The organism is Rahnella bruchi (genome assembly GCF_003614975.1).
Lineage (GTDB): Bacteria > Pseudomonadota > Gammaproteobacteria > Enterobacterales > Enterobacteriaceae > Rahnella > Rahnella bruchi.
The window spans coordinates 115344-173014 of the sequence record NZ_QZWI01000003.1 but is presented as its reverse complement, the minus strand read 5'-3'; the positions used below and the strand labels follow the sequence as shown (position 1 = coordinate 173014).

Below are 57671 nucleotides of genomic sequence, written 5' to 3'. Positions count from 1 at the left end.
CACGCGAACTGTCGATCATCTTGTTACTTGTTGTATTGCTGGTGGCGCTGGGCTTATACCCGCAACCCATTCTGGATACTTCAAGTGCCGCGATGAGCAACATTCAGCACTGGTTCGGGTCATCAGTTTCAACTATTTCAACGACAAGGCCGTAACTCGCCATGACATTTACACTTCAAAATCTGATCGCACTATTACCGCTGATGATCGTCGGATTGACGGTGGTGGTGGTGATGCTGTCCATTGCGTGGCGACGCGACCATTTTCTTAATGCCACACTGACAGTCATCGGGCTGAACGTTGCCTTACTTTCCCTTTACTACGTCGCGCAGGTCGGCCCGCAGGACGTCACGCCGTTGCTGCGCGTTGACGGCTACTCGATGTTCTACATCGGGCTGGTGCTGCTGGCGAGTCTGGCGACCAGTACGTTTGCTTACCCATGGCTGGCCGGTTATCCGGACAACCGAGAAGAGTTCTACCTGTTAGTTCTCATTGCAGCAATGGGCGGCATTCTGCTGGCATGCTCTAACCATCTGGCATCAATGTTCCTTGGGATCGAACTGATCTCACTGCCATTGTTCGGTCTGATTGGTTACGCCTACCGCCAGAAACGCTCGCTGGAAGCGGCTATCAAATACATGCTGCTGTCCGCTGCCGCGTCATCTTTCCTGCTGTTTGGTATGGCGCTGCTGTACGCACAGTCCGGTGATTTGTCCTTTGCATCTCTGGGCAAAAATCTGGGCGACGGCGTGATGCTGCACCAGCCGCTGCTGATGGCCGGTTTGGGTATGATGATCGTCGGTCTGGGCTTCAAACTGTCATTGGTTCCGTTCCACCTGTGGACGCCAGACGTGTATCAGGGCGCACCTGCACCGGTTTCGACTTTCCTGGCAACCGCCAGCAAAATCGCTATCTTCGCGGTGGTGATGCGTTTGTTCCTGTACGCGCCGGTAGCTGACAGCGAATCGATTCGTATCGTGCTGTCGATTATCGCCTTCTGCTCGATTCTGGTCGGTAACCTGATGGCGATCAGCCAGAGCAACATTAAACGCCTGCTCGGTTACTCTTCCATTGCTCACCTAGGTTATCTGCTGGTTGCGCTGATTGCAGTTCAGACACATCAGCTGTCGATGGAAACCGTGGGTGTATATCTGGCCGGTTACCTGTTCAGCAGCCTTGGTGCCTTCGGTGTGGTCAGCCTGATGTCCAGCCCGTACAAAGGTCCGGATGCAGAATCGCTGTTCTCCTACCGTGGTCTGTTCTGGCATAAACCTATCCTGTCTGCGGTAATGACCGTGATGATGCTGTCACTGGCCGGTATTCCAATGACACTGGGCTTCATCGGTAAGTTCTACGTGATTGCGACCGGTGTGACCGCGCATCTGTGGTGGCTGACCGGTGCTGTGGTTGTGGGTTCTGCGATTGGTCTTTACTACTACCTGCGCGTGACAGTGAGCTTGTATCTGAGCGCGCCTGAAACGTTGGTTCGTGATACGCCAAACAACTGGGCGCTCACGGCGGGTGGTGTGGTCGTATTGATTTCCGCGATTCTGGTGCTGTTGCTGGGTATCTTCCCGCAACCGCTGATTTCGCTGGTGCAGATGGCTCAACCGCTGCTCTGATAAAGTCTGCAAACGCAGTCTGAGAAACTCACAAAGCCGCTCACCTGAGCGGCTTTTTTAATCGTATTAGTCAATAAGTGTGATTCAAATCACATTTATATGTACGTTCAGCTAATTATTACATTCGTTTTGTGATCTTCCCCATTCCATTATTCCTACCAATGCGTACACTGCGCGCTTGTTCAAATTCGTATGGATTTACACCATGAACGTTTTAGTGATGATTGCCATTACCACCGGCATCCTCTCCGGTATATGGGGCTGGGTGGCTATCAGCCTCGGCCTGATAAGCTGGGCAGGATTCCTCGGATGCACGGCGTATTTCGCCTGTCCGCAGGGCGGATTGCGCGGATTAGTGATCAGCACGCTGACCTGTCTGAGCGGCGTATTCTGGGCGGTTGTGATCATCGCGGGCAGCGCCATGCGCCCCGAATGGAGCATTCTCGGTTATATGCTGACCGGGGTGGTCGCATTCCTGATGTGCCTTCAGGCGTGGCAGCAGTGGTTGGCCTTTGTGCCGGGCACATTTATCGGTGCCTGTGCGACCTTCGCCGCACAGGGCGACTGGCGTCAGGTGGTGGTGTCATTGCTGGTCGGACTGGTGTTCGGTTACGCGATGAAAAATAGCGGATTATGGCTGGCGAAACAGCGCGTAAAGCAGCAAGGCGAGGCTAAAAAAGACGCGATTTTTACAGATATTAAAGGGTCAGAAGGTTCTTAAAACCCCGTTTTTACGACAGTTTTCTGATGATCTGTCGGGCAATTAAGGCTGAACTGCGCTAGGGTTAATGGCAGCATAAGTTTTTAGAAGACCCGAACACATCATAAGGAGATAACCATGGCTGACCAATTTGAGACACAGCAGAATTCGTTAGATGACGATTTGCGTATGCTGACTGAAACTCTGGAAGAAGTGCTGAAATCTTCCGGTGATAAAGCGGATGAGAAATACGTGCAGATTAAAGCTCGCGCTGAAAACGCACTGAAAGATATCAAATCCCGTATTGATCCTTCCGCCCGTTCTTATTGCAAGAAAGCCCGCCACGTCGCTGAACAGACGGACAGCTATGTGCGCGAAAATCCGTGGCATGGCGTGGGTGTCGGTGCCGCAGTCGGTCTGGTGGTAGGTTTGCTGCTGCGTCGCTAATGGTATTCCTTCAGGGGCAGCATCATGCTGCTCCTGCTCTCAACGCATTTGATAACTCCTTTGTCTGCTCCTATACTCCCTCTTAGCTAACTGCACTCACTTCAGCTTGATCTGTCGCATATTTTCATTTTTCGTAACGCCGCATAATTCATCCGTAATTGATCCAACCCGTTTTTTGATCCAGAAGGGTATTTCTGCCCGTCACTAAACATCCGGTATGGCCCGAGGTAGCGGTGAAACAAATATCAGCAATCATTGAGCAGCTTGATACAACGCTTGCAGGCGAATGGCCTGATACAGCGGGGATCCGGCAGTTCAGTTATTCCCTGCAAAAACAGCCAGACACCGGCCTGCTGGAATGGTTGTCTGCGCAACCCTGCTACCCGAAATTCTACTGGCAACAACGTGATGGCAATGAAGAAGCCGCCGTTTGTGGCGATGCTTATGCTTTTGGCGATACCGCACAGGCACAGGCATTTATCCGCCAGCATGCTGATGTTCCCGATTTACATATCTGGGGACTGAACGCCTTCAACGGTGCTGACAACTCCGCCTTTGCCGCCAACGCACTCTTTCTCCCGCGTATCGAACTTTGTCGTCAGGGCAAGCGCTACTGGCTGCGTTGTACACTTTTCAGTTCTCATTCCTTACGTGAAGAAGCGCGCCGTACACGTTTGTTCCTGCGATCTCTGGTCGACAGCCGTGCTTTACCTCCGATCGCCTCCCGCGTATTGCAGCACCAGCATTTGCCGGCGCAGCCACAGTGGAACCAGCTGATTACCCGCGCACTAAACTGTATTGAAGAGCAGCAATTTGACAAAGTCGTACTGGCACGCAAAACCACGCTGACCCTCAGCCAGCCGCTGAATGCCTGCGCATTTCTGGCTGCCAGCCGTGCGGTGAATCACCATTGCTATCACTTTATGCTGGCGTTCACGCCGCAACAGGCATTTCTGGGGTCGAGTCCGGAACGCCTGTTCCTGCGCAGCCACGACGAGCTTTATACCGAAGCGCTGGCAGGTACCGTCGCCAATGATCCGGATGATGATAAAGCGCAGGATCTTGGCGACTGGTTGCTGAACGATGGCAAAAATCAGCGCGAAAACCTGCTGGTAGTGGATGACATTTGCCAGCGTTTGCAGGGCGGGGCGCAATCGCTCGATATCATGCCTGCTGAGATTTTACGTCTGCGCAAAGTACAGCATCTTCGCCGCAGTATTCATGGCGAACTGACAGAATCTGATGACGCGGGTTGTCTGCAACGCCTGCAACCTACGGCGGCCGTTGCCGGATTGCCGCGTCAGGCAGCCCGTGAATTTATCGCCGAATATGAGCCTTTTGATCGCGAATGGTACGCCGGTTCTGCCGGGTATATCAGTGCTGAACAGACGGAATTCACCGTCGCGCTGCGTTCTGCCGCGGTGAAAGGTCATCATCTGGAACTCTACGCCGGTGCCGGAATTGTCGCCGGTTCTGACGCTGCACAGGAATGGCAGGAAATCGAAAACAAAGCCGCAGGTTTGCGAACTTTGCTGGAAGAGCACTACACGCCTGCCGTTCAGGCCGGATAATCCTTTGCCGGAGTGAGTTGACCATGTCTGTTGCTGTTTTTAACCGCCGCTGGGCGACGCTGCTCCTCGAAACCCTGACCCGCCATCAGGTGCAACACGTTTGCATCGCGCCCGGTTCACGTTCCACGCCGCTGACGCTCGCCGCAGCGGCGCACCCGCACCTTATCTGTCATACCCATTTTGATGAACGAGGCCTTGGCCATCTGGCGCTTGGTCTGGCAAAAGCCAGCGGACAGCGCGTGGCAATTATTGTCACTTCCGGCACGGCAGTGGCCAATCTCTATCCGGCGCTGATCGAAGCCGGGCTGACAGGCGAAAAAATGGTGCTGCTCACCGCCGATCGCCCGCCGGAACTCATCGACTGTGGCGCCAATCAGGCCATCCGCCAGACCGGCATGTTCGCCAGTCATCCCGTGCAGACACTGGATTTACCGCGCCCGACACCGGAAATCAGCGCCCGCTGGCTGGTCTCTGCACTGGATAATACGCTGGCGCAGCAGACGCACGGCGCGGTGCATATTAACTGTCCGTTCGCCGAACCGCTTTATGGTGAAGACAATGGTGAGCACCAGGACTGGCTGGCACAGTTGGGCGACTGGTGGCAGGGGCATCAACCCTGGCTGAATTACCCGCCGGTTGAGCATACAAACGTACAGCCAGACTGGTTTTCATGGCGTCAAAAGCGCGGCGTGATTATTGCGGGAAGGATCTCCGCGCAGGAAAGTGAATCAGTCGCCCGCTGGGCAGAACTGCTTGGCTGGCCGCTGCTAAGCGATGTTCAGGCTTCTACCGGTAATCCGCTTCCCTGCGCCGATTTATGGCTGGCCTCACCGCAGGCGCAAGCCGTGCTGGCACGCACTCAGCTGGTTATTCAGTTTGGCGGCGGTCTGACCGGTAAACGTTTACTGCAATGGCAGGCGGCATGCGAACCCGACGAATACTGGCTGGTTGACACGCTTCCGGGTCGTCAGGATCCGGCGCAGCACCGTGGCCGCCGGATACAGGCACAGGTCGCTGTCTGGTTGCAGGCGCATCCGGCGCAACCGCAGCCTGACTGGGCGGAAGAACTTGAGTCCTGTTCACAACGGGCCAGAGATGCGGTGAAAACGCATCTTGAAGGGACGTTTGGAGAAGCCGCTGCCGCATGGCAGCTTCCGGCATTATTGCCGCCGCACGGTCAGTTATTCCTCGGCAATAGCCTGATCGTCCGGCTGGTGGATGCGTTTGCAAAACTGCCCGCCGGTTATCCTGTTTTCGCCAATCGAGGTGCAAGCGGTATTGATGGGCTGCTTTCTACCGCCGCTGGTGTGCAGCGTGCGACCTGCAAGCCGACACTGGTGCTGCTAGGTGATATCTCCGCGCTTTATGATTTGAATGCGCTGGCGCTGATGCGTCAGTGCTCTGCGCCGACGGTCATTATTGTGGTGAACAACAATGGCGGGCAGATTTTCTCGCTGCTGCCGACACCAGAAGCTGAGCGCCAGCGGTTTTACTGTATGCCGCAGAATGTCAGTTTCAGTCATGCGGCGGCGATGTTTGGTCTGGATTATGCCTGTCCGACATCCATGTCTGCGCTTCAGGAGGCAGTGACCGAATGCTGGCAGCATGGCGGTGTGAAACTCATTGAACTCAGAGTCAGCGAGACGGACGGAGCCGAAAGCCTGCGCGCGCTGGTCCGCGAGGTCAGTACATCATGACCCTAGCCTGCACATCCTTAAATGCCGGAGTCACAGGTCGCCCGTGGCTGGTTTTCCTCCACGGCCTGTTGGGCAGCGCTGCGGACTGGCAATCGTTACAGGCGTCCCTCGCAGGCTGGCCTTGCCTGTTTATCGATTTACCGGGACACGGGCGTTCAGCGGCGTTAACGGCTGCCGGTTTTGCGGATGTCAGCCAGTTGCTGACAGAGACTTTGCATCAGCAGGGGATCGCATCCTACTGGCTTATTGGCTATTCGCTCGGCGGACGCATCAGCCTGTATCACGCCTGTCAGGGGGATCGCAGCGGATTACAGGGAGTGCTGGTCGAAGGTGCACACCCTGGGCTGAGCTGCCAGGCCGAACGCGCGCAACGCCGTCATCACGATCAGCAATGGGCGACGCGTTTTTTGCAACTGCCGTGGAAACAGGCGCTTGCCAGCTGGTACCGCCAGCCGGTGTTTTCCAGCCTGACCGACGAACAGCGTCAGCAACTGATTTTACTGCGCGAAAACAATAATCCACACACTGTTGCCGCGATGCTTACAGCGACATCGTTATCGGTGCAGCCTGATTTGCGCGGGGAACTGCATAAGCTTTCCAGTCCGCTTGCCTGGCTGTGCGGCACTCATGACACCAAATTTATCCATCTCGCGCAGCATTCCGGTTTCGGACTGCGCACTATCGCCAATGCCGGGCATAACGCCCACCGTGAAAATTCGGCGGAATTTGTCCGTCAGGCGCTGGCATTTATTACTTCACCTGTCTTAAAGGACGTTGCACATGATTTATCCTGATGAAAAAGAACTTTATGCGCCGGTCGAATGGCGTGACTGCACCGGTGAGTTTGAAGATATCCGTTATCACAAATCCACCGATGGCATCGCTAAAATCACCATCAACCGCCCTCAGGTGCGTAATGCATTCCGCCCGCTGACGGTGAAAGAAATGATCCGCGCCCTCGATGATGCCCGCAATGACGAAGGTATCGGTGTGATCGTGCTGACCGGTGAAGGCGAAAAAGCCTTCTGCGCCGGTGGCGATCAGAAAGTCCGTGGCGACTACGGCGGCTATCAGGATGCCAGCGGTGTTCATCACCTGAACGTATTGGATTTCCAGCGCCAGATCCGCACCTGTCCTAAACCGGTTGTAGCGATGGTGGCCGGTTATTCCATCGGCGGCGGACATGTGCTGCATATGATGTGCGACCTGACCATTGCGGCAGATAACGCTATTTTCGGTCAGACCGGCCCGAAAGTCGGATCTTTCGACGGCGGCTGGGGCGCATCTTATATGGCGCGCATTGTCGGACAGAAAAAAGCCCGCGAAATCTGGTTCCTGTGTCGTCAGTATGATGCCAAAGCTGCGCTGGATATGGGGTTGGTAAACACTGTGGTTCCGCTGGCAGATCTGGAAAAAGAAACCGTGCGCTGGTGTCGTGAAATGCTGGAAAACAGCCCGATGGCGCTGCGTTGCCTGAAAGCGGCTCTGAACGCCGATTGTGACGGTCAGGCTGGTCTTCAGGAACTGGCGGGTAACGCCACAATGCTGTTCTACATGACCGACGAAGGTCAGGAAGGCCGCAATGCGTTTAACGAAAAACGTCAGCCGGACTTCAGCAAATTTAAGCGTAATCCCTAATGCGCCGCGCCACAGTGTACCGGTACAGCCTGCCAATGGAAGCGGGCGTGGTGCTGCGCAATCAGCGCCTCAAAACGCGCGACGGGCTGCTGGTTTCGCTGTGGCAGGATGATAAAACCGGCTGGGGTGAAATTGCGCCGCTGCCCGGTTTCAGTCAGGAAGATTTGCCTCAGGCACAGGAAGCCGTTCGGCATGGCCTGAGCCAGTGGGTGCAGGGCGCGTCGCTGACGGCGGTCGCCTCGGCATTCAGCACGTTGCCTTCGGTAGCGTTCGGGCTCAGTTGTGCCGACGCCGAACTGCGCGAAGAGCTGCCTCAGGTGCTCAGCACCCGCTGCGCGCCTTTGTGTCACGGTGATCCGAATGAACTTTATGCCCGCCTCGGCGCATTGCCCGCTGATGCGCATGGCCGGAAAGTCGCGAAAGTAAAAGTTGGACTTTACGAGTCTGTCGGCGACGGGCTGAACGTCAGCATGCTGCTGGAAGCCTTGCCGGATTTGCATCTGCGCCTCGATGCTAACCGCAGCTGGACGCCGGTGAAAGCGGCAGGATTTGCCCGCCATGTTGCGCCGGAACTGCGATCCCGCATCACTTTTATTGAAGAACCCTGTCTGACCCGCGAACAGTCCCGTGATTTTGCCCGTCTGACAGGCATCGCGATTGCCTGGGATGAGAGCGTGCGCGAAGCCGGTTTTACCGTGCAGGCAGAGCCGGGTGTGGCAGCGATCATCATTAAACCCACGCTCACCGGCAGTCTGATGCGTTGCCGTCAGCTGATAGCACAGGCGCACGCCGCCGGACTGGAAGCGGTAATCAGCTCATCGCTTGAATCCAGTCTGGGGCTGACGCAGCTGGCACGTATTGCACAATGGCTGACACCGGATGCTGTTCCCGGTCTGGATACATTAGATCTGATGCAGGCGCAGCTGGTTCGTCACTGGCCGGATTCAGTGCTTCCGCTGACGGATGTTTCCGCGCTGGAGATCGTATGGCAGAGCAAATAATGACGGACTGGCCGTGGCGTCAATGGTCTGCCCAGACCCCTTTTGCTGTGGCACTCAACGCCGCAGATGTCAGCTGGTGCTGGCGTGATTTACAGCATCGCGTTGATGCGCTGGCCGCCGGATTTATTGCTCAGGGCGTGACGGAAGGCACCGGCGTGGTGCTGCGCAGTAAAAATAATCTGGATGCGCTGCTGAGTTATCTGGCGCTGTTGCAGACCGGCGCGCGATTATTGCCTCTCAATCCCCAGCTGCCTCAGACGTTGTGTGACGAACTGCTTTCGCAGCTTGATATCGGTTTTATGCTCGACCTTGCTGAGCCCGCCCTTGGGTTGAATATCCCCGCGCTGTCGCTGCAAAATGCCTGGTCTGTCAGCGCCGTCGCGTGGCAGCCGGATCGCGTAGCAACCCTGACGCTGACCTCCGGCTCTACGGGTTTACCTAAAGCCGCTGCGCATACCATCGCCGCCCATCTGGCCAGTGCGGCGGGCGTACTGGGATTGATCCCTTTCACGCATAACGACAGCTGGTTGCTCTCTTTGCCGCAATTCCATGTTTCCGGGCAGGGCATCATCTGGCGCTGGCTGCTTGCCGGAGCGACGCTGGTGCTGGCCGACGGACAACCCTTTGAAACAGCATTGCAGGAATGCAGCCATGCCTCACTGGTGCCGACCCAGCTCTGGCGTCTGCTAAAAGGCCCCTCGCTGCCGGGAAAACTGAAAGACGTTCTGCTCGGTGGCGCGCAGATCCCGCCGGAATTGACCGCACAGGCGGAAAGCGCCGGCATCCGCTGCTGGTGCGGATATGGCATGACTGAAACGGCGTCTACCGTGACGGCAAAGCGTGCAGATGGATCAGCGGGCGTCGGGCTGCCGCTCAGCGGGAAAGTCGTCACCATCGCCGATCAGGAAGTCCTGATCCGCAGTGACAGCCTGGCCTGTGGTTACTGGAAAAATGGAGCGCTGACGCCGGTAGTCAGTACCGACGGCTGGTTACATACCCGCGACCGGGGGGACTGGCGAGATGGCGAACTGCTGATCGCCGGACGGCTGGATAATCTCTTTTTCAGCGGCGGGGAAGGGATACAGCCTGAAGATATCGAGAAAGTGCTGGTGAGCCATCCCCAGGTTTCTCAGGCATTTGTCGTGCCGGTAGAGGATGAGCAATTTGGTCAGCGGCCGGTTGCGGTACTCGAAGCACAGGCAGGGCTGTTGTATGAGGAACTCAATCTCTGGCTGAGCAGCAAGATCCCGCGTTTTCAGCTGCCGGTGGCTTATCATCCGTTGCCAGAAACCCTTGCTCAGGGTGGGATTAAAATCTCGCGGGCCAGCGTCCGCCAGTGGATAGACAGGCTGTCGTAACGCGTGCTTGTCAAAACAAAAAAGGGCCGCGCATTGCGGCCCTCGTCATTTCTGAACAGCAAAAGTCAGTCTTTCAGTGCTTTCTCAACACCTGCACCATAAGCCGGGCAGACTTTACAGAACAGCGCCACCTGACGCGCCTGCGTGTCCGGAGAGGCATGTTTCAGCTCACCCGCAATGCGCGAAAACATACGCTGATGTTCGGCTTCCGAAAGCAGATTGAACAGCAAACGCGGCTGGGTGAAGTAATCGTCATCTTCACGATGATTCCAGTGATCGGCTGCGCCTTCAATGCTCAGTGGCGGTTCGCTGAAATCAGGTTGTTCCTGGAACAGACCGGCGTTATTCGGTTCATACGTTACGCCGTTGCCGCTGTTGCCATCCACGCGCATTGCGCCGTCACGGTGATAATTATGGAACGGGCATTTTGGTGCATTAACCGGGATCTGATGATGGTTCACACCCAGACGATAGCGGTGCGCATCGCCGTATGAGAAAAGACGGCCCTGCAACATACGATCCGGCGAGAAACCGATGCCCGGCACCACGTTAGCCGGGCTCATTGCCACCTGTTCCACTTCGGCAAAGTAGTTTTCCGGATTACGGTTCAGCTCGAATTCACCCACTTCGATCAGCGGATAATCGCTGTGCAGCCAGACTTTGGTCAGGTCAAACGGGTTGTACGGCAGTTTTGAGGCATCCGCTTCCGGCATGATTTGTACGAACAGCTTCCAGCGCGGAAAATCGCCGCGCTCAATCGCTTCATACAGATCGCGCTGTGAGCTTTCACGATCGATGCCCACCAGTTTTTCGGCTTCATCATCCATCAGGTTTTCAATACCCTGCTGGCAGCGCAAATGGAATTTCACCCAGAAGCGTTCGTTTTCTGCATTGATAAAGCTGAATGTATGGCTGCCGAAACCGTGGATATGACGATAAGATGCTGGCAGACCGCGGTCGCTGACGTCGATAGTCAGCTGATGCAGCGCTTCCGGCAGATGAGAGAAGAAGTCCCATTTATAAGCAGGATTGCGCAGATTGGTGCGCGGGTCACGTTTAACGACGTGGTTCAGGTCAGGGAATTTCAGCGGATCGCGCAGATAAAATACTGGCGTATTGTTACCGACTAAATCCCAGTTGCCTTCTTCGGTGTAAAACTTCATCGAGAAACCGCGGATATCACGTTCTGCATCCGCTGCACCGCGCTCACCGGCCACCGTTGAGAAACGAATAAACATGTCAGTTTGTTTGCCGATTTCTGAGAAGATCTTCGCGCGGGTATAGGAGGTAATATCATGGGTTACGGTAAACGTACCGTGAGCGCCGGAACCTTTCGCGTGCATACGACGCTCAGGGATCACTTCCCGGTCGAAATGCGCTAATTTCTCAAGAAACCACACGTCCTGTAAAAGCATCGGTCCGCGGCGACCCGCAGTAATAACGTTATTATTATCGACGACGGGCGCGCCAGCGGCGGTGGTTAATCCTTTCTTAGTCATAATAAATTCCTTCAATTATGGATTTGAAATGGTCGGGCGAGGGAATAAATGAATCTATTTACCTCCTTGTCAGCGGGTTGCTTTCCTAAGCCAAACTTACTCTACTGCATTAGTAATAAACCCTATATTGATCATGGGCAAATAGGTGGGAGTTATTAATTCAACGGGAAAACTTCATTTCATCAATGAAAACGATGTTTCTTACAATTTTCACTCGTGAGAGGAATGTTTAAAGTTCCAAAAAGTTGTTACAGCAGAGTGAATTGCTTTAGACTTCGTGCGGAAGAATTAATGTCGTTTAGCTATTATTTGGGAAAAATAATGAAAAAGATCCTTGTCGCTGGCGCAGCCGCCAGCCTGATGTTTGCCGCAGCTTCTGCAAATGCAATCAGTGTTAACGGTGAAGTCGGCGAACACTACACACACCTGGGCGTGGGCTTTGGTACCACTTCTCCGGGCCTGGCGCTGAGCGGTGACTGGACTCATAACGACGATGACGGCGATGTGGCTGGCCTGGGTTTAGGTTACAACATACCTTTAGGCCCGTTCATGGCGACCATTGGTGGTAAAGGCTTATATACCAATCCGAAAGATGGCGACGAAGGTTATGCCGCTGCTCTCGGCGGTGGTCTGCAATTGCCAATCGCAAAAATATTCAGCCTGTACGGCGAGTATTATTATTCTCCGGATTCCCTCTCAAGCGGCATTGGCAGCTACAAAGAAGCTAACGCTGGCGTGCGTCTGACCGCAATCCCGCTGGTTACCGTGAGCGTGGGTTACCGCTACATGTCTATGGACGGTAAAGACGGCAACCGCGATAACGTGGTGGCAGACGGCGCGTATCTGGGCGGCGCCATCAATTTCTGATTCTGTCTGAAACAAAATCTGAAGGCTCGCATTCGTGCGGGCCTTTTTGTTTTCTGCTCTGCGGAGATTGTTTTTCTTTCTCAGCCTTTCTACAGTGGAATGACAAAAAAACCAGAAGGAGAACGGGATGCTTAGGGTTGAGATGCTGAGTACGGGTGATGAAGTGCTGCACGGCCAGATTGTGGATACCAATTCGGCGTGGCTGGCGAATTATCTGTTCGAACAAGGCTTGCCGATGACCAGTCGTGAAACCGTGGGCGACAGTCTGGATGCGCTGGTGGCGGTTCTCGAAGAACGCAGCCATATCGCCGATGTGTTGATTGTGAACGGAGGCTTAGGGCCAACGACGGATGACCTGAGCGCGCTGGCGGCGGCGAAAGCCTGCGCAGTGGAACTGGTAGAAGATGCCGGATGGATTGAAACCATGCAGGCGTTCTTCAATGAACGCGGCCGTCCGATGGCCGAGTCCAACCGCAAACAGGCGCAGATCCCGGCCAATGCCGAACTGCTGGATAATCCGGTCGGCACCGCCTGCGGATTTAGCGTGAAGCTTAACCGCTGTCAGATTTTCTTCACTCCGGGTGTGCCTTCAGAATTTAAAGTGATGGTGGAACAGCAGATCGTTCCGCGGCTGCATAAACAATTCCCGGCTCTGGAAGCTCCGTTGTGCCTGCGTCTGACCACTTTTGGTCGTGGTGAAAGCGATCTCGCCACCGAACTGGATAAGCTTGAACTGCCTGAAGGCGTGGTGATGGGTTACCGTTCTTCATCGCCGATTATCGAGCTGAAAGTCACCGGCCCGCGGTCGCAGGAAGCAGCGATGCACAAAGCGTTTGAGCGCGTGCGTGAAGTGGCGGGGGAGAGCACGATTTTCGAAGGACTGGGCAGTCTGCCGGATCGTCTGGCAGAGCGTCTGCTGGCGCAGGATTTGCGTCTGGCGGTCAGTGAAAGTTTCACCGGTGGCTTACTGAACTGGCGTCTGCAAAGCGCAGGCGTCCCGCTGGTCAACGGCGAATTATTGCCTCAGGGCGAGGAAGCCTCGCCGGAAAAATCCCTCGAATGCTTGCTGGCACGGGCGCAGAATCTGGCCGAAATCACTGGTGCGCAATTGGCGCTGGCCGTCGGAGCATTATCGGGCGAACAACTCAGTCTGGCGCTTCACACGCCGTCGGGCACCTGTGGTCTGACGATCCGTTATACCGCAACCCGTCACGGACTGGCGTTGCGACAGGAAACGATGGCGATGGTAGCAATGGATATGTTGCGCAGGTATCTGAACGGGTGGGAGCCGGTGGCGGACTATCCGTGGCTGGATCGGGTTGCTAAGGTTTAGGTTTTACAAAAACCAGATCAACACCTTGGGTGGCAACCCACGGTGTTGATCTTAAGGTCAGTTTGGGCGGTGAGCCCAATGTCTTGATGTTGAAGGCTAAAAGCTAAAGGCAGGCATGGGCAGCAGCCCATCAAAACTCAATCTCAACATCCCCAACCGGCATGCAACAACACGGCAAAATCTCGCCGTCAGAGATGAACGCCAGAGGTTTTTCACTATACTGAACGGCACCGTTAATCAGCCGCATCCGGCACGATCCGCAATAGCCTTCCCGGCACTGGTATTCCACTTCGACCTGATGATGTTCAAACACTTCCAGCAAATTCCGATGCTCTGACTTACAGGCCAGTTGCCGTCCGTTTGCTGAAAGTGTGATAGTTCTGTCCGTCATTTACAGCTCGAAATCACTCAGGTCGTCGGCGTGAACTTCTGAGTCAATCTGACCGACCAGATATGAGCTGACTTCCACTTCCTGTGGCGCAACCTGTACGTTGTCGGATACCAGCCAGGCGTTGATCCATGGGATCGGATTAGAACGGGTTTTAAATGGAGCGTCCAGGCCCACGGCCTGCATACGGATGTTGGTGATGTACTCGACGTACTGACACAGAATGTCTTTGTTCAGGCCGATCATGGAACCGTCTTTGAACAGGTATTCCGCCCAGTCTTTTTCCTGCTGTGCTGCGAGCACGAACAGGTCATGACATTCCTGCTGGCATTCCTTGGCGATTTCCACCATTTCAGGGTCGTCCTGACCTGAACGTAACAGGTTCAGCGCGTGCTGAGTACCGGTCAGGTGCAGGGCTTCATCACGGGCGATCATCTTGATGATTTTCGCGTTGCCTTCCATCAGTTCACGTTCTGCAAACGCAAATGAACAGGCGAAGCTGACGTAGAAGCGCACGGCTTCCAGCGCATTCACGCTCATCAGACAAATGTAGAGTTTTTTCTTCAGCTCACGCAGGTTAACCACGACAGTCTTGCCGTTCACCTGATGCGTACCTTCACCCAGCAGATGGTAGTAGCTGGTCATCTCAATCAGCGTGTCGTAATAACCGGAGATGTCTTTCGCGCGCTTGAGGATTTCTTCGTTGGTAACGATATCGTCAAACACAATCGCCGGATCGTTCACGATGTTGCGGATGATATGCGTGTATGAGCGCGAGTGAATGGTCTCTGAAAACGCCCAGGTTTCGACCCAGGTTTCCAGTTCCGGAATAGAGATAAGCGGCAGCAGCGCTACGTTCGGACTGCGACCCTGGATGGAATCCAGAAGGGTCTGGTATTTCAGGTTGCTCAGGAAGATGTGCTTTTCGTGATCCGGCAACGCCTGAAAATCGATACGGTCGCGGGACACATCAATCTCTTCCGGACGCCAGAAGAAGGACAGCTGTTTTTCGATCAGTTTTTCAAAAATTTCATGCTTCTGCTGGTCGAAACGTGCAACGTTAACCGACTGGCCAAAGAACATTGGCTCAAGAAGCTGATCGTTTTTATTCTGGGAAAAAGTACTGTAGGCCATAACTTCCTCGAAATTCTCGGCAAAAACCCCCTGACGGGGGTTTTGAATAATTTATTTAGTTAAAACAGTTGATTAGATTTTGCAGGCACCGCTTTCGCAGTCATCAGCCACTTCGGCTTTCATGTCTTCCTGAACATCGTCAGCACCGTCACGGGTGTTCTGATAGTACAGAGTTTTCACGCCAAATTTGTAGGCCGTCAGCAAGTCTTTCAACAATTGCTTCATCGGCACTTTGCTGTTCGGGAAGCGCGACGGGTCGTAGTTAGTGTTAGACGAAATCGCCTGGTCGATGAATTTCTGCATCACGCCAACCAGTTGCAGGTAACCGTCATTGTTCGGCATATCCCACAGCAGTTCGTATTGATCTTTCAGACGCTCATACTCAGGCACCACCTGGCGCAGGATCCCGTCTTTCGACGCTTTGATACTGATGTGACCGCGCGGTGGCTCAATGCCGTTGGTGGCATTGGAGATCTGCGAAGACGTCTCAGAAGGCATCAGCGCGGACAACGTGGAGTTACGCAGACCGTGTGTTTTGATATTTTCACGCAGCGTAGCCCAGTCCAGATGCAGCGGTTCGTCGCAAATTGCATCCAGGTCTTTCTTGTACGTATCCACCGGCATGATGCCTTTTGAATAAGTGGTTTCATTGAACCACTGGCACGCGCCTTGTTCTTTCGCCAGTTCGTTCGAGGCTTTCAGCAGGTAATACTGAATGGCCTCGAAGGTTTTGTGCGTCAGGTTGTTGGCGCTGCCATCGGAATAACGCACGCCGTTTTTCGCCAGATAATAAGCGTAGTTAATGACGCCGATACCCAGGGTACGACGGCCCATCGCACCGCGTTTAGCGGCTTTGATCGGGTAATCCTGATAATCGAGCAGGGCGTCGAGGGCACGAACTGCCAGCACAGCCAGTTCTTCCAGGTCGTCGAGGCTTTCGATAGCGCCGAGGTTGAAGGCAGACAGCGTACACAGCGCGATTTCGCCGTTTTCGTCGTTCACATCGTCCAGCGGTTTGGTTGGCAGCGCGATTTCCAGACACAAGTTGGACTGGCGAACCGGCGCGATAGCCGGATCAAACGGGCTGTGGGTGTTGCAATGGTCGACGTGCTGAATGTAGATACGCCCGGTTGAGGCACGTTCCTGCATCATCAGGGAGAACAATTCAACCGCTTTAACTTTCTGCTTACGGATGCTGGCGTCCTGCTCGTATTTCTCATACAGACGCTCGAACTCCTCCTGATCGGCAAAGAACGCATCGTACAGGCCAGGGACGTCAGACGGGCTGAACAGCGTGATGTCGCCGCCTTTTACCAGACGCTGATACATCAGTTTGTTGATCTGTACGCCGTAGTCCATATGACGGACGCGGTTGCCTTCAACCCCACGGTTGTTTTTCAGAACCAGCAGACTTTCGACTTCCAGATGCCACATCGGGTAGAACAGCGTCGCTGCGCCGCCACGCACGCCGCCCTGAGAACAGGATTTCACGGCGGTCTGGAAGTGTTTATAGAACGGGATACAACCGGTGTGGAACGCTTCGCCGCCACGGATCGGGCTACCCAGCGCACGGATGCGACCGGCGTTGATGCCGATACCGGCACGTTGGGAAACGTATTTCACGATGGCGCTGGACGTCGCGTTAATGGAATCCAGGCTGTCGCCACATTCGATCAGAACACAAGAACTGAACTGACGGGTCGGGGTACGCACGCCGGACATAATCGGCGTAGGCAGAGAAATTTTGAAGGTAGAAATCGCGTCGTAAAAACGTTTGATGTAATCCAGACGGGTTTCGCGCGGGTAGCCGGAGAACAGACAGGCCGCGACCAGAATATACAGGAACTGTGCGCTTTCGTAGATATCGCCAGTCACACGGTTCTGTGCCAGATATTTACCTTCCAGCTGCTTCACCGCGGCGTAAGAGAAATTCATGTCGCGCCAGTGGTCAATAAAACTGTCCATCTGCTCGAACTCTTCAGTCGTGTAGTCTTCCAGCAGATGTTTGTCGTATTTACCCATTTCAACCATACGCGTGACCTGTTCGATCAGTTTTGGTGGTTCAAACTGGCCGTAGGCTTTTTTACGCAGATGGAAGATAGCCAGACGTGCAGCCAGATACTGGTAATCCGGTGCATCTTTCGAGATCAGGTCAGCCGCTGCTTTGATAATGGTTTCGTGAATATCAGCGGTTTTGATCCCGTCATAGAACTGGATGTGTGAACGAAGTTCTACTTGAGAAACTGATACGTTTTGAAGACCTTCCGCTGCCCAGTCAATGACACGGTGGATTTTATCAAGGTTGATGCGTTCTGTGCGGCCATCACGTTTAGTTACAAGCAGACTTTGGTTCATTCGGGGCGATACCTCAAAGGTTTATAAAGGGTCTGACCTGTCCACGCAAAACACGCGCAGCAGCACAAGGTGTCCCTAGTGTGCTGGTCAGGATATAAACACAATATATTGTGGGTTTGTTATTTTCTGATGACAAGATAGTGACTGACTGGCCCTTTTGCAAGTGAACAAAATGGCCTGTTTTGTGGATAAGTTGGGGAGAAATTTTTGAGCCGAGCCTGAAGAGTCCGTCATTGCTGGCGCGGCAAACCTGTCAATATCTGAGATACGATTTTCTTATATTTTTGAGAAAGGTGATCGACTGCCGGTTTATTAAACGTTAGAAAAAAACGCTATATTGATCTGAATAACTATTCTAAAAAATCATGTTGCGGCAGCAGGTGTGACCAACGCCCTAAAAACTAAGGTTTAAGTGAAATTCAGGGCAGGGAAGTCAGGGCGAACTCTGAGATTTTCAGCCCGGACAGCATCTTCCGGGCTTGACGACAGAGGGGTTTTAACGCAACAGCGTTCAGGCTTTATCTTCTGCCTGCGTGTGGATCATGTAATTGACGTCGACGTTCGGGCCAAGTTTGAAATGGTCGGTCAGCGGGTTGTAATGCAGCCCCATAATATGACGTTCGAACAGCGATGTGCGGTCAATCATGCCCAGCAATTCAGAAGGCTTGATGAACTTTTTAATGTCGTGCGTGCCTTTTGGCACCATCTTCAGCACATATTCTGCGCCGAAAATCGCCATCAGCCAGGCTTTGTTGTTGCGGTTGATGGTGGAGAAGAACACGTGGCCGCCGGGTTTCACCAGACGCGCGCAGGCAGCAACAACAGAGGCCGGATCCGGCACGTGCTCGAGCATTTCCATGCAGGTGACGACATCATATTGTTGCGGATGTGCTTCGGCATGCGCTTCTACCGTTTCCTGCACGTATTCGACTTTCACGCCACTTTCCAGCGCATGCAAACGCGCGACCTGTAACGGCTCACCACCCATGTCCAGCCCGGTCACCGTTGCGCCTGCCACCGCCATGCTTTCACTCAAAATGCCACCGCCACAGCCGACGTCGAGGACATTCTTACCGAACAGGCCATCGGCGCGTTCAAGAATGTAGTTCAGACGCAGCGGGTTGATGCGGTGCAGCGGTTTGAATTCGCCTTCCAGATCCCACCAGCGTGAGGCGACGGCCTCAAATTTGGCGATTTCTTCATGGTCGATGTTCTGCGGTGTTGCGGACGGTGTGGTTGTCATGAGCGTGTGGAACTCCTTATTTCCTGATAAGCGGATTATACATATTCCGTCTGGTTTGGTTCAGTTTTGTCGTTATGGTTAATGTTTGTACGAAATGAACGGCTTTGCGCAAAGGTTTGAATCACGTTGGATAATAGTACGCAAAAGGGGGCGGTTGTTTTCCACGTTTCTCTGGTTTGTGGTATAGTTTTACACCTTTGCGCTATATATGCCTACGTGGGCAGCGGCCATGAATAATCAGTAGAGGGATAGCAGCTCCATGAGCGACCTTGCCAGAGAAATCACACCGATTAACATCGAAGAAGAGCTGAAAAACTCTTATTTGGATTATGCGATGTCCGTTATTGTCGGACGTGCGTTGCCAGATGTGCGCGATGGTTTGAAACCGGTGCACCGCCGCGTACTTTTCGCAATGAATGTCCTCGGTAACGACTGGAATAAAGCCTATAAAAAATCGGCCCGTGTGGTCGGTGACGTTATCGGTAAATATCACCCTCACGGTGATACCGCGGTTTATGACACCATCGTTCGTATGGCTCAGCCTTTCTCACTTCGCTATATGCTGGTGGACGGGCAGGGTAACTTCGGTTCAGTGGATGGCGACTCAGCAGCCGCCATGCGTTACACCGAAATCCGCATGTCAAAAATTGCTCACGAATTGCTGGCAGACTTAGAAAAAGAAACTGTCGATTTCGTGCCAAACTATGATGGCACAGAACAAATTCCTTCTGTTATGCCAACGCGCATTCCTAACTTGCTGGTTAACGGCTCGTCAGGTATCGCGGTGGGTATGGCGACGAACATTCCGCCGCATAACCTCACCGAGGTTATCAACGGCTGTCTGGCGTTCATTGAAGATGAAAACATCAGCATTGAAGGGCTGATGGAACACATCCCAGGGCCAGACTTCCCGACAGCGGCAATCATCAACGGTCGTCGTGGTATCGAAGAAGCTTACCGTACCGGCCGTGGCAAGATTTATATCCGTGCCCGCGCTGAAGTGGAAGCGGATGCGAAAACTGGCCGCGAGACCATCATTGTTCACGAGATCCCGTATCAGGTGAACAAAGCCCGTCTGATCGAAAAGATCGCCGAGCTGGTGAAAGAAAAACGCGTCGAAGGTATCAGTGCGCTGCGCGATGAGTCTGATAAAGACGGTATGCGTATCGTCATTGAAATCAAACGTGACGCCGTGGGTGAAGTGGTTCTGAATAACCTCTATTCCCTGACGCAGTTGCAGACCTCTTTCGGCATCAACATGGTGGCATTGCACCAGGGTCAGCCGAAAATTCTTGGTCTGAAAGAAATCCTGTCTGCGTTCGTTCGCCACCGCCGTGAAGTCGTCACACGTCGTACTATCTTCGAACTGCGCAAAGCGCGTGACCGTGCTCATATCCTCGAAGCACTGGCGATCGCGCTGGCAAACATCGATCCGATCATTGAACTGATCCGTGCTGCACCGACTCCGGCTGAAGCGAAAGCTGGCCTGGTCGCGCGTTCATGGGATCTGGGTAACGTTTCAGCAATGCTGGCAAGCGCCGGTGATGACGCCGCGCGTCCTGAATGGCTGGAGTCACAGTTTGGTATTCACGATGGAAAATACTTCCTGACTGAACAACAGGCGCAGGCCATTCTGGATCTGCGCTTGCAGAAACTGACCGGTCTTGAGCATGAAAAACTGCTGGATGAATACAAAGAGTTGCTGGTGCAAATCGCCGAGCTGCTGTTCATCCTGTCCAGCCCCGACCGTCTGATGGAAGTCATTCGTGAAGAACTGGAAGCGATCCGCGATCAGTACAACGATCCGCGTCGTACCGAAATCACTGCTAATACGTCTGACATCAACATCGAAGACCTGATCAATCAGGAAGATGTTGTTGTGACCTTGTCGCATCAGGGTTACGTGAAATATCAGCCTCTGACTGATTACGAAGCGCAGCGTCGCGGCGGTAAAGGTAAGTCAGCAGCACGTATTAAAGAAGAAGACTTCATCGACCGTCTGCTGGTGGCGAACACCCATGACACCATTCTGATGTTCTCAAGTCGCGGACGTCTGTACTGGATGAAAGTTTATCAGTTGCCGGAAGCCAGCCGCGGTGCCCGTGGTCGTCCTATCGTCAACCTGCTGCCGCTTGAGCCAAACGAACGTATTACCGCCATTCTGCCAGTACGCGAGTACGAAGAAGGCCGTCATGTGTTCATGGCAACGGCGAGCGGTACCGTTAAGAAAACCGCGTTGACCGATTTCAGCCGTCCACGCAGCGCCGGCATCATCGCCATCAACCTGAACGAGGGTGATGAGCTGATTGGTGTTGACCTGACTGATGGTAAAGATGAAGTCATGCTGTTCTCTGCCGCCGGTAAAGTGGTGCGCTTCTCTGAAGAAGCGGTCCGTTCAATGGGCCGTACGGCGACCGGTGTTCGCGGTATCCGTCTGGGCGAAGGCGACAGCGTTGTGTCGCTGATTATCCCACGCGGTGACGGTTGTATTCTGACCGTGACTGAAAACGGCTTTGGTAAACGTACTGAATCTACCGAATACCCGACCAAATCCCGTGCAACGCAGGGCGTTATCTCAATCAAAGTAAGCGAGCGTAACGGACCGGTGATTGGCGCGATCCAGGTTGATGAAGCGGATCAGATCATGATGATCACCGATGCCGGTACCCTGGTGCGTACCCGTGTTTCTGAAGTGAGTACAGTTGGCCGTAACACCCAGGGTGTGACGCTTATCCGTACCGCAGACGATGAGCACGTGGTCGGCCTGCAACGCGTTGCAGAACCGGTAGAAGACGAAGAGCTGGATGGCGTAGCCACCGAAGCGGGCGAACTGGAAGCTGCACAAGCAGCCGACCTGCCAGACGACGCAGAAAGTGAAGACGACCAGCCAGCTGACGACGAAGAAGAATAAGTTTTCTTAGCCGGTTGAAAGAAAGGCATAACATGGAAACGTGTTATGCCTTTTTTATTAACATCGTATTTTTTAGAAAGTACCGGTTAGTGTATTCTGTTATTCATTCCGCTCTGAAGAGCCGCCAGAATTATGGTTAATCCTTGAAATATCTTGCTTCGTTTCGAACAACGCTAAAAATATCCCGCTATCTGTTCCGGGTGCTGGCGCTCATGTTGTGGACACTGGGTGTGCTGCTGACCACCTTTTATGTGCTCAATATTTTCCACAACAAAGAATCCGAAATCCGTGATGAGGACAACTTCAATTACGATCTCGCGCAGAGCTACATCAAGAACTCCAATGACGTGATGCACAGCATTAAGTTCATGGCGGAAAAGCGGCTTAGCGATTCAATGAACGGGCTGGATATCATCAATGGCATGATCAGCACCAAAAACACTCAGCCGACGTATCTTTCCCTCTTTCCTGAATCTGACTGCTCGCAGATCACTGACAGCTACCGCAACTCCCTGTCTACGCTCGGAAACATGATCCACTATTGGAAAGATAATTTTTCAGATGCCTACGACCTTAACCGGGTGTTCTTTATTGGCGGCGCTAACCTGTGTCTGGTGGATTTTGGGATCAGCAGCGAACCGTTCGAACGTGCCAGTCAGGACCAGCTCAAATCGTTACACGAAAAAATTCTGCAATACCGTAACGGGAAGAGTCAGGATAAAGAAAACAGCTTGTACTGGGTGTCGCAGGGTAGCAACAAAGATTCGGGTTATCTCTATGTTCTGACGCCAATTTATGTCGGAAACAAGCTTGAAGCACTGATGGGGATTCAGCAAAATCTCCGTCTGGAAGATTTGGTCAATCCGAATGCGCAGCACACCACTGTCACGCTGCTTGATGCTGACGATCAGCCGCTGCTGAATATTTCTGAGGATAACCGCACCGCCGCGCCCGTAGCCAATATTCCCGAGGAAAGCTCATTCTTTGGCTATGTGAACGGTTACAAAGATCTGGTCTATAAAAAGCCGCTGACGCCTTCCTCACTCAGCGTGGTGTATTCGATGCCGTTTAATACGGTCATCGAGCGTTTTAAAATTCTGATTTTTAATGCGGTGTTACTGAATATTTTCTCCGGCCTGTTGCTGTTTATTCTGGCCTGGGTTTTTGAGCGCAAGATGTTTTTACCCGCCGAGGATAATGCCTTCCGCCTCGAAGAACATGAGCAGTTCAACCATAAAATCGTCGCTTCGGCACCGGTCGGCATTTCGATTCTGCGCATCAGCGATGGCGTCAATATTCTGAGTAACGAACTGGCGCACAACTACATCAATATGCTGACGCAGGAAGACCGGCAGCGTATTACGCGCATCATCTGCGACCAGCAAACCAACTTTGTCGATGTCATCACTAAGAACAATAACAACATCCAGCTGAGTTTCGTGCATTCGCGCTACCGCAATGAGGATGTGGCGATCTGCGTGCTGATTGACGTCAGCTCGCGCGTGAAAATGGAAGAATCGTTGCAGGAAATGGCCAATGCTGCCGAGCAGGCCAGCCAGTCGAAATCGATGTTCCTCGCAACCGTCAGCCATGAATTGCGTACGCCGTTGTACGGCATCATCGGTAACCTCGATTTACTGCAAACGCAGGGGCTGCCGCAGGGCGTTGACCGTCTGGTCACGGCGATGAATAACTCCTCGGCGTTGCTGCTGAAAATCATCAGCGACATTCTCGACTTCTCGAAAATTGAATCTGAGCAGCTGAAAATCGAGCCGCAGGAATTCTCCTGTCGTGAGGTCATCACGCATATTGCCGGTAACTATTTACCGCTGGTGGTGAAAAAGCGGCTGGGTCTGTACTGCTTTATCGAGCATAACGTGCCGCTGTCATTTAATGGCGACCCGGTACGTTTGCAGCAGGTCATTTCTAATATTCTCAATAACGCGATTAAATTCACTGATACCGGCTGCATTGTTCTGAATGTCAGAACCTGCGGAAATTATCTCGAGTTTCAGGTACGAGATACCGGCGTGGGCATTCCTGAGCGGGAAATTACCCGTCTGTTTGACCCGTTCTTCCAGGTCGGAACCGGTGTCCAGCGACACTTCCAGGGAACCGGTCTGGGGCTTGCGATTTGCGAAAAGCTGATCAACCTGATGGATGGCGATATCGAAGTTGAATCCGAACCGGGGCTGGGCAGTTCGTTTACTGTGCGTATTCCGCTTTATAACGCGACATTCCCCTCAGGCGATCCGCTGGATGACTGGCAGGATAAAACGGTGTGGCTGGATGTGCGCAACGCTTATCTGGAAAGCTATCTGATGCAGCTGCTTCGCTATTACGGCGCGAATATCCAGCGTTGCGAGGCGGGGATGCAAAGTCAGCGTGAAGACGTATTGATCACCGATATTCCGCGGATCCATAAAGATGAACTGGCCGCGCAAATTGAGTTTTCTATCGATCACATTGGCCCGCCGGTCGAAACGCGTCCGGGCTACTGGGTACACAGCACTTCTACGCCGCTGGAAATCACCGCGCTGCTCAACAGGATCTACCGCCTTGAAGCGGAGATGGAGGAGGGCGTTCCGGCGCTTCCTGAAGCCACGGTGCAGGATTATAGCGATGTGACCCTGCTGGTGGTGGATGACCATCCGATTAACCGCCGTCTTCTCGCCGATCAGCTGGGAACCATGGGGTATATCGTGGTGACGGCAAATGACGGGATTGATGCACTGGATGCCATGCGTGCGCACGAAATTGATATTGTGCTCAGCGACGTTAACATGCCGCGACTTGATGGTTATGGCCTGACGCAGAAGCTGCGTGAACTCGGCCATACGCTGCCGGTGATTGGTGTGACCGCCAATGCGCTGGCTGAACAACGGCAGCGCTGTCTGGAAGCGGGTATGGATAACTGCCTCTCCAAGCCGGTCACCCTGGAAACCCTGCGCGATACGCTCAGTTATTACAGCGCGCTGGTCCGAAAGAAACGAGATAGCTGAAAACCACCCAAACAAAAGGCACCGTGAAGGTGCCTTTTTTCCTTACTTCCTGAGACGACCAAGCTGAAACGTTAGTCTCTATCCACCGGCTGTGAGCTGACGGAAGACAGGTAGTTCAGCAGGGCGATATCATTTTCCACGCCCAGTTTCAGCATCGCAGATTTCTTCTGGCTGCTGATGGTTTTGATGCTGCGGTTCAGCTTTTTGGCAATCTCAGTCACCAGGAAGCCTTCTGCGAACAGGCGCAGAACTTCGCTTTCCTTCGGAGACAGGCGTTTGTCGCCGTAACCGTTGGCGCTGATTTTTTCCAGCAATTTCGCCACGCTGTCCGGCGTGAACTTTTTGCCTTTTTGCAGTGCCGCCAGCGCTTTAGGCAGGTCAGTTGGCGCGCCTTGTTTGAGCACAATCCCTTCGATATCCAGATCCAACACAGAGCTCAGGATCGCCGGGTTATTGTTCATGGTCAGAACAATAATGGAGAGCTGCGGGTAATGGCGTTTGATGTATTTGATCAACGTGATGCCATCGCCGAATTTGTCGCCCGGCATGGACAGGTCAGTGATCAGAACATGGGCGTCGAGTTTGCTTAAGCTGTTAACCAGTGCAGTGGAGTCCTCGAACTCACCTACAACATTCACCCATTCAATTTGTTCAAGGGACTTACGAATACCAAACAGGACGATAGGATGGTCATCAGCAATAATTACGTTCATATTATTCATGTGATTAGCTACCTTGCTGGAGCAGTCTGGAGACAAAAGAATCAATGTGATTGATGGTTTCAGTAATCTGTAATGCATCGCCATCTGCGATGTATTGTTCTAACGATTCACACATTTGCTTGCCTGGGGTCAGGTTCAGCATGGCGAACACCCCCTTGAGACGATGTGCTGTTTGTGAAAGTGACGTGAAGTCACGACGTTGGTTCTCATTATACAGTTTCTCAAGATCTTCCGGTACCGTCTCGACGAAAAGCTGATAGTAATCGCTTGATTTTAACTGCTTTTCATAATGGTCGAGAGAGTCTTCACCGGGTTCTTCGGATGAAACACTGTCATCGGAAACAGAAAATTGCTGTTCGATTAACAGTAGGGTTGCGTCAATCAGCGCACTGCTGATGTTGTAATTGACGCGAATATAATGCTTTTCAAGCTGCTGGAAACCCGACTCATCGTCGGTCAGCAAAAGCGTAAATTTGTCACTGTTTTGCGGGTTATCAGTCAGTAAAACGTCGTATTTCCGCGCGACCTGCCGGTCATCTGCCACGATACATACCGCACCGTATGCATTCATCGTACGGGTCACAATCCCGCGAACTTCATCTGACGTGATGTCGAGTAACACGGTGACATCATTGAGTAATTTCTCGTGTTCAGCTTCAATTTCCTGCGCTTCCTGACGCTGTTTAACCCGCACAGTATAGCGCGTGCCGATATTTAACTTGCTGCGGATCTCTAACTGCCCGCCAAGCTTTTTGCACAACTGATTACACAGGAAGAATGTCAGCCCGGACCCGTGGTTAAAACGATCTACCAGCGTCTGACTCAGGAAAGGATAATTCAGATTGCTTAATTCTTCCTTGGAAATTCCGCTACCGGTGTCGTTAATGTGGAAAATTAACTGATCCGGGCGATCTTCGTCCTGTTCGCTGGTCAGCGTCACTTTCCCCAGAGAGGTGGTAACGATGGCGTAATCAAGCAGCAGCGAAAGGATTTTCTTCACCGCCTGTACATCACCGATGAATGTCGCTTCCGGGGCAATCTGGAAGTGATTCAGCAAGCCGAGACCTTTCTGATTCAGGCGGGGCAGGGCTTCAAGCAGCAGTTCATCAATCATGGCAGATAATACGTACTTTTCGCCAGACGGTTGCCAGTCCTGCGTCTCCAGCCGCGTCAGCAGGGTGATGTTATCCACCAGCGTCAGCGCATTGCGCGATTCATTGAGCAGTTTACCTTCAAGCGTCTGGCGCTCTTCCGGGCGTTGCTCTTCCACCAGCGCCACCGCCAGTCCGTTCAGTTCCTGCAACGGCTGATTCAGTTCAATGCCTAAATTGTGCAGCATCAGTTTGCGGGCCTGCAGGTTTTTCTCAAACTCGCGTTTTGCCTGTTGCAGCGTCCGGTTCACCATTACTTCTTTATCCTGATCATGAAGCATGAACAGGTAAGTTTCCGGTGAAATCTGACTGCGGATCATACGGATTTCATAGACTTCATTATTCACGGTTGCCTGAATGGTGCCGTGATGCTGTTCGGCCATATTGGCGATTTTGTTCAGGCTCAGATGCGGCAACAGCTGGTCGGCAATTTTATTGCTCAGCACCACACTGTGATTACTGAAGTTATACACCAGCAAACCGAGCGGCAATCCGGAGATAATTTCCTGGTTCAGCGCCTGTTGCATCTGCAACTGCGCGGCCATATTTTCACTCGGGCGGATGTACTGATGGCGGATAAAGTAAATGCTCGCCATCGCCAGTCCCATCAGGAACAGGTTAATCAGAATCAGCCAGAAATTGTTACGGGAAAGGTCCAGGACCAGGCTAAACAGCGGAACATGATAGGTCAGCGACAGCGGAGAATTACTCAGCGGGACGTCAAACACCAGCGACCAGCCCTGCATCACGATGCTGCTTGCCTCTGCGTTATCGTCAGCCGGATCCCCTTCATTCACCGCCGTGGTGTTTCCGTTTAACTGGAAATTATCCCGCGCCATGTTGTACGGGATCAGGTCGGTTATCGGCAAATCAAACGCAATAACGGTCGCCAGATGTCCTGGGTTATTAAACGTGGTACGCAGGGAGAAGGCATAGTCGCTGCTCTGGCGCGATTTTCTCAGCGCAGAATAGCTTTCGCGCTCATCAAGCGTATTGGCCTGTTGCAGCATTTCTGCGCGGCGTGCCTGCAAAGTGCTGGTGAACGCGTTTTCCTTCAGGCGGGAATCTTGTTGCTGCAAAGGAACGGTCGTGACTACCAACATACTGTTGTCCTGACCGTTCAGATAATAGAGCGAGTAGGGCAGTGTATCTGAACCCCACTGGTCATCCAGAAACGACGAAATCTTCAGAGTTAAATCCAGCGTTGAGCTGTCATGCGTGCCGAAAATAAGCGCGTCGGTTTTTTTGTGGGGTTTGGAAACGAGATACATGTCCTGACGCAGACGGATTTCCTGCGCGCTGACCGCATCCGGTGTCATAGGCTGACCCGAATAGTTGTCATAAATCTGGTAGGTCATGTAACGGAATTTATCGATGCGTTTTTGCAGCAGTTCGGCGGTGTTTTGCACTGTACGCATCTTATCGTTCAGATAAGCGTTGGTGTAATTGTAACCATACAGGCCCAGCCCCATCACCAGAAGGACAATGAACAACCAAAAGAAGCGCGTGATATTGGTTGATGTCAGCGATAAATATTTACCAGCCATGATGATGAGTATTTTCCTTCATTCTTGTTATTACTCTTTACCGGACAACGGCTCTGGCGCAGGCAGTGACGCAAAGCATCATTGCCGCAACGCAACCTAATGCAAAAGACAAACTGCTGACCTGGGCGATAAAACCTATTAACGCAGGACCCGCCAAAATACCGGCATAGCCTAACGTTGTCACGGAGGCAATCGCCATGCTGGCAGGCATCGATGTCTGATTTCCTGCCGCGCTGAACATGATCGGCACCAGATTCGAGGCACCAAATCCGATCATGACAAAGCCCAGACCGGCGATCCACAGATTATCCACCACCGTCAGCAAAATCAGTCCGAGGCTGGCACAAAGACTGCCGTACATCAGCACCTTATAACGCCCGAACGCCGCAATAATGTTGTCACCTGTCAGACGTCCTGCGGTCATGGCGACCGAGAAAACAGCGTAACCCAGTCCGGCCTGATGTGCTGCCACGCCGCGTTCCGTGGTCAGAAATAGCGCCCCCCAGTCCAGCATCGAACCTTCGGTCAGAAACATGACAAAACATAAAAAGCCCAGCAAGATTACCCAGCCGCGGGGGAGGACAAAAATGGGGCCGTCGCCGTCATGGCGGGTTTCGCGCCACAGATGCGGGCTGGTCAATATCACCAGAACCGCCAGTAAAATCACGATTACCATCACCGATTCAAAAGGCGTCAGCCCGAAAAATAATAAACCGGTGACGGCCAGCGCGCCAAAAATACTGCCCATACTGAAAAAGCCATGAAACCCGGACATCATCGCGCGGCCACTGGCTTTCTCAACCACTATCGCGTGGACATTCATCGCCACGTCAATCATGCCTATCGCGGCGCCGAACACCAGCAACACCAGAGCCATACCGGCGGCGCTGTCCATCAGCGTCAGCAGCGGCAACGCCAGCAACAGCAACACGCTGGCAATCAAAATCACGGTTTTACATCCCAGTTTTCCGGTCAGAAAACCGGTCAGCGGCATCGAAAAAGTCGAACCGGCACCGATACATAACAGCAGTAATCCCAGTGTTCCGTCACTGATCGCCAGCCGCAATTTAACAAAGGGCACCAGAGGCGCCCAGGCGGCCATGGCAAAACCGGATAATAGGAAAACAAGCCGGGTGGCATGTTGTTGCGCTCTGCCCGGAACCAGCGTTGCAGTCAGCGGGCGTTCAGGTGGCGAAGCTGTCGTCATCGGATCTGGAGACATCTTTGGAAATTCCTTTTCGGTAACCCTTTTTGATTTGTCTATTCGATGTGTCTTTTCGATACAAACAAGACTGACTCAGTTTCCACCTGTCTGACTGACCGGACACTTTATCAGAAAGCATAAGTTACTGTGATTGCACATAGTCTTAATTATTATTCAGCGGAATACATTAGCGATAAATAATCTAAAACGCGATCACACAATTGATAAATCATTTTGATGGGTGATTGCGATGGCTAATGCTTGATTTTATTAATAATGATCTCGCTCATTCTTTGCATAAAAGTTAAGAAGATGTTGTTTTTTATGGATTTGTTTTAATTCTCAGTAAGCTAGATGACGATTTAACACTCGTCAAACTAATGTTTCGTGATTCTTTAATGAAACTTTCTTGTCATGATGATTATGTTTTTTTATGGCACTTATCTCAAATCATGCATATAACTTATGGAGTTTCGGACAAAAAACTACCGAAACGATGAATCACCGAAGTTATAAAAAAATATCTTTATGCATTAATGACGCTTTTATTTGTTCAATTTGTAGTCTATGGCATTCCCTGACACCAGTTGGAAGTATACCCATTTTTTCTTAATGGTCTTCACATCACGCCACGCCGCTTTTGCCTGAAAAAGGTGAGCGGTGTTTAGCGTGTGTGGGCAACAACTGGTGTAACAGGGGTACAACATGGCTCAGAACGGTAGCGTTGTTATTGATATTCTTTCTCGTACAAATGGTGCAGTAGTTTCTCAGGTCTCAAACGCCAGCCAGGACGTCACCCTCAATCAAATCAGTATCGTACGTGTCCACGCGACGCGTGACGCCGTGACCAGTTATGAACGTGTCGGCAACGATCTGGTCATCCACATGAAAGATGGCCGCACTGTCCGCTACCACAGCTTCTTCGACACCGACGGCAAAGGGCACCATAGCGAACTTATTTTTGACGACGGCGTACACCCGATCGAACATGCCGCGTTTGTCGACACCGGCGCAACGGCAGGTGCCGTACCGGTTGTTCCTGCTTATGAAACCATTCCTGACGTCGGTGCTCTGGTCATCGACTCCTCAAACTTTGATCCCGCTGTTTTAGGTGCCGTGCTGGGCGTGCTTGCTCTCGGTGCCGGTATTGCCATTGCCGCAGGTGGCGGTGGTGGTGGTGGCGGTGGTGGCAGCAGCAGTAACAACGGCGGCAGCGACGGCGGTGGAAACACGGGTGGCGGCAATACCGGAGGTGGCAATACCGGTGGTGGCAATACAGGTGGCGGAAACACCGGAGGTGGCAATACCGGTGGCGGGGATAATGGTGGCGGCAATACCGGCGGTGGCAATACCGGTGGTGCTCCAACCCTGACGCTGGCGGCGTTCGCTAATGAAAACACCGTTAACCAGGCTGCTGTGCAAAGCACACAAACCTTCAGCGGTACATCGACCAACGCCGCCGCAGGCAGCACCATCGTGCTGACCATCAACGGAAAAACTTTCACCACCACCATCGACGGCAACGGGAACTGGAACGTTCCGCTGTCTGCCGGTGAACTGCAAACGCTGGCGGATGGAACGTATGTCATTTCCGTGACCCTGACCAATACCTCTGGCGAAACCGTGACTAAAAGCGTCACTGTGGTGGTAGATACCACGCCGCCAACGCTGACCGTTGACCCCATCGATGGCGACAACGTGCTGGATGCCAGCGAACATCAGCAACCTCTGACCCTCACAGGTACCGCATCCGTTTCTGAAGCGGGCCGTTCTGTGGATGTGGTGCTCAACGGTGTGCATTACAGCGCGACCGTCGGCGCGGATGGCGTCTGGTCTGTGACCATTCCGGCGGATGTCGTTTCTGCCCTGGCGGAAGGGAATTACACACTGACGGCTTCCCTGATCGATGCGGCGGGTAACTCGACTTCCACGCCGGAAAGTTTTGTCATCAATGACAGCGCAGGTGTGCTGACCGTTAACCCGATTTCCGGTGACGGGCAGCTCAATGCCAGCGAAGCACAAAGCGCGCTGGTGATCACCGGCACGACGTCCAATGTGCCGGTCGGTACACAAATTACCGTCACGGTAGGCAGCACGGTGTATCAAACCACCACTACCGCAGGTGGTGGCTGGAGCCTGAGTATTTCCCCGGCTGATTTACAGACGCTGGCCGACGGTTCGACGACCGTGACCGTCAGCATGGTCGATTCGCAGGGTAATACCATCAGCCAGAGCACCGATCTGAATGTCGCCATTCATGGTGTTCCGCCGACTCTGGATCCGGCATTCGGTGGCGACAATACGCTGGATGCCAGCGAGTCTGCTACCAGCCAGACGCTGACCGGGCACACCGGTCTGACGGGTGACGGCCAGACCGTAACCGTCACCATTGGCGGCCAGCAAATTACCGGCACAGTCGGGACTGACGGCACGTTTACCGTTACTGTTCCGCCATCGGTGCTCGGCACCCTGCCGCAGGGCAGCAATAATATCGTGGTCACCGTGACGGATCCGGCGGGCAACCACAACACCATCACCACGCCGGTGAGCGTGGATACGGTCGCACCAACCCTGACGGTCAATCCGCTGGAAGGCGACGGTTACATCAGCGTGGCGGAAGCCTCCGCTGAAATGACCCTGACCGGTACGGCGTCGGTGTCTGAAGCCGGTCGTCCGGTTGTCGTCACCATTAACGGCGTGGATTATACGGGCGCGATTGTTCAGCCGGATGGCACCTGGAGTGTGAACATTCCGGCCGGTTCGCTGAGTAATCTCAGTCAGGATGTGACGGTCACTGCGACGCTGACGGATGCCGCAGGGAACGCCACCACCAATACCAGCACTATTCACGTTGCTTCTGATCCGGCCCTTCCGCCGCTGATCAGCGTGAATACGTTCGCGTCGGATAATGTAGTCGATGGCGCCGAGCGCCAGACTGCGCAAACCTTAAGCGGGACCACCACGCGCGTTGAAACGGGGCAAATTGTCACTATTACCCTGAACGGCCACACCTATACGGCGACCGTCGGTGCCAGCGGAAACTGGAGCGTGATTGTTCCGGCGGCAGATATGATCGTGCTCGGCGACGGCCCTCAAACCATTACCGCGACTGTTTCTGATAAAGCCGGTAACGATGCCGCACCGGGCACAGATAATTTCACCGTAGATGCCGCACAGGAAGGCATCGCCATTGATCCGGTGACCGGCGATAACGTCATCAACGTCACTGAAACCAATGATGGTATTTTGATCACCGGGACCACGCTGGGCGTCGCGCCGTTTGCGCTGGTGACGGTGACTTTCGGTTCTCTGATCCGCCTGGCGCTGGTTCAGCCAGACGGCAAATGGTCTCTGGCGTTGTCATCAGCAGATTTGCAATCTCTGGGTGCTGATCCGGCTGGTCTGCCGCTTTCCGCCAGCGTGCAGGCGCTGGACGGTACCACGCTGAATAACAGCATTTCTGTCGGCCTGGATAATCAGGCTCCAGTGCCAACTATTAACACGCCGTTTGGCGACGGTTATCTGAATATTGTCGAAGCAGCGACGGCGGAAACGCTGAGCGGCACCACCGGCAAACCCGGTGACGGCCAGATTGTCACCGTCACCCTTGGTGGGCATACCTATAACGCTACGGTGGATGGCGCCGGTGTCTGGTCGGTCAGTCTGCCTCCTGCTGATTTGCAGGCCTTACCGGCAGGCAATAATGCGATTGTGGTGAATGTGACCGACAGTGCAGGGAATTCCGCAACGCTCAGCGGTACCGTCACGGTCGATTTAACTGCGCCAACCCTGACCGTCAATCCGGTTTCCGGTGACGGTTACGTCAACAGCGCCGAAGCGGCGGCTGATATTGCCGTGACGGGTACTGCTTCGATTTCTGAAGCCGGTAATACCGTGACTGTTACGGTAAATGGCCAGCCTTACACCGGCATCGTGGCGGCTAACGGGCAGTGGACGGTGACTATTCCGGCAGGCGCTCTGGCGGGCGCGGCGGACGGACAATATCCGGTGACCGTACAACTCGCGGATGCCGCGGGTAACAGCACCACTATCACTTCTAATGTTCAGCTGGCAGCCGATCCGGCTTCAGCGCCGACCATCACCCTGAACGCCTTTGCGGGCGACAATATTCTTGATGGCGCAGAGCAGCAAACGGCTCAGACCATCAGCGGGACCACGACGCATGTCGAAGCCGGACAGATTGTTAACATTACCCTTAACAGCGTGGTCTACAACGCGACCGTGCAGGCCGATGGCAGCTGGAGCGTCAGCATTCCGTCTTCAGCGCTCGGCGCACTGACCAACGGCTCATTACAAATTGACGTCGCGGTACTGGATAAGGCCGGAAATCAGGCCACCGGCAGCGAATCGTTCACCGTGGATAGCACGCAAAGCGGCCTGTCTGTAAATCCGGTTACCGGCGATAACCAGCTCAATGCCCAGGAAGCGGCGGCGGGTGTGACCATCAGCGGTACTTCAGTCAACGTGCCGGTCAACGGCGTGGTGACAATAACGCTCAATGGCAAAACCTACACCGCAACTGTCGGCGTGGGTGGCGGCTGGGGCGCGCAGGTCTCGGCGGCAGATCTCGCCACATTGAGTGACGGCAAACATACCATCACCGTCAGTGCCACCGATGCCGTCGGGCAACCGGTCACCGGCAGCGATGTGCTGAATGTGATCATTCACAATCTGCCAAACGCCACGCTCGATACGCCATTTGGTGACAGCATTCTCAATGCCGCCGAAGCGGGCGTCAGCCAGACTCTGACCGGAAACACCGGCGTTTCCGGCAGCGGTCAGACGGCTGTCGTGACCTTTGGCGGGCAGGATTACACCGCTGTTGTCGCCGCCGATGGTTCGTTCTCAGTGTCCGTGCCGTCATCGGTACTGACTGCCGTCGGACAAGGCTCGACAGCCGTGCAGGTGGCGGTAACCGATGCGGCAGGCAACACCAGCAACATCTCTGTGCCGGTATCGGTTGATACCGTTGCGCCAACTGTCACCATCACCACCCCGATAGCGGGCGACGGCACCATTAATGCCGCAGAAGCCGGGGCGATTATTCCGGTCAGCGGCACGGCGGGCGCGGGTGAGGCGGGCGATACCGTCACCATCGCGCTTGGCGGGCACACTTATACCGGCACGGTCGCGGCAGGTGGCGGCTGGACGGTCAACATTCCGGCCGATGCGCTGGCTAACGTGGCGAACGGGACATACACGCTGACGGCGACCGTCACCGACGCTGCCGGTAATGCCGGCACAGCGACTGCACCGGTTACTGTAAAAGCGGATCCTGCTTTACTGCCAACGCTGACTGTTTCTGCGTTCGCAGGCGACAACACGCTGGATGGTGCAGAGCAGCAGACTGCGCAAACCATCAGCGGCACCACGACGAATGTAGAAGCGGGGCAAACCGTCCTCATCACGATCGGCACACTTCAATACAGCGCGACCGTGCAGGCCAGCGGCGCATGGAGCGTTTCCGTCCCGGCGGTTGATTTGCAAACACTCGGCGACGGTCCGGCGACGATCAACGCCACCGTAACTGATGTGGCCGGTAACCCGGCGCAGGGCAGCGATGCGATTACCGTCAACTCAACGCTTGGTGGTATTTCTATCGATACCATCGCCGGTGACAACAATATCAACGTGGCGGAAGCGGCGGCGGGTGTAAACATCAGTGGTTCGACATCCAATGTTCCACAGGGCACGACCGTGACAGTCAGCCTGGGGGGTAAAACCTACACCACCACGACTGACGCGCAAGGCAACTGGACTGTGCCGATCCCGGCGAATGACCTCAGTAGTCTGGCCGATGGCACCAGCCATGTGATTGCCACCACCGTTTCTACCGACCTTGGCACGATAACCACGCAGCAGGATATTGGTATTTATACCCAACCGCCGGTACCGACCCTGAACCCGCCGTTCGGCGATGGTCAGTTAGGCACTGATGAAGCGGCAGCTGCACAGACTCTGACCGGTTCTACCGGGCTGACTGGCGACGGCCAGACGGTGACCGTGGTGATTGGCGGCAATACCCTGACCGGTACCGTTGCGACCGACGGCACCTGGACTGTCACCGTTCCGGCGGGCACCTTAACTGGCGCAACCGAAGGCCCGACGCCAGTCGTGGTCAACGTTACGGACGCCGCGGGTAACCCTGGCACCATCACCGGCTCAGTAAATGTCGATTTCACACCACCAACGCTGACGCTCAATCCAGTGGCGACAGACAACGTGATTAACTCGCAGGAAGTCGCGGGCATCATCGAACTGTCGGGTACTGCCGATGTGGCGGATGCCGGTCGGATTGTCACGCTGCAATTTAACGGTCAGACCTTCCAGGCGACCGTACAGGGCGATGGTTCCTGGTCAACTAACGTTCCGGCGGGCACGCTGGCCGGTCTGGCAGACGGCAGCTACACGCTGACCGCGACGCTGTCTGATCTGGCGGGCAATACAATAACCGTTCCGGAAACGTTCACCGTGGTAGCGGCGAATCCGCCGGTACCTACCATCGAAACGCCATTTGGCGATAGCTTCCTTAATCAGCTGGAAGCGGGCAGCAACCAGACCCTCACCGGCACTACCGGCGTGACGGGCGCTGGTCAGACTGTGGTCGTGAATATCGGCGGTGTGGATCATGCGGCGACTGTCGATGCGGCCGGGATCTGGACGGTTAACATCAGTGCGGCTGATTTGCAGGCGGTAACGGAAGGCCCACAAAACATCGTGGTCACGGCCACCGACAGCGCGGGTAACGAGGGCACCGCCAACAGCGCGATCACCGTGGATTACACGCCGCCAGTGCTGACCTTCGATCCGGTAGCAATCGACAACATCATTAATGCTGCCGAAACCTTGCAGCCGGTGGTGATCAGCGGCACATCAGATATTCCGGATGCCGGACAAACCGTTTCTGTGGTGCTGAACTTCAACAATGTGACTTACACCGCCGTCGTCCAGCCGGACGGTACCTGGAGCTTCACGCTGCCAAGTTCTGTGGTGCAGGCGCTGGCAGATACCACTTACACGCTGTCAGCGTCTATCACCGATGCGGCGGGTAACATCACCACAGGCGATCATATTTTCACCGTCGATGCGGCGGCGGCTGATTTGCCAACGCTGACCATCACGTCTGTGTCAGGCGATGATTATATTAATGCGGTAGAAAAAGGTGCGGATATTCCTATCACCGGGACATCCACGAATCTTGAAGAAGGGCAGACGGTGGTCGTGACCTTTAACGGTAATGACTACAACGCCCTCGTGGGTGTGGATGGCACCTGGACGGCTACCGTTCCGTTCGCGGATCTGGCCACCTTGTCTGATGGACCGGTTACCGTGACGGCGACAAGTACTGATTTGAGCGGCAACCCGACATCCGCCACTCACAACGCCACGGTGATTGCTCAGCCGGGAGATCTGCCGACGCTGACCATCAACGCCATTTCCGGCGATGATTACATCAATATCATTGAGCACAATCAGGGGATGACCGTCAGCGGCACCTCCACCCACGTTCCTGTGGGCGGTACTGTCACCGTAGTTATCACCGGCGAAGCCTTTACCGCGACGTATACCGCCACCGTGCAGGCTGACGGCAGCTGGAGCTTCCCGATGACGGCAGCTCAGGTTCAGGCGTTGCCTGCGGGTAATAACACCTTCACCGCTACCGCGGATGATGTGGCGCAAAACGTGGCTACGGCAACGCATGATGTGGCCGTTGATACTGTTGCACCGATACTGACGGTGACCGTGGATACCGGCGTTGATGACATCATCAATCTGGCAGAAGCGGCGCTCGGTATTCCTGTCAGCGGCACCACGGATCCAAACCTGACCGTGACCGTCACGCTCAACGGAAAAGAGTACACCACCACCGCAGACGGTACGGGTATCTGGAGCCTGACCATTCCGGGCGTGGATGTGCAGGCCATCACGACTGATGGTACTAAAACCATCGGTGTCAGCGTGACTGATCCTGCCGGGAATAACCTCACGACGTCGGCTGATTTCACGCTCTCCTCGCATGCGTTACCAACGCTGACGATTGGTCTGATTGCCGGTGACGGTATTTTGAATATCAGTGAAGCGGCTGACGGTTTCACCTTAAACGGAAGCAGTTCTGGTCTGGCACCGGGAACGGCTGTACAGGTTACGGTTCCGGGGCTGCTGGATCCTATTTCGGGTACGGTGAATCCTGACGGGCTCGGCTGGACGGCCATTGTGCCACCGGGTCTGCTCAGCGGGCTGACTACCGGTATTGTGCAGGTGACCGTGACGGCAGAAGATGTGGCCGGTAACCCGGCGTCTTCTACCGGCAGTCTGGATATCGAACTGTCTGCGCTGCCATTACCGACCATCAATACCCCGTTTGTGGATGGCATTCTTAACGCTGCCGAAGCGGCGGGTAATCAGCTGATTACCGGTACCACCGGCATTACCGGCGCGGGTCAGACCGTTCTGGTGACTGTCGATGGCACGCCGGTGCTGGCCACTGTCGCCAATGACGGCACCTGGACGGCGACCGTGCCTTCCGGCGTGTTGCTGGGTCTGACGGACGCACAGCACACCATCAGCGTGACGGCAACCGACAGCGCCGGGAACACCAGCGCGCCGGGAACCCTTGATTTCACTGCGCTGACGCATGTTCTGCCAGTGGCTGGCATTAATGTGCCATTCGTTGACGGCACTCTGAATTTCGATGAAGCGTCAGATCCGGCGGGGCAAACCATTACCGGTACTACCGGGATCACCAGTCCGGGGCAGACCGTCACCGTGGTCATCAACGGTAACGCGGTACCGGTTATCGTCGATTCTGCGGCGGGAACCTGGAGCGTTTCGCTGACGTCGCCTGAACTGCTGGCCTTGCAGGACGGTACCTGGCCGGTTGTGGTGACGGTGACCGACAGTGCGGGTAACTCTTCTGTACTACCAGCTTCCGTTGATGTGCAGATCCATAGCCTTCCGCAACCGACTATCGATCTGCCATTCGGCGACGGTACGCTGAACATTGCTGAATCCGCGGCGATAGGCGGCCAGACACTCACCGGTACCACCGGTGAAACGGGGGCAGGACAAACGGTCAGCGTGGCAATCGCGGGCATGACCGACAGTCCGTTTACGGCAATCGTCGATCCGGTAACCGGAAACTGGAGTCTGAACCTCACACCAGTTCAGCTGGCATCGCTCGGGCCATTGACGGCGTCGCATGACATTACCGTGACGGCGACCGATGCAATCGGCAACCATAACGATACGACCATCAGCTTTACGTCGCATCTGTCCGGGCCGGTACCTGTTATCAATGAGCCTTTCCTTGACGGTAGTCTGAATATTGTCGAAGCCGCGGGTGTGAACGTCATCACCGGGAACACCGGTATTACCGGCGACAACCAGAACGTGAAACTGACCATCGACGTAGGCGGCACCACCTATACCGCCACCGTCGATCCGACGACAGGTGACTGGGCGGTCAGCCTGCCTGCGGGCGTGCTGAATTCTCTGGGCAGTGGTACGCATGATATCAACGTGACGGTGACGGATGCGGCAGGCAACAGTACGCCAGCGACGCTGCCATTCACCAGCTACCTCACCGTCCCGGATGTCACTATCAACACGCCGTTTGGCGATGGTTATCTGAGTGCGGCCGAAGCTGCGACAGCACAGACCATTACCGGAACGACAGGGCTGACAGGCGCGGGACAAACGGTGGTGGTCACCCTAGGCGGTCTGACAATTCCGGGCGTGACGGTGGATGCGAACGGCAACTGGACGGCGCCTCTGTCAACCAGTGAAATCAGCGATCTGCCACAAGGACCACAGCAAATTACCGTGACTGTCACCGACGGGGGTGGCAATACCGGTTCAGCGGCGACAGATGTCGGCATTGCTGTCACGCTGCTTCCCGCTGTCGCGGTCACGTCCTTTGCGGGTGCCGGTTTCGACCTGACCTATGCCGAAAGCCAGAACCCGCAAACCATCACCGGTTCGACGGTGAACGTACAGGCCGGACAGCAGGTGACGGTTTCAGTCGGCGGCATCAGCCATCAGGCAACGGTGCTGGGGGATGGCACCTGGCGTGCGACCTTTACACCGGCTGAACTGGCTACACTCGACAGTACGGATACGATCACGGCGACGGTTAATGATCTGGCGGGTAACACGGCAAATCTGCTGGCGCCTCAGGGCATCACGGTTAACCTGACACCGCCAGTGACCCCAACGCTGAGCATTGATCCGGTCACCGGCGATAACATTATTAACGTGGCGGATGGCAGCCCGGCGACTATCACCATTTCCGGTAAAACCATCAACGTGCCGGACGGCACACAGGTCTTCATAAATGTAGGTGTGGTTCCCCATACCGCAACTGTGGCAGGGAATATCTGGTCAGTCGATGTGGCGGCCAGTGAATTTGTGAATGGTTCACAGACGGTCGTCAGTGCCAATACGCTGCTCCCTGTTATTACCAGCGCCACGCAAAACGTGTTGGTAGATACCACTTCGCCTACGGTGACCATTAACGACTTTACTGCTGATAACACCATTAACAACCTTGAATCGAAATCGGCGCAGACCATTTCGGGGACGGTTGCTGATAACAACAATAATGATGTGGGCAGTGTGGTGACCGTGACGCTCAACGGCAAAACCTACACCACGACGGTGCTGACCGGCGGCGTCTGGTCGGTCAGCGTGCCTGCCGCCGATCTGCAGGCATTGCCACAAACGGCTACCGGCGGAGTTAACGTCATTACCGCAACGGTGACAGATGCCGCAGGGAATACAGGGAGTGCGACACCGCATACCGTGAACGTCGATACCGCCGCGCCGTTGCTGGCGCTGGATGTGGTCGCCGGAAATAACGTCATTAACCTGGCGGAATCGCTGCTCAACGTGCTGGTCGGCGGGACATCCAGCGGGGCAGACGGTCAGACGGTGAACGTCACTCTCGGCGGCGCTTCCATCGGTACGGCACTTATTCAGCCGGGCGGGGCGTGGTCGCTCAACCTGACGCCAGCGCAGTTGCTGTTGCTTAACGACGGCACCCTGACACTGGCGGCGACGGTAACGGATCAGGCGGGTAACACCACCAGCGTCAGTACCGGTCTGGACATCTTCTTCAACAAACTGCTCGCACTGAATGTGACCAGCGGTCTGGGGCTGACCGATGGCTTCCTCAATCTGGCGGAATCGCAGGTGGCGCAAACCATCAGCGGCACGGCGATTGGCGCTGGCGTGGGTTCTGTGGTCTCGACCGTCATCAACGGTACGCCGCTTTCGGCAATTGTCGGGGCTAACGGTGTATGGTCACTGAATATTCCGGCGGCATTGCTCGGCGCACTGGGTGACGGTCAGCAGGTGCTGAATCTGAACCTGACCGATGCGGCAGGCAACGTGACAGCCTCCGTGCTGAATCTGGATGTCATTAAATCGCTGCCGGTGCTGGGCAATCTGGATCCTATCTTCGGGGGTAACGGTCTGCTGAATGCGGCGGAATCTCTGCTGGCACAAACCATTGGCGGCGTCGCGACAGCGGTTGACGGTACTCAGGTTACCGTGACGCTCGGCGGCAAAACTTACAATACCACCGTGACGGCGGGGACCTGGAATATTCAGATTCAGCCTGGCGATCTGGGCGCACTGCTTGATGGCAATCTGAATCTGGGTATCACCCTGACAGACCCGGCAGGCAACACATCTTCTACCAATATTCCGGTGGGAATTGCCATCCACAATCTGCCACAAGTGGTGCTCAACACCGTGTTTGGCGACGGCGTGCTCAACATCGCCGATCTGCTGGTCAATCAGACGATCAGCGGTACCGTCTCGAATGTGGCAGCGGGTACAGCAATCGCGGTGCAGGTCGGTACGCAAACCATTAACGGCGTAGTGGATGCGACGGGGCATTTCCTGGTTACCGTTCCGCCATCTGTTCTCGGCCTGCTGAGTGGCACGACCGCTGCGGTCAGCGTCACGGTGGCCGATGCCGCCGGAAACGTCGGATCGGCAGTGGCCAATGCGGTGCTGGATCTGGTGAAACCGGTCATTAACCTGACCTCGGTTCTGGGCGATGGCCTGCTCAGTGCTGCCGATGCCCTGACGACTCAGGTGATTGGCGGCACCGTTGGAGGCGTAGCTGCGGGCACGCAGGTTCAGGTTTCGCTGGGCGGGAAAACCTTCCTCGGCGCGACCGACGGCACTGGCGCATTCAGCATCACCCTGCAACCGGGTGATCTGAAATCGCTGGGCGACGGCACCTTCCCGGTCGTGGTTTCTGTTACCGATGCTGGCGGTAATACCAGCACCAGCAGCAGCACGCTGACTTCGATCATCAACGCAGTTCCGAAAATTGTTCTGGATCCAGTTTTCGGTGCAGACGGCATTCTGAACGCGGCGGAAGCGCTGCTGACGCAAACTATCAGCGGTACGGTCACGAACGGGCATGTTGGCGAAACAGTCAACATTAACGTCGGCGGCGGCCTGATTAACCTGACGGCAGCCGTGGGCAGTGACGGAAAATTCTCCGCTTCGCTGACACCGCTTCAGCTGGCCGGATTGCTGGACGGCAATCTGACCATCGTCACCACCGTGACCGATGCGGTGGGCAACACGGCGTCGAATACCGTGGGGCTGAATGTCGGTATCCACAATCTGCCGTCGATTATTCTTAACCCGGTCTTTGGCGATGGCGTACTGAACGTGGTTGACCTGCTGACCGGCCAGACTATCAGCGGTATCGCGACCAACGTCGCGCAGGGTACGCAGGTGCAGATTTCCCTGAACGGCAAAAACTACCTTGCCAATGTGGGTGTCGGCGGCGTGTTCAGCGTGACGGTGCCGGTGATCGATCTGGGTGCCATTCTCAATGGTACACAATCGGTCGTCGCCAGCCTGGTGGATGGCTCCGGCAACACGGCGTCTGTCAGCAATCTGCTGAACGTGGTATCGCAGTCTCTGCCAACCATTACGATCAACCCGCTGTTTGGCGATGGCCTGCTGAACGCGGCGGATGCGCTGCTGACGCAGACTATCAGCGGTACCACCACCAATGCGCAGGGATCAACCGTGACCCTGAACGTCGGCGGCAATACCCTGACGGCGCTGGTGAAAGCGGATGGCACCTTCAGCGTCGCGGTTCCGCAACTGACGCTGTCGAGCCTGCTCGACGGTGCGCTGAATGTCGGTGCGTCCATCACTAACGCCGCCGGTCACTCGACCAGCGGTAGCGCAACGGCAACGGTCGGTATTCACGTTCTGCCAACGTTGTCACTCGGCTCACTGTTTGGCGGCGACGGTTACCTGAATGCTGCCGAAGCGGGCGCTAACACCAACATTACCGGGACTTCAAACCTGCTCAACGGCACGGTGTCGGTCAGTATTGGTGGTGTGACGCACACCGGCACCATCACCAACGGTGCGTGGAGTGTGCCGTTTACCTCAGCAGAACTGAAAGGGCTGGCGGATGGTTCGACACAGGTTTCTGTTTCTGTGGCGGATCTTGTGGGTAACACCGCCATTATCTCTAACCCGCTGAGCGTACTGACGCATGCACTGCCGCTGGTGGCGCTGAATCCATTACTCGGGCTGACGCTCGGTGTGGTCGGCGGCATTCTCGGCGGTCAGGGTCTGACCCTGAGCGGGACTAGTCGCAACATCGCGCAAGGTGGCCAGGTCAGCGTCACGCTGCTGGGCAATACGCTGGCAGGGACCGTGCAGGGGGACGGTTCGTGGACAGTGAAACTGACCAGTGCGCTGCTGAGCAGTTACGGGCTGGTGGGATTACTGAACGCACTGCTCGGTGCAATTGTTGAACTGAAAGCGGTCGATGCGGCCGGTAACGGGTTCGATGCGCACGTCGGGCTGACGGTCGGTTCTACATTACCGGCTGAACCCGCAATGCTGATGGCAACGTCGCAGGCAGTGGACGATACCCATACGCTGGCGGCGGTTCACACCACCGACACCAGCACAACCACTGATACTTCTGTGACGCATGCTGCGAGCACGCTGACGGATCCGCTGGTCACTGCGGACACCAGTGCTTCAACGACCACCACACACGATACCACCACGGCGGACACCACCGCACACGCGGACACGGCGTTCTCCATTGGCGGTGTGACCCTCGACCTGACGGCAACTGACGGCGTGGCTATCGGCGGTGCGGGTGACGACACCATTTCGGTTCATACCCTCGATTTCTCGCAAATCGACGGCGGCACCGGTGTCGATACCTTACTGCTGGCGGGCACTAATCAGCATCTGGATCTGACCGTACTCGGGCTGAAAGTCGAGCATATCGACATCTTCGACCTGGGCACTTCCGGCACTAACAGCATCTCGCTGAATCTGCATGAGGCGCTGAACGTGAAGGACACTCCGACAGATGAAGTGATCATCAAAGGGGGCGAGGGCAGTCTGGTGAACCTGCAAATGGGCACCGACGGCGCATGGAATGAAACCGGGCAACGCACGGTGGATGGCCTGACCTTCGACGTTTATCACAACGCATCAATGGATGCCTCGAACACCCTGGGAGATGTTCTGGTGCAACACGGTCTGCACGTACAACAGAGTTAACGCTGTACGCCTCCCCCTGCAAAGGGGGAGGCGGGGAAGGGATATTGCTGGCGACTGTGATGCCATTAATACCCCACCCCAACCCTCCCCTTCGCAGGGGAGGGAGCAGTACCCAAAAATAAAAATCGGCGTAATTAAGTGGTGTCGGTAATGAAAAAAAAGAGAGTAATACGGCAAATCGCCGTTGTGTTGGGCACCTTGTGCCTGGCGGGATTAACAGGGAATACGGGTGTGATGGCGGCGGAAAAACAGCCGGAATTTAACTGGCAGGCGGCACCCACGGAGGAAATGCGCGCCAGCCTGACGTTACGGGATGCCATTCTGCGGGCGTTCGCGCGTAATCCGCAAATTGCGGAAGCGGCGGCGCAAATCCGCGTGGGCGGCGGGAATCTGGATGCGGCGAAAAGCGCGTGGTATCCGCAGGTTTCATTACAAGGATCGGCAGGGCAATCGCGGCAGACCTATTCATCAGGTGATCAGAGCAGCAACGGATCGGCGGGGATTCAGCTCAGCCAGCTGCTATGGGACTTTGGCAAAACCAACGGCAGTATCGGTGAGCAGGAATACCTGTCGGATTCTTATCGATTTTCTCTTTACAGCACCATGACCGACGTGGCGCTGAGCACCATGCAGGCCTACCTCTCGGTGAAACGCTTTCAGGCGTTAAGCGTGGCGGCGAAGGACAATATCGAATCGCTCACCCGCGTGAAAGATACCGCGAAACTGCGTTCTGACGCCGGGCTGAGTTCTCAGTCTGACGTGTTGCAGGCGGAAACCCGCATTGCCGGTATGCGTGCCACGGTGGAGCAATATCGCGCGCAGGAGCGTTCCGCGCAGGCGCAACTGACCGTGCTGACCGGCGTGGTATCGAACAACTTACCGGATCTGCCGGAAAGTCTCCTCAATCAGAAAGTCACTCTCGACAAAATCCCCTACGAAAACAGCACGCTGGTGCGCGCGGCGCAGGCCAAGCAGCAAGCGGCGATTGAGCAGGTCAATCAGGCGGAAGCGCAACACTGGCCAACGGTCAAAGTTCAGGCCGGTCGTACCCGTTATGACAACAACGGCACCACCGGTTCTTACTGGGATGACCAGCTCCAGCTGGCGGTAGACGCGCCGGTGTATCAGGGCGGTGCGGTCAGTGCCAAAGTCCGGGCGGCAGAAGGGCAACGGCAGGCGGCGCAGGCGGATGTCGAAAAAGCCAAGCTGGATATCAACCAGAAAGCCTCAACCGCTTATGCCGACATGATCGGCGGCCAGCAACGTCAGGTCGCGGGCGAAGAGCAGTATGCCAGCGCCACACACACCCGCAGCGTGTATCAGGATGAATACAAACTCAGTAAACGCAGCCTGAACGATTTGCTCAGCGTCGAGCAGGACGTTTTTCAGGCGGACACGTCGCGCATCGGTGCGCTTTATGACGGATGGGATGCCACAGTGCGTTACGCCGCGGCAGTGGACAATCTGGTCGATATGTTAGGCATCGACCGGCAGAAACAATCAGGTGACACCATCCCGGCGCTGTAAGGCAAAACAGGTCGTGGGAACCCAGAAGCATTCGATACCGAGGTTGAAATGAGCAACGAAACAACAACACCTTTGTCGATCGACGTCTGGATAAGCGCCATGGGGCGCGTGGCCGAAACATTCGGTAAGCCAGCAGATCCGCTATTTCTCCGCCAGCAAATGCGCTGGTTTGAACATCAGCCGCTGCGCCGTCAGCTCGACCGTCTGAGCGGGCTGATGGGTTTACAGGTCGGCATGGTCAGCTGGAATCAGGTTCGCTGGCGTCAGGAAGTGTTGCCCGCCGTGATAACCCTGGAGCAGGGCGGCATTGCGGTGCTTGAGCAGTTACATGATGACGGCAAAGTGGATTACTGGCTCAGCGATGGCGGTGACCTGCTGCGTTCGGCGGAACTGGTCACGCTGCTGGAACAGAGCGCCGGTCCGGTATTTCTGGTCGGTGTAGCGGCGCGCGGGCGCGATGAGCGTATTGATCAGTTTGTTCAGCCGCATAAAAAACACTGGTTCTGGGAAAACTTTCGCGGCAGCGGACGCAAAATCGCGGAAATCTCACTGGCATCGGTGCTCGGCAACGTGTTGGCGCTGGCCGGTATTTTGTTCTCGATGCAGGTTTACGACCGTGTCATTCCGGCACAATCTTTCCCGACTTTGTGGGTGCTGTTCTTCGGCGTGGTGCTGGCTGCGGGCATGGAATACATCATCCGCCTGATGCGCACGCTGGTATCCGACCTCATGGGGAAGAAAATCGACCTCAAAGTTTCTTCGCTGTTTTTCGTGCGGGCGATGAACATCAAAAATGACGACCGGCCAAAATCCACCGGTTCGTTTATCTCCCAGTTGCGTGAAATCGATCAGGTGCGCGAACTGCTGACTTCCACCACCGTCAGCGCCGCCGCCGACATGCCGTTCGTCCTGCTGTTCCTCGGCATCATGTTCTTCATCGGCGGCCCGCTGGTGATCATCCCGCTGCTGGCTATCCCGCTGATTGTTATTCCCGGTATTCTGATCCAGTGGCCGATGGCCAAACTGGCGAAAGAAGGCATGCGTGAAAGCGCGCTGCGCAACGCGGTGCTGGTGGAAACCATCGAAGGCATCGAAGACATTAAAGCCTTACAGGCAGAGGCCTATTTCCAGCGTCAGTGGGAACAGACGCACGAAGTCAGCGCGGCGGTTGGCATGAAACAACGTCTGTGGGGCGCACGCCTGACCGGCTGGGCATCCACCGTCCAGCAACTGACGTATGGCGGCATGCTGGTGTTCGGGGTGTACCTGGTGCTGAGCGGTGATATCACCACCGGTACGCTGGTGGCCAGCAGCATGCTGTCGTCACGTACCATTGCGCCGCTGATGCAACTGACGATGGTGTTTTCCCGCTGGCAGCACGCCAAAAGTGCGATGCACGGGCTGGATGAATTGCTGAAAAAACCGGTTGACCGGCCTGCGGACGCAGAGCTGTCACATTGCCCGTCGCTCAGCGGTCATTTCAACGTGCGCAATCTGCAATATACCTACGACAAAGAAAATTCGCCGAATGTGCTCGGGATCGGCCAGCTGGAAATCAAGCCCGGTGAACGGGTGGCGATCCTCGGCAAAGTGGGCGCCGGGAAATCCACGCTGCTGAAATTGCTTTCCGGTCAGGCCAGCCCGTCGCAGGGTAAAATCCTGATCGACGGCGTGGATATGACCAAAGTCGAACCGGCCGATATCCGCCGTCAGCTGGGATATCTGTCGCAGGATTCGCGGCTGTTCTTCGGCACGCTGCGCCAGAATCTGATGCTTGGATATCCCCATGCCTCTGACCAGGAAATGCTACAGGCGCTGCGCATCAGTGGCGCGCTGAGTATGGTACAGGCCGATGCCTCGAGTCTGGATAAAATCATTAATGAAGGCGGGCGCGGACTTTCCGGCGGTCAACGCCAGATGGTGATGCTGAGCCGTATGATCCTGCGCAATCCTCAGGTGGTGCTGATGGACGAACCGACGGCGTCGATGGATGAACAGCTGGAAGAATATGTGATCCGCCAGCTCCACGCGTGGCTGGTCGGCCGCACGCTGATTGTGGTCACGCACCGTCCGGCGCTGCTCAAACTGGTAGACCGTATTGTGGTGATGGACAACGGACGGGTGGTAGCCGACGGACCGCGGGATCAGATCCTTGCGAAAGCGGCCAGCAATACGCCCGCTCCGGCTGCGGCCGTGGTGGCGGACAACAAACAAGGCGCAGCCTGAGCTGCTGAGGACATCGCATGGCACATCTTACTTTGCATGATGAACTGGAAGCAGAAGGCCGCAAAGTTTCGTGGATCATCTGGGTATCGCTGGCCTGCCTGCTGATTTTCTTCGTCTGGGCGCGGTTTGCGCAGCTTGATGAAGTCACCGTCGGGACCGGCAAGGTCACGCCATCGAGTAAAGCGCAGCAAATCGATTCTCTCGACGGCGGCGTGATTTTAAAACTGATGGTGCAGGAAGGTTCAGTGGTCAATCGCGGTCAGTTGCTGGCGCAACTTGACCCGACACGTTCGCAATCGAATTATGGCGAAGCCGCTTCCCGCGTGCGCACTTTGCGTGCCTCGTCTGAACGGCTGAGTGCTGAACTGACCGGCGCGCCGCTGAAATTCAGCCCGGAAACCATGAAATCGCCGGAACTGGTGGCGCGTGAACGCCAGCTGTATTTATCGCGTAAACAGAACCGCGACGAAACCGTCAGCAACCTGCAACAGTCGCTCAAACTGGTGAATGATGAAATCAACATGACCCAGCCGCTGGTAGCAAAGGGCGCGGCGGGGCAGGTGGAAGTAATCCGCCTGAAACGTCAGGCCAGTGAACTGCGCGGGAAAATCGACGATGCCATTAATCAGTATGCGGTGCGCGCCCGTGAAGAGCAGGTGAAGAACAACGCCGATCTGGACGCCGAATTGCAGGTCATGGCAGGGAAAGAGGATCAGGTGACGCGTTCCGAACTTTATTCGCCGGTGCACGGTATTGTAAAAGATATCCAGGTTTCCACCGTCGGCGGGGTGTTGCAGCCGGGCGGCAAACTGATGGAAATCGTACCGATTGAAGATCAGTTGCTGATTGAAACCCGCATCAATCCGCGCGATATCGCCTATATCCGCCCGGGACTACCGGCAACGGTCAAAATCTCGGCCTACGACTCGTCCATTTACGGCGATCTGGACGGCAAAGTCGAAGGCGTTTCGCCGGATACCTTGCAGGACGAGGTGAAACGCGACCAGTATTATTACCGTGTGTACGTGCGAACCGATAAAGCCTTCCTGACCAACAAAGCCGGACGCCAGTTCCCGATAGTGCCGGGGATGGTAGCGAACGTAGACATTAAAACCGGCCAGAAAAGCGTGCTGGATTATTTGATAAAACCGCTGAATAAGGTGAAAGAGTCATTGAGGGAGAGGTAAGCAGGAGGCCGCTGCTTGTGCGGCTTTAACTTTAACTTTAACTTCAACGTCAACGTCAACGTCAAGGTCGTGGGCGTCGGCCCACACCGACTTGGGGGACGGCTTATCGCCGCCTCCCCCCAAGACCCCCCCGGGCTCTTTCACTGCGCGCTATCGCGGGCACGACGGACATGTTCTGACGAATTTGTGTGTGGCGCAAAATGTCATCGCTTCGCGATCCCCGAATTTCAGGTTTCGAGCCATAGGTCTCGAACCATTCATTCGGTGCCATTTTTGAGCACGCCAATCAACCTTTTTAAAAGATGTAAAACAGTCTGCCATTGAATTTAAGATCGTGCGGGCGTTTCAGAAAACTTGCTGAATGAGAGGTTGCAGACCAAAGGCTGCAATCCCGAAATGAAGGTACCGCGCAGCGGCAAGATTTCCAGCCTGTCGCAGTGATACCTGAAACATAGTGTCTGGCGGAGCGCCCGAGGATATCAGCCCGATATTGCAGCGGCCTCTGCAAAACCTTCAGTCAATAAACAAACTCGTCGGTACATTAAACCTCACCGCCAGCGCCCGGATATGCTCCACCGTCAGAGAGCGCTTACCGCTCAGGATCTGACTGACCAGTGATTTTCCGCCGATTTCCTCTCGCAGTTCGCTCTGCTTTAATCCGTAATCCTTCATCAACTGGCGAAGTGCCTCAACGCCCCGTGGCAGATTTTCTACCGCCTGATTAAAGGGGGCGAAATCTGCATGCTGGCGTTCATAGCTTTCGATTTTTGCACTCAGAAACTCGATAAGCGGGTTTTCGTCGTCGTGCTCAAACAGATAATCAATCAGCTCAAGCGCACTTTTATAGTCGGCAGTGCTGGTACTTCCTCCCAGCAGGGGAACCGCTTTGACCAGCGCTTTACTGGCTTCGATAGCTTCAGCAATCATTGTGCGTAAGTCCTGTAATGTTTGTTCAATTGGTCGTAAAGCGCATGGGTGACGATGTGTTTTACATACACCCGCTTATTGACGAAATTGATATAGGCAATGAGGCGAAGATTATTGCCGCCGACGTTAAAAACCCACCATTTTGGTCGGTAGCGGAAATTGTCGAGGCTGGAAAAGACGGATTTCAGGGAATCTGGCGTCGGGTAGTCACCTTCTTTAAGCCCGCGATAGGTTGCCAGTAATGCGGTTTTATCATTGGGATACTGCCGCATCGCCCGGTCGAATGCTTCTTTGGCTATAACATGCATAGCGCTCCTGAGTTCACATCCTGTGAACAATATAAAGGTTAATGTTGTGGTTTACAAGCTGTAAACCACAATAACCTTTTGCAGGAGTGGGAGGACTTTACTTGTTGTCAGATTGCGGCACATCTTCCAGAGAAGTTTCTGGTTCAGCTGTTTGAACACTGCGGTAGGCGGCTACCGGATCTTCCCTCTCAGCTTTCCGTTTGTCCTGCCACAAGTTCATCCGTGCCCGCAGTGAGCCGCTGAGTTCTTCATGTACCTGCTTCGCAGCGTCGGATTCAGGATTCAGCTCGAGTACGAATTCCATATATTTATCTGCGGTATAGCGGTTTTTCTTCACGCCGGTACCGGTCAGCCACGCCATGCCGAGTGTATAAGCGGCTTCGGCACGATCGGGGTGTTGTGCGTTATGCAGAATTTCCGGCAGCCAGACTTCAGCAGCCTGACGCTTTTCGGCATCTGAACCCTTGTCCAGCGCGCAACTCGCACGAAAATAGGCGGCGGATAAATGCCCGGCGTCCATTGCCCGCTGATACCAGTGCATGGCCTGTTCATAATCGGGTTCGCCACCAAGCCCTTCACGCAGCGCATTGGCGCAGGTAAACATAGCGGGCACCATGCCAGAACGGGCGGCGCTCAGCACGCAGTCCATGGCATTACTGTCGTTGTGATACTGCTCAGGCACATCCTGATGCCAGCCATTGCGGTAGAAAAAGTACAACTCATAGCAATGGATCGCGCTGCCGTGGCGGGCCATTTCGGTCATCAGAAAATGTGCCGCGTCCAGATCGTCATTGATCGCCATGTCGTGCGCCAGCGTGACCAGATCTTTTACCGGTTGCTCGTCGCCCGCTTGCAGAATAAGTGACCACGCATGTTCCATCAGCCCGGAACACAACTCAGGGCGAGCCGGTAAACCGTACAGGCCTGATTGCAGAGCCGTCGCGGCAAACGCCACCAGCACCGGATCATTTGCCTGACTCAGGCCACGGGTCAGCAGCTGGGTCAGTACCGGTAAACCTTCCTGGTGACCATTGGCCAGCACGGCGCGGGAGATAAACATCTGCGCGTCGTGACCGGGCATTGCCTGCGGTGAGACAGCAAATAAATCGTCATAGACGGCCAGCCCGGCCTGATCGTCGTCCTGCCAGTAGGCGATGCAGATCCCGGCCAGATCCAGCAGACGGATCCGTGTTTCCGGCGACAGAGGCTGAGCCAGTAATCCGGCTAAGCGTGATTGTAATTCCAGCGCCTGCGGCGATTCTCTGTCGGCGATATCGCCGGAAAGCGCATCGCACATCGCATTAGCGCGGAACTGATTGCGCTCTTCTTCGCTAAATTCTGCGCACAGCGGACTGTCGATAATCTGCATCTGTTGTGCGTCACTGCCGCCCCAGAACGCGGAATGGAATAAAAGGTAGGATTCCAGGGTGCCGACGTCCGCATGGCGCACTGACATTGCCATGCGCAGCCAGTAATCCAGCGCTTCTTCGTCGTTTTTGCGGGTTTGTTGTAACGCATCCGGGAGCACTTGCGGCCAGTGCGTAGCCGGCTCGAATCCCAGTGCGTGGATGTGCGCCACACCGGCCTGCCAGATTTCACTGCCCTGAATCGAAAACTTTTCATGTAAAGGTTTGGGAACTTCTCCGGCAAACAATGCCTTCAGCCAGTAAGGCTCACCAAAACCGCCACTCAGGTTCATCATATGGCGCAGGGCGTGCGTCGGGCGCGGGTGCAGTTCAATGGCGTGCAAAAATGACAGCACCGCATAGTCACAGCATAACTGTGCGCCCAGCCACTGGTGGTCTGCGACGTCTTCACCTTCTTGCGGCTGGCGGATAATCCAGGCATTTTCATGCCAGACCATACCCAGTAATGTATGTGCGTGATAGCTCTGCGGGCATTGCTGCACCCAGTCACTGAGTATTTCCAGCGGATTGAGCGGGGGAGATTCTGTGCCTGTAAACAACGTCGCGGGATGCATCAGCAATCCGTAATCGCTATGGCCGTCGCCCTGGTTCTGCCAGCCACGCATTTGTGACAACAGCCACTCGTCGAGTTTTAGAAAACGGCGGGTCGCCAGAAGCATTCTGGCTTTGGAAATGTTGTCGTGCTGGTCCGGTTGTGGCATGAGGTTCCCTGAACGGTTGAGTATAAACGGTGTTTTGCGCGGCACCAGAAGTCTAACTTTCTTCCCCTGCGCGATCAGCGGGATTGGTCTGACTTTGGCTATAGTAACGGATCCGAACCGTCACTGACTAACAAAGCCTCGGCATAATAAAAATTAATAATTATCCTAAAATTTCTTATTAATTGAACAGATTAGATATCAACTATTAAGAAAATCGGAATTTGAAAGATGGAGAAAGTGTGAGGTAATTATGGAGAAATACAGTTTAGCGACGAAATATAATTAGTGATGAATGTCACATTCGGTAATTATCTCTTTGGAAAACAAAAAAAAACCGACCACATTGGGTCGGCTGTTGTTTCCACAAAACGGGGAATGAGGGTAATAAATAACAAATAATGATGATAGCGGGAGAGAGTATATATTATCGCTCAATGGATGCTTTATCACTTAGTGCGGTAACTAATTGAGATAGTTGGTTGATTTTAAAGGTTTTTTATTTGATTTAGCTTTACGTGCTTTATTTTAACAAATAAACACAGGTCTAAATTTACCCGATTTTAATAAATTGTTACACCTTTAAATACTTCAGAAATATATTAACTAATTTCGTATCATTTTCTTTCTGGATTAATAGTATTTATATCAAGAGAATGGAATTGCCATGTCGGGCCAACTTTTATACAGATACCAACAAGCGTTAAGCAGATTTAAATCAGTAAAAACGTGTACTTTACATTCAGTGGCACGGTCCGACACCTATCGAGGACAGAAAAATGAAACTCCGTGTTCTTTCACTCATGATCCCTGCATTAGTGGTCGCAGGATCAGCAAGTGCGGCAGAAGTTTATAATAAAGATGGTAATAAACTTGACCTTTACGGTCTGGTTGATGGCTTACACTACTTCTCTAATGATGCCGGCAGCGATGGCGATCAGAGCTACATCCGTCTTGGCTTCAAAGGCGAAACTCAAATCAACGACCAGCTGACCGGTTACGGCCAGTGGGAATATCAGGTTCAGGCCAATCAGGCTGAAAGCTCTGATGACGGCGACCGCGCATTTACCCGTTATGGTTTCGCAGGTCTGAAATTTGGTGACATGGGTTCCTTCGACTATGGTCGTAATAACGGCGTAATGTATGACGTTGCCGCCTGGACCGACATGCAGCCAGAGTTCGATGGTTCAACCTACGGCGCTGACCAGTTCCTCTATCAGCGTACCAATGGCGTTGCAACGTATCGTAACGACAACTTCTTTGGGCTGGTTGATGGCCTGCACTTCGCTCTGCAATATCAGGGCAAAAACGACAGCGGCGGCGGCGAACCGGGCACACGTGATGTGCTGACTCAGAACGGCGACGGTTACGGTATGTCCCTGAGCTATGACATTGGCGCGGGCGTCAGCGTGGCAGGTGCATTCTTCAACTCTGACCGTACTGATGAGCAAAATACCGCACCGGGCATCATGGGCGACGGTAAAAAAGCGGAAGGTTACACCGGTGGTCTGAAATATGACGCCAACAACGTTTACCTGGCTGCCATGTTTACTCAGGCTTACAACGCTTCCCGCTTCGGTTCTACCGATTCAGAAGCTTACGGGTACGCTAACCAGTCACAGGCATTCGAAGCTTACGCAAGCTATCAGTTCGACTTCGGCCTGCGTCCGTTCGTGGCTTATAACCAAACTCGCGGTAAAGATTTAGGGTCCGACCGTCTGGGCAACAACTACCAGGATCAGGATCTGGTGAAATTTGTCGACCTGGGTGCGACTTACTACTTCAACAAAAACATGTCGGCCTATGTTGACTACAAAATCAACCTGATCGACAGCAGCACCTTCACCGATAACGCCGGTATCAACACCGATGACGTTACCGCTGTAGGTCTGGTGTATCAGTTCTAAGCGTGCCTTTCTCAGACACAGAATAGCGTTTAGATTTGAGTCACAAAGAACAAGCAGTAAAAGAACGCGGTCTCTGATGGCCGCGTTTTTTTTGGGCACAATTTGACGTGAGAACCCCGGAAAACGCCGCTATTGTGTTGGGGTGAATTTCTTCCAAAGCCGAGGTCAATATGTCCGTTAAACCGCCATTACCGCCATTTACCCGTGAAAGCGCCATCGAAAAAGTCCGCCTGGCTGAAGATGCCTGGAACAGCCGCGATCCGCAGCGGGTCAGTCAGGTTTATTCTGCCGATACCGTCTGGCGTAACCGCAGTGAATTCGTTCACGGTCAGGAAGCTGTGGTGACTTTTTTGCAGCGTAAATGGGCAAAGGAGCTGGATTATCGTCTGATCAAAGAGATTTGGGCATTTGACGGAGCGAGGATTGCCGTGCGTTTTGCCTACGAATGGCATGATGATTCAGGCAACTGGTTCCGCAGTTTTGGTAATGAGAACTGGGAATTTAATGAACAGGGGCTGATGTTCGCACGCCATGCCTGCATTAACGATTTGCCGATTCAGGAAAGTGAACGGAAATTCCACTGGCCTCTCGGACGCAGGCCGGATGATCATCCTGGCCTGAGCGAATTCGGATTCTGATGGTTTCAGGCTGATTTCTGGTGGATCAGATGCAGCGGGGGAGAAACATCGAGTTCGATTTCCGGATTCTGGCGGAATTCATGCGGCGTGATATTGAAACGCTTGCGGAACATGTAGGTAAAGTGCGACTGCGAGCCGAAGCCGAAATCCATTGCGATGTCGAAAATCGGTGTATCACTGCTGCTCAGCTGATAAACAGCACTCGCCAGACGACGTTCCCTGATGTACTTCCCCAGAGAAATGCCTGTCGATTCTTTGAACAGTTTTTGCATGTGCCAGAGCGAATAGCCTGAGTACTCAGCCAGTTCTTCAAGGTGGATCACACGACCAAGATGGCCTTCAATCCATTTGCTGAGTGCGCAGACGATAGCGATATGAATATCCTGAGCCATAACCAGTCTGTTTTAAGGTTGAATATCGCTATTATACACGACTTCGCCGTGATGGCGTGGCAGGTGTTGCTCTGAGGTGTATGACAACTGAAGTGACAAAATTGGCCCGCTGAAAAGGAGTGCACAGGCACTCTGACGGGCCACGATTTAGCGTAACAGGATCCAATGAATCAGGCGGGCGATACCGTCGTCCACCAGAACGATCCCGACAAGGATAAGAACAATCAAGATGTAAAAGTTCTTACCGGTTGGCAAAGTGGTTCCTCCCTTCATCCCCGTTCAGGGCATAAAATTCGGTTACCACGGGCCGCTACCCCGCATATTTAGAGCAATAACACTCAGACAAACCGCAACAAATATCAGAAAAACGATAAGGAGCCGCTTCATTCTTTTTACAGAGCTTACGCTCTTCCTCCAGCATGGATCTTTAACCAAGGATGCAAGCGAACGTTAACCGCTTCTTGATGGGAGATCCAGTCTGTAAAGAATTTTTATGGTTTTCGTTTAACTAGTAATGCTGTTCGTTTAACTATTTACAATTGTCGTTTAACCGTCAGTGGCAGGGCGTCGCACCAGATCGGTTTTCTGACCGCCATTAATGATGGTTGTCGGCGGCGTTTCAGGCACCAGCGCATCCGGAGCAATGTTCATATGGTTGAGCACCTCTCCCATAATTTGCCCGAAGATTGGCCCTGCAACGGAACCACCAAAGTGTTTACCTGCCTGCGGGTTATTGACCATCACCACCAGCGCCACGCGCGGATTACTGGCAGGTGCCACACCGGCGGTGTAGTTGATGTAACCACCATCGTATTTACCACTGGAACCCATTTTTTCCGCCGTACCGGTTTTAATCGCCAGACGATAACCCGGCACCGCCGCACTGAGGCCTGAGCCTCCCGGCAGGGCATCACTTTCCATCATATGAATCACGGTTCTGACCACGTCAGCCGACATTACGCGGGTGCCTAACACCGGCGGTGTGACTTTGGTAATCGACAGCGGGCGGTAAATGCCTTCTGCGCCAATCGTGGCGTATTCGCGGGCAATTTGCAGCGGTGTTACGCGCAAACCATAACCGAATGAGAAGGTTGCGCGCTCGATATCCGCCCAACGCTCACGGTGCGCAGGAAAATAACCGCTGCTTTCACCGCCGATACCCAAATCTGTAGCTTTGCCCAAACCGAATGATTGATAAAGCTGAACCAGCACGTTCGCAGGCATCGCCAGTGCGATATGAGATACCGCGATGTCGCTCGATTTCTGCAAAATACCGGTGATGGTCAGTGCCGGCCAGTGACCAACGTCGCGGATAAGGTGTCCGTTAACGGTGTACGGATGCGTATCGAGAACCGAATCAGGGCGGATCATATGGCGGTTCAGACCGGCCATCACCACCAGAGGTTTCACCGTCGAACCGGGCTCAAAGCTGTCGCTGATCGCCACATTACGCATGTCTTTTGGCTGCACGCCAGCGTAATTGTTCGGGTTGTAAGAAGGGTAGGAGGCCATCCCCAGAATTTCGCCGGTGTTTACATCCACCAGAACTGCCGCACCGGACTCTGCCTGGTTAAGCGTGACGCCATCGCGCAGGCGGGAATACAGAACGTACTGCATAAAACTGTCGATGCTGAGGTTAATAGTTGGCGGCTGTTGGGGCGCCACTTCCTTGAGGATACCAATGACGTTGCCGTGGCGATCCTGACGGTATTCGCGCATCCCCGGTTTGCCCTGCAATAACGCGTTAAAGCCTTTTTCCACACCGTTCAGGCCTTCGTTATCTGTCCCGACGACACCGACCAGGTTGGCCGCGGCTTCACTCATCGGATAATAGCGGCTGTCATCAAGCTGAGTGCTGATGCCACCCAGATGCAGCTGGCTGATATCGGCGGCAATGCCTTCTTCTATTTTGCGGCCAAGATAGACAAAGCGGCGCTGCGGATCGCTGGTAATGGTTTGCTGTAACCGGGAAAGCGGCATATTCAGCGCAGAGGCCAGATATTGCCATTTCGGACTGTTCAGATCGCTGTGCAATTCAAGCACGCGGAACGGGTCGGCGATAATGTCTTTGGATGCCACGCTCAATGCCAGCGGGTGTCCGTTGCGGTCGACAATGGTACCGCGCCCGGCAGGGATGACGCTGGAACGCAGCGAGCGGGAGTCGGCTTCTTTTTCCAGCATTGGCTGGTTAAGAAGTTGCAGATAACCTACGCGACCGAGCAGTACCGCCAGACAAAAGACGATGCCGAGACAAATCAGCGCAAAGCGCTTGGTATAAAAATGCGGTTGGGCGCTGGATTTTTTTGAGCTCGGTGGCATGGCAGTTTCGCAAAGTCATTGACGCGTTTGAAGCGAAAAGCGATGGCACCGGGGAACCCTTTCACCGCATCAAATGATGCCGTTAAGTGCCCGATAAAAATACAGCTCATCGCTCTGAAAGATAATGAAT

Annotated in this window: 33 protein-coding genes (1 of these 33 only partly in view); 20 read left to right on the top strand and 13 right to left on the bottom strand. The window is 54.4% G+C overall.

The window, feature by feature from the left end:
- The 10 genes from nuoM to menE all read left to right on the top strand — a co-directional run.
- A protein-coding gene (gene nuoM, locus D5398_RS07950; protein WP_120507124.1) for an NADH-quinone oxidoreductase subunit M crosses the window boundary here: on the top strand, nucleotides 1-155 show its final stretch. 1375 nt of this gene lie to the left of the window's left edge; 155 of the gene's 1530 nt are visible here — the last part of the coding sequence; the start codon falls outside the window, past its left edge; its stop codon occupies nucleotides 153-155.
- Nucleotides 156-161: 6 nt separating this feature from the next.
- Nucleotides 162-1622, top strand: a complete 1461-nt coding sequence (nuoN, locus tag D5398_RS07945; RefSeq protein WP_120132091.1) for an NADH-quinone oxidoreductase subunit NuoN — start codon at nucleotides 162-164, stop codon at nucleotides 1620-1622.
- A gap of 205 nt (nucleotides 1623-1827) precedes the next feature.
- Nucleotides 1828-2343 (top strand): DUF1097 domain-containing protein, encoded by a 516-nt coding sequence (locus D5398_RS07940; protein ID WP_120507123.1) that lies wholly within the window; start codon nucleotides 1828-1830, stop codon nucleotides 2341-2343.
- Nucleotides 2344-2460: 117 nt separating this feature from the next.
- Nucleotides 2461-2769, top strand: coding sequence for a DUF883 family protein (locus D5398_RS07935; protein WP_112289943.1), 309 nt, complete (start codon nucleotides 2461-2463; stop codon nucleotides 2767-2769).
- A 233-nt stretch (nucleotides 2770-3002) separates the two neighbouring features.
- Complete coding sequence (gene menF / locus D5398_RS07930) at nucleotides 3003-4340, top strand: isochorismate synthase MenF (RefSeq protein ID WP_120507122.1); 1338 nt, start codon at nucleotides 3003-3005, stop codon at nucleotides 4338-4340.
- 23 nt (nucleotides 4341-4363) lie between these two features.
- Nucleotides 4364-6037, top strand: a complete 1674-nt coding sequence (gene menD, locus D5398_RS07925) for a 2-succinyl-5-enolpyruvyl-6-hydroxy-3-cyclohexene-1-carboxylic-acid synthase (protein WP_120507121.1) — start codon at nucleotides 4364-4366, stop codon at nucleotides 6035-6037.
- Nucleotides 6034-6831 carry a 2-succinyl-6-hydroxy-2,4-cyclohexadiene-1-carboxylate synthase gene (menH, locus tag D5398_RS07920; protein WP_120507120.1) on the top strand — a complete coding sequence of 266 codons (798 nt, stop codon included), beginning with the start codon at nucleotides 6034-6036 and terminating at the stop codon, nucleotides 6829-6831. The genes menD and menH overlap by 4 nt, the downstream gene beginning before the upstream one ends.
- Nucleotides 6818-7675: a 1,4-dihydroxy-2-naphthoyl-CoA synthase gene (gene menB, locus D5398_RS07915; protein WP_013574606.1), complete on the top strand. Its 858-nt coding sequence runs from the start codon at nucleotides 6818-6820 to the stop codon at nucleotides 7673-7675. The genes menH and menB overlap by 14 nt, the downstream gene beginning before the upstream one ends.
- A complete protein-coding gene (gene menC / locus D5398_RS07910; RefSeq protein ID WP_120507119.1) occupies nucleotides 7675-8676 on the top strand; it encodes an o-succinylbenzoate synthase in 1002 nt (333 codons plus the stop codon). The genes menB and menC overlap by 1 nt, the downstream gene beginning before the upstream one ends.
- On the top strand, nucleotides 8661-10034 hold the full coding sequence (gene menE, locus D5398_RS07905; protein ID WP_120507118.1) for an o-succinylbenzoate--CoA ligase: 1374 nt from the start codon (nucleotides 8661-8663) through the stop codon (nucleotides 10032-10034). The genes menC and menE overlap by 16 nt, the downstream gene beginning before the upstream one ends.
- A gap of 65 nt (nucleotides 10035-10099) precedes the next feature.
- Here menE and D5398_RS07900 read toward each other — a convergent pair whose 3' ends face one another.
- Complete coding sequence (locus tag D5398_RS07900) at nucleotides 10100-11533, bottom strand: catalase (protein WP_120507117.1); 1434 nt, start codon at nucleotides 11531-11533, stop codon at nucleotides 10100-10102.
- A gap of 321 nt (nucleotides 11534-11854) precedes the next feature.
- On the opposite strand from D5398_RS07900, the gene D5398_RS07895 reads away from it, so the two are divergent.
- Together D5398_RS07895 and D5398_RS07890 are read left to right on the top strand one after the other, a co-directional pair.
- The gene (locus D5398_RS07895; RefSeq protein ID WP_120507437.1) at nucleotides 11855-12400 is read left to right on the top strand and encodes a YfaZ family outer membrane protein; all 546 of its coding nucleotides are present in this window, start codon (nucleotides 11855-11857) and stop codon (nucleotides 12398-12400) included.
- A 127-nt stretch (nucleotides 12401-12527) separates the two neighbouring features.
- Nucleotides 12528-13733: a nicotinamide mononucleotide deamidase-related protein YfaY gene (locus D5398_RS07890; RefSeq protein ID WP_120507116.1), complete on the top strand. Its 1206-nt coding sequence runs from the start codon at nucleotides 12528-12530 to the stop codon at nucleotides 13731-13733.
- Nucleotides 13734-13863: 130 nt separating this feature from the next.
- Here D5398_RS07890 and yfaE read toward each other — a convergent pair whose 3' ends face one another.
- The 4 genes from yfaE to ubiG form a co-directional block, all read right to left on the bottom strand.
- The gene (yfaE, locus tag D5398_RS07885; protein WP_120507115.1) at nucleotides 13864-14124 is read right to left on the bottom strand and encodes a class I ribonucleotide reductase maintenance protein YfaE; all 261 of its coding nucleotides are present in this window, start codon (nucleotides 14122-14124) and stop codon (nucleotides 13864-13866) included.
- On the bottom strand, nucleotides 14125-15255 hold the full coding sequence (gene nrdB / locus D5398_RS07880; RefSeq protein ID WP_120132082.1) for a class Ia ribonucleoside-diphosphate reductase subunit beta: 1131 nt from the start codon (nucleotides 15253-15255) through the stop codon (nucleotides 14125-14127). It abuts the gene before it with no gap.
- Nucleotides 15256-15327: 72 nt separating this feature from the next.
- A complete protein-coding gene (gene nrdA, locus D5398_RS07875) occupies nucleotides 15328-17610 on the bottom strand; it encodes a class 1a ribonucleoside-diphosphate reductase subunit alpha (protein WP_120507114.1) in 2283 nt (760 codons plus the stop codon).
- Nucleotides 17611-18121: 511 nt separating this feature from the next.
- Complete coding sequence (ubiG, locus tag D5398_RS07870) at nucleotides 18122-18853, bottom strand: bifunctional 2-polyprenyl-6-hydroxyphenol methylase/3-demethylubiquinol 3-O-methyltransferase UbiG (RefSeq protein ID WP_120507113.1); 732 nt, start codon at nucleotides 18851-18853, stop codon at nucleotides 18122-18124.
- A gap of 259 nt (nucleotides 18854-19112) precedes the next feature.
- On the opposite strand from ubiG, the gene gyrA reads away from it, so the two are divergent.
- Both gyrA and rcsC read left to right on the top strand, forming a co-directional pair.
- Nucleotides 19113-21764 (top strand): DNA topoisomerase (ATP-hydrolyzing) subunit A, encoded by a 2652-nt coding sequence (gene gyrA, locus D5398_RS07865; protein ID WP_120507112.1) that lies wholly within the window; start codon nucleotides 19113-19115, stop codon nucleotides 21762-21764.
- A 143-nt stretch (nucleotides 21765-21907) separates the two neighbouring features.
- Nucleotides 21908-24766, top strand: a complete 2859-nt coding sequence (gene rcsC, locus D5398_RS07860) for a two-component system sensor histidine kinase RcsC (RefSeq protein ID WP_120507111.1) — start codon at nucleotides 21908-21910, stop codon at nucleotides 24764-24766.
- 71 nt (nucleotides 24767-24837) lie between these two features.
- Here the strand turns inward: rcsC and rcsB are convergent, their stop codons facing one another.
- Genes rcsB through D5398_RS07845 form a run of 3 tightly spaced genes read right to left on the bottom strand, consistent with a single transcriptional unit; the run spans nucleotide 24838 to nucleotide 29393 of the window.
- Complete coding sequence (rcsB, locus tag D5398_RS07855; protein ID WP_104921302.1) at nucleotides 24838-25488, bottom strand: response regulator transcription factor RcsB; 651 nt, start codon at nucleotides 25486-25488, stop codon at nucleotides 24838-24840.
- Nucleotides 25489-25492: 4 nt separating this feature from the next.
- Nucleotides 25493-28186: a phosphotransferase RcsD gene (gene rcsD / locus D5398_RS07850; protein WP_120507110.1), complete on the bottom strand. Its 2694-nt coding sequence runs from the start codon at nucleotides 28184-28186 to the stop codon at nucleotides 25493-25495.
- 37 nt (nucleotides 28187-28223) lie between these two features.
- Entirely contained in the window at nucleotides 28224-29393 is a 1170-nt protein-coding gene (locus D5398_RS07845) for an MFS transporter (protein WP_120507436.1), read from the bottom strand.
- A gap of 702 nt (nucleotides 29394-30095) precedes the next feature.
- Here D5398_RS07845 and D5398_RS07840 point away from each other — a divergent pair.
- The 4 genes from D5398_RS07840 (at nucleotide 30096) to D5398_RS07825 (ending at nucleotide 48925) form a co-directional block, all read left to right on the top strand.
- Nucleotides 30096-43985 (top strand): Ig-like domain-containing protein, encoded by a 13890-nt coding sequence (locus tag D5398_RS07840; RefSeq protein ID WP_120507109.1) that lies wholly within the window; start codon nucleotides 30096-30098, stop codon nucleotides 43983-43985.
- A gap of 150 nt (nucleotides 43986-44135) precedes the next feature.
- Entirely contained in the window at nucleotides 44136-45512 is a 1377-nt protein-coding gene (locus D5398_RS07835; protein WP_120507108.1) for a TolC family outer membrane protein, read from the top strand.
- A 48-nt stretch (nucleotides 45513-45560) separates the two neighbouring features.
- The gene (locus tag D5398_RS07830; protein ID WP_120507107.1) at nucleotides 45561-47738 is read left to right on the top strand and encodes a type I secretion system permease/ATPase; all 2178 of its coding nucleotides are present in this window, start codon (nucleotides 45561-45563) and stop codon (nucleotides 47736-47738) included.
- A 17-nt stretch (nucleotides 47739-47755) separates the two neighbouring features.
- Nucleotides 47756-48925 carry a beta-barrel domain-containing protein gene (locus D5398_RS07825; RefSeq protein ID WP_120507106.1) on the top strand — a complete coding sequence of 390 codons (1170 nt, stop codon included), beginning with the start codon at nucleotides 47756-47758 and terminating at the stop codon, nucleotides 48923-48925.
- Nucleotides 48926-49438: 513 nt separating this feature from the next.
- On the opposite strand, the gene D5398_RS07820 is transcribed toward D5398_RS07825, so the two are convergent.
- The 3 genes from D5398_RS07820 to D5398_RS07810 all read right to left on the bottom strand — a co-directional run bounded on the left by D5398_RS07820 (nucleotide 49439) and on the right by D5398_RS07810 (nucleotide 52288).
- On the bottom strand, nucleotides 49439-49852 hold the full coding sequence (locus tag D5398_RS07820; RefSeq protein ID WP_120507105.1) for a helix-turn-helix domain-containing protein: 414 nt from the start codon (nucleotides 49850-49852) through the stop codon (nucleotides 49439-49441).
- Nucleotides 49849-50160: a type II toxin-antitoxin system HigB family toxin gene (locus D5398_RS07815; RefSeq protein WP_120507104.1), complete on the bottom strand. Its 312-nt coding sequence runs from the start codon at nucleotides 50158-50160 to the stop codon at nucleotides 49849-49851. The genes D5398_RS07820 and D5398_RS07815 overlap by 4 nt, the downstream gene beginning before the upstream one ends.
- A 97-nt stretch (nucleotides 50161-50257) precedes the next feature.
- Nucleotides 50258-52288: a DUF4034 domain-containing protein gene (locus tag D5398_RS07810; RefSeq protein ID WP_120507103.1), complete on the bottom strand. Its 2031-nt coding sequence runs from the start codon at nucleotides 52286-52288 to the stop codon at nucleotides 50258-50260.
- A gap of 776 nt (nucleotides 52289-53064) precedes the next feature.
- Between D5398_RS07810 and ompC the strand changes: the two genes are divergently transcribed.
- A complete protein-coding gene (gene ompC, locus D5398_RS07805) occupies nucleotides 53065-54192 on the top strand; it encodes a porin OmpC (protein WP_120507102.1) in 1128 nt (375 codons plus the stop codon).
- 170 nt (nucleotides 54193-54362) lie between these two features.
- Nucleotides 54363-54830 carry a nuclear transport factor 2 family protein gene (locus D5398_RS07800; RefSeq protein WP_120507101.1) on the top strand — a complete coding sequence of 156 codons (468 nt, stop codon included), beginning with the start codon at nucleotides 54363-54365 and terminating at the stop codon, nucleotides 54828-54830.
- A 5-nt stretch (nucleotides 54831-54835) separates the two neighbouring features.
- Here D5398_RS07800 and D5398_RS07795 read toward each other — a convergent pair whose 3' ends face one another.
- Both D5398_RS07795 and D5398_RS07790 read right to left on the bottom strand, forming a co-directional pair.
- Nucleotides 54836-55222, bottom strand: a complete 387-nt coding sequence (locus D5398_RS07795; protein WP_112289967.1) for a helix-turn-helix domain-containing protein — start codon at nucleotides 55220-55222, stop codon at nucleotides 54836-54838.
- 546 nt (nucleotides 55223-55768) lie between these two features.
- Nucleotides 55769-57541: a penicillin-binding transpeptidase domain-containing protein gene (locus tag D5398_RS07790; RefSeq protein ID WP_120507100.1), complete on the bottom strand. Its 1773-nt coding sequence runs from the start codon at nucleotides 57539-57541 to the stop codon at nucleotides 55769-55771.
- Nucleotides 57542-57671: the final 130 nt, after the last annotated feature.

Bases quoted from the DNA above. Each gene is read 5' to 3' on its own strand.
- nuoN (WP_120132091.1), top strand. From the start codon at position 162: ATGACATTTACACTTCAAAATCTGATCGCACTATTACCGCTGATGATC.
- D5398_RS07940 (WP_120507123.1), top strand. From the start codon at position 1,828: ATGAACGTTTTAGTGATGATTGCCATTACCACCGGCATCCTCTCCGGT.
- D5398_RS07935 (WP_112289943.1), top strand. From the start codon at position 2,461: ATGGCTGACCAATTTGAGACACAGCAGAATTCGTTAGATGACGATTTG.
- menD (WP_120507121.1), top strand. From the start codon at position 4,364: ATGTCTGTTGCTGTTTTTAACCGCCGCTGGGCGACGCTGCTCCTCGAA.
- menH (WP_120507120.1), top strand. From the start codon at position 6,034: ATGACCCTAGCCTGCACATCCTTAAATGCCGGAGTCACAGGTCGCCCG.
- menB (WP_013574606.1), top strand. From the start codon at position 6,818: ATGATTTATCCTGATGAAAAAGAACTTTATGCGCCGGTCGAATGGCGT.
- menC (WP_120507119.1), top strand. From the start codon at position 7,675: ATGCGCCGCGCCACAGTGTACCGGTACAGCCTGCCAATGGAAGCGGGC.
- menE (WP_120507118.1), top strand. From the start codon at position 8,661: ATGGCAGAGCAAATAATGACGGACTGGCCGTGGCGTCAATGGTCTGCC.
- D5398_RS07900 (WP_120507117.1), bottom strand. From the start codon at position 11,533: ATGACTAAGAAAGGATTAACCACCGCCGCTGGCGCGCCCGTCGTCGAT.
- D5398_RS07895 (WP_120507437.1), top strand. From the start codon at position 11,855: ATGAAAAAGATCCTTGTCGCTGGCGCAGCCGCCAGCCTGATGTTTGCC.
- D5398_RS07890 (WP_120507116.1), top strand. From the start codon at position 12,528: ATGCTTAGGGTTGAGATGCTGAGTACGGGTGATGAAGTGCTGCACGGC.
- yfaE (WP_120507115.1), bottom strand. From the start codon at position 14,124: ATGACGGACAGAACTATCACACTTTCAGCAAACGGACGGCAACTGGCC.
- nrdB (WP_120132082.1), bottom strand. From the start codon at position 15,255: ATGGCCTACAGTACTTTTTCCCAGAATAAAAACGATCAGCTTCTTGAG.
- nrdA (WP_120507114.1), bottom strand. From the start codon at position 17,610: ATGAACCAAAGTCTGCTTGTAACTAAACGTGATGGCCGCACAGAACGC.
- ubiG (WP_120507113.1), bottom strand. From the start codon at position 18,853: ATGACAACCACACCGTCCGCAACACCGCAGAACATCGACCATGAAGAA.
- gyrA (WP_120507112.1), top strand. From the start codon at position 19,113: ATGAGCGACCTTGCCAGAGAAATCACACCGATTAACATCGAAGAAGAG.
- rcsB (WP_104921302.1), bottom strand. From the start codon at position 25,488: ATGAATAATATGAACGTAATTATTGCTGATGACCATCCTATCGTCCTG.
- rcsD (WP_120507110.1), bottom strand. From the start codon at position 28,186: ATGGCTGGTAAATATTTATCGCTGACATCAACCAATATCACGCGCTTC.
- D5398_RS07845 (WP_120507436.1), bottom strand. From the start codon at position 29,393: ATGACGACAGCTTCGCCACCTGAACGCCCGCTGACTGCAACGCTGGTT.
- D5398_RS07840 (WP_120507109.1), top strand. From the start codon at position 30,096: ATGGCTCAGAACGGTAGCGTTGTTATTGATATTCTTTCTCGTACAAAT.
- D5398_RS07835 (WP_120507108.1), top strand. From the start codon at position 44,136: ATGAAAAAAAAGAGAGTAATACGGCAAATCGCCGTTGTGTTGGGCACC.
- D5398_RS07830 (WP_120507107.1), top strand. From the start codon at position 45,561: ATGAGCAACGAAACAACAACACCTTTGTCGATCGACGTCTGGATAAGC.
- D5398_RS07825 (WP_120507106.1), top strand. From the start codon at position 47,756: ATGGCACATCTTACTTTGCATGATGAACTGGAAGCAGAAGGCCGCAAA.
- D5398_RS07820 (WP_120507105.1), bottom strand. From the start codon at position 49,852: ATGATTGCTGAAGCTATCGAAGCCAGTAAAGCGCTGGTCAAAGCGGTT.
- D5398_RS07815 (WP_120507104.1), bottom strand. From the start codon at position 50,160: ATGCATGTTATAGCCAAAGAAGCATTCGACCGGGCGATGCGGCAGTAT.
- D5398_RS07810 (WP_120507103.1), bottom strand. From the start codon at position 52,288: ATGCCACAACCGGACCAGCACGACAACATTTCCAAAGCCAGAATGCTT.
- ompC (WP_120507102.1), top strand. From the start codon at position 53,065: ATGAAACTCCGTGTTCTTTCACTCATGATCCCTGCATTAGTGGTCGCA.
- D5398_RS07800 (WP_120507101.1), top strand. From the start codon at position 54,363: ATGTCCGTTAAACCGCCATTACCGCCATTTACCCGTGAAAGCGCCATC.
- D5398_RS07795 (WP_112289967.1), bottom strand. From the start codon at position 55,222: ATGGCTCAGGATATTCATATCGCTATCGTCTGCGCACTCAGCAAATGG.
- D5398_RS07790 (WP_120507100.1), bottom strand. From the start codon at position 57,541: ATGCCACCGAGCTCAAAAAAATCCAGCGCCCAACCGCATTTTTATACC.